Below are 57,671 nucleotides of genomic sequence, written 5' to 3' on the forward strand. Positions count from 1 at the left end.
TATTGACAAGCATTTATCAGAGAGCATCCCCTTTGTCAGCCAGAAAATCACTCATCCGGACTTTGACCTGATGCCACTAACCTACATTCCGGACAGAGCCGGGATAAAAATGTTCCGGCAATATTTAAATGGACTTAAGAAAGGCAATCTTGGGAAGATCCCTTGAATGGATATATTCAATATTAAGCCTGGACTCTATCTCGGCCGGGAGGCGGTCAGTTATGAAATCCTGCAGAACAAGTATCTTCTTCACAGGATACCATTTGGCATAACATATCTCAATCATGGAACCAGGACCCAGACCCAAGCAGAGCATGGCATCAGCATTGCTGACCAGAAATATCGGGACCTCTCTCCAATTCGGCGGATGCAGGGTCTCATCAGAGATGTCCTGATTAATGCCTGAGATACCAAACTCAGAATCCTTCAACGGATAGATGCCGTGCACTTTTCTCCCTTTCTCATCAACATAAATCTTTGCAAAGAACTCTGAGACAGAATCCTTATGCGGCACAATGACAATCTCGAACCCATTCTGCGCGACATACTTGGCGATCTTCTCAATCTTATCAAGATACTCGAACTCATCCCTCTGGAGAAGATCGCAGAAATGCTTCACATCAGTAGGACCGATTATGGCCAGCTTCATTTTATCTTCCTTGACCTATTCCTGCCCCCGGTCCTGTAAGGGGAGTGAGATGGCTTGGCCTTCTTTGATCTCTTATCAGCAGGGTAGACATCGTGATGAGGGTCGAAATCTGACATACACAGAAAGTTGGAAGAGTATTATATAATGATTACGGCTTTAGGGCTTGAATCTGAGCATTGTCCTTGGGAAGGGTATCGCGTCCTTGATGCTGTCCAGACCGCAGATCCAGCTGATGACCCTCTCAACACCAAAACCAAAACCTCCATGAGGGACAGAGCCATAACGGCGAGTGTCAAGATAGAAAGAATACTGGCTCACATCCTCACCCATCTCCCTGAGCCTTGCCTCAATCTTGGCCAGATCAGACTCCCTCTCACTGCCCCCTATGATCTCACCATAACCCTCAGGAGCGATGAAGTCGACACCATGCACAGTGTCCGGGTTATCAGGAGATTCCTTCATGTAGAATGCCTTGACAATCTTAGGATAATGAGTGACCAGAATCGGGGTGTCATACAGAGAACTCAGCTTGTCCTCCTCAATAGTACGCAAGTCCTTGCCCCACCCGATGCCCATCCTGAAATTATCATTTAGGAGCTTGACTGCATCAGAATAAGTCATGCGCGGGAATGGCTTTGAGACAGTAGGCTCAAGCTTCTTCGGATCCCTCTCAAGAATCTTCAGCTCATCCTGATTCTTCTCAAGCACCCGCTTGACCACATGTTTGATAAGGGCTTCACCATAATCCTGGATCTGCTTGAAATCTGCCCATGCAACCTCCATCTCAGCATGCCAGTATTCTGTCAGATGACGACTTGTCTTTGATTTCTCAGCCCTGAAAGAAGGCGAGACAGTATATATCTTCTCAAGCGCAAAAATCGCGGGCTCGGCATAGAGCTGCCAGGTCTGAGCAAGAAAGACACCTTTCTTCCTGAAATAATCGACAGCAAACAAAGTGGAACCGCCTTCGCACTGCACAGACTGGAAAATCGGGGAATGATATTCATAGAAACCCGCACCCCTGAAATACTCGTGGATGGCGCCGAATATCGTGCTCCTCATCTTGAGTATTGCAGACATCCTCCTGCTCCTCAGCCAAAGATGCCTGTTGTCATCAAGGAACTCACGGTCCTGGCCTGCCTTGACAGGGAACATATCGCTGGGTCCGACCAGGTCAAAATCCTTAACAAGGATCTCATAACCGGTAGGCGCTCTCTCCTCCTTCTTGATTGTGCCGGTGAGCTCGATCGAGGCCTCAATCTGAAGCTTATCTGCAACCATGAACTTCTCTTCTCCAACATCAGACTTTGCTATAACACATTGTATAATATCAGTCGAATCCCTCAAGACAACGAACTTTATCTTATTTGAACCTCTTTCCCTATAGACCCAGCCCCTGATACTCACTTCACCAGAGCCCTTATCCATAGCTTCCCTGATAGATATGTAATCTGCCATTCTGCAATTCGGAATCCATGAGCATATAAAAATATTGTGCTTGATATTGTGCTTGAAAATGCTCCTGAATAATGCACTTCAATGCGCTCAGAGCAGGGATATCCCTGCTTTCCTACATTCTTCAAGAGTTGAAGCAGGCCAGATGCTTGACTGCACCTCACCTATATGCGCCTTCCTGAGGAAAAACATGCAAAGCCTGGACTGGCCAATGCCTCCTCCGATGCTCAACGGAAGCTCATCCCTGAGCAACCTCTTATGCCAGTCCTGCTCCTTCCTGCTGACCGCATCCCTGATCATCAGCTGAGCCATCAAAGCATCCTTATCAACCCTGATGCCCATGGAGCTTATCTCAAAAGCACATTGCAGAACAGGATGCCACACAATGATATCACCATTCAATCCTCTCTTGCCATCAACTGTCTCAGTTGTCCAATCATCATAATCAGGAGCCCTGCCATCATGGATCGAACCATCTTCCAGCTCACCGCCAATACCTATCAGGAAGACAGCGCCATATTCCCCGGCAACAAGATCCTCCCTCTGCTTAGGAGAGATATCAGGATAAGACTTCAGAAGATCCTCTGTATGAAGAAACGTGATCTCATCAGGCAGTACAGGAGATATGCCCGGATAAGCGCTGCAGATCATCCTCTCTGTATCCTTCATGACAGAATAGATCTTCCTCACAGTCTGCCTGAGATAATCAAGAGACCTGTCTTCCTTGCCTATTATCTTCTCCCAATCCCATTGGTCGACGTAAACAGAGTGCAGGTTGTCAAGCACATCCTCGTCAGGACGGATCGCATTCATATCCGCATAAAGGCCTTCACCTTCCCCAAAACCATAATCTGAAAGGGCCAGCCTCTTCCATTTAGCAAGAGAGAAGACAATCTCGGCTGGCGAATCATCATGGGCCTTTATCCTGAAAGAGACCTTCTTCTCTGTGCCGTTCAGATCATCATTGATGCCAGTGCCTGTCGAGACAAACAAAGGGGCAGAGACCCTCTGCAGCTTAAGCGCCTTTGCCAGGCCATCCTGGAAAAAATCCTTTATCCGCTTTATCGCAACCTCTGTCTCCCTCAATGAGAGATGGTTCGTGTATCCTTCCGGAATCTTAATGCTTGAAGTTCTGGTTGACATATTATCCCCCCACAATCATGTATCATATATCCTAAACCCTTTTTTTGATAAGCTGAAAATCATAGAAAAATCGCTAATTAGAAAGGAGCCTGAACAGCCTATGAAAGACTGCACTTCCCTGAAACTGCAATATATGAGCTGCCATAAGCAATAATATGATTGAACCACTATATAAAAATATTCCATAAAATTTGGAAATATTTGCAAAAATAATGAGAAAAATATATAAATATGGAAAAATATTCCATCACTACCTTGAAACTGGACAAGCAAGACCTCGGGATCCTCGAATTGCTCAAGCAAGATGGGAACCTCACAACGAGCAGGATAGGCAAGAAGCTCGGGCTCCCCATAACAACAGTGCACAACAGGATCAAGAAACTGAGGAAAGAGGGCATCATCAAAAGATATACAATAGAGACAGATGATGCAAAGCTCGGGTATATCCTCAAGGCATTCATACTGGTGACAGCAGATTACGGAAGGGACAAGCAGATAAGCCAAGAAGGGATCGTCAAGAAACTCCTCAAGCTTGAGGAAGTGGAAGAAGCGAAGATAGTGACAGGGACAATCGACATAATAATCAGGATAAGGACAAAAGGCATAGAGGACCTAAACAATTTCCTCCTGAAGAAACTGCGCAACATCGAAGGAATCGACAAGACACAGACAATGGTCATCCTGGGATGATGGCTGAGCTGCAGACCGCACAATAATCCTCTCAGATCCAGTCAAGAACCTTAGCCACAACAAGCACAGATACAGTGATCAATGACATAGAAGCGGCAACTATCCAGAAACCATAAGGATGATCATAAAAAGGAATATGGGCAAAATTCATGCCCCACATGCTGGATATCACAACAGGTATGGAAATTATCAGGGCGAGGACCGTGATGCGCTTCATGAAGTTGTTTATCTTAGAGCTTGTGATGATCGAATGAAGATTGAACAGATTCGTAATCATCTCACGCTGGATCTTCTCAGTATCAAGTATCTGCAGAGCATCGAAATAAAGCTCTGTGAAATAATGCCTGTCATCAGACTCAAAAGACCTGTACTCGCTCTTCTTCAAAGCATTCAGCACCTCAATGTTAGCCAATACAGACTGATTGAAGAAAGCAGAGGTGATGGATGACGAGTAGAGCTTCTCATAATCCTTGTTCCCCAAATCAGTGCCCTTCTCCTGCAAAAGATCAAGCATGTCCGAAATCTTCTCTGCGATGGCCAGATAATGATCATTTATGTTGTCCAGGAGATAATAAAGGAAAAATCCCGGAGAACGCCCGAACAGGAATCTGGCCTTGCGCTGCTCAATCTTCTTCTCCAGCTTGTCAAGGACATAAATCCTCTGGGTCTCAATCGTCACTATAAGATTGTTCACTATATAGATATGGACAGGGACAGTGACGACATCCCCCTCTTCAGTCACAGGCGCACTATAGATCAGCTCCAGATACCTGCCAATGTTCAGCTTAGGCCTCTCAGTCTCTTCCTTTGATTCCTTCAGTTCATCTATAGGTATCTTTGTCAGATCAGCGACCTTCTCAAGATCCTCCAATGAAGGGTTGATCAGCCTGGTGTATGACATCTTGCCTGTACTCACCCTAGAGAAATCAACCTTAGCGATCCTGCCATTCATCAGGGTATAAGACTTCATCCGTATCGATTAAACAGGGTGTTTTAAAAAACTTTTGATTATTGAAAACAGACAAATGCAGATGAATCCAAACTAGATGCACAGACCGAACATGACCTGAAAAATCATCCAGAGAACACCATGCAATCAGCCAATCATCTCTTTCGGACATCAATATTCAATTCATCAAGCTGCTTCCTGTCTATAACAGAAGGGGAATCATCCATAGGACACTGCGCAGACTTGTTCTTAGGGAAAAGGATGACCTCCCTTATATCCTCAAGCCTGCACATCAAAGCAACAACCCTGTCAAAGCCTATGCCTATGCCACCATGAGGGGGGGCACCATACCTGAAAGCGTTGAGCAGGAAACCGAACTTCATCTGAGCCTCCTCTTCTGACATGCCGATTACCTTCATCACCTTCTCCTGGATATCAGGCCTGTTTATCCTGATAGAACCGGATCCCAGCTCGACGCCATTCAAGGCAACATCATACTGGGTGCAGAACACCTTGCCCGGATCAGTCTCAAGCATCTTGATATGCTCTTCCTTCGGCATGCAGAACATATGATGCGCAGGATCCCATTTCTTCTCATCCTTGTTCCATTCAAACAAGGGGAAATCAGAGATCCAGCAGAACTTGAAATCCGAGGGATCAAAGAGCTTGAGCTCTTTCCCTAGGTGAATCCTCAACTGACCTAGGACAGTGCATGCTGTCTGCCATTCATCTGCAATGAACAACAAGAGGTCGCCATCTTTTGCACCAGCTGTCCTGATGAGATCCTTCTGGATCCTTTCATCGAGGAACTTGGCAGCGCTGCCGTCCAGCCTGCCATCTTTCACCTTAAGTGTGACAAGACCTTTAGCATGATGGACCTTAGTGAGTTCAGTGAGCCTGTCAATATCCTTTCTTGAATAATCACCACAGCCTTCTGCCTTCAGCCCTTTCACGACACCGCCTTTATTGACAGTGTCCTTGAATACGCCAAAACCACAATCCCTGACAATATCAGAAACATCAAATATCCTCATATCATACCTTATATCCGGCTTGTCTATCCCATACTGATCCATGGAATCTTTCCAGGAGATGACAGGGAAAGGTGTCTTGAGATCATAACCGATGGCCTTCTTGAAAATATGCCTGAACAAGCCTTCAACAATCCTCCAGATATCCTGGACTTCGCTCACATAGCTCATCTCAAGATCAATCTGAGTGTGCTCTGGCTGACGATCCTGCCTCAAGTCTTCATCTCTTAAGCATCTTGGTAGTTGAAAGTACCTATCAAAACCAGCAACCATAAGGATCTGCTTGTAAAGCTGAGGAGACTGGGGGAGTGCATAGAACTTTCCAGGATTGACTCTTGATGGAACAACATAATCCCTTGCGCCTTCAGGAGTGGACTTGACTAGCATAGGGGTCTCGAGTTCCATGAAATCCTGCGACGAGAGATATTCTCTTGCAGCCATTGCAGCCTTGTGACGCACAGCAAAATAATTCTGCACTGCCGGCTTCCTGAGATCAAGATAACGATACTTCAGCCTTGTCTCTTCTGTTGATGCAATCTCCTCAGAAATCGACATAGGAAGAGTGTCACAGGTGTTGAGAATATTAAGCTCCTGCGCAGTGATCTCAATATCCCCAGTCGGAAGCTCCTTGTTCTTATCCTTCCTTTCCACCACCTTACCTTTAACCTGGATGACAAATTCAGGCTTCAGCTTAGAGATGTCAATCTTCGGATCAACAACAACCTGGGTTATGCCGTATCTATCTCTTATGTCAATGAAGGTAAGAGAACCGAAAGTCCTGAGCTTGTTGAGCCAGCCAGCTAACTGCACTTGTTTCCCGACATCTGCCTTACGCAGCTCGCCACAAGTATGAGTCCTTAGCATAGCCTAAGTGTACTTGATGTGCTTATTTAAATATTGCGGTTTATATATTAAATAGGAGAAACCGCATAATGCCATAGTACCTGAGGGAACCTATCTCTTCTTAGTCTGTGATTTTGACAACACTGACATCACAACAATCAAAAAAATGAGGAGCGCAGAAAGGACAACAAAGAAAACAAACAATGAATCTGCCTTCCCTCTCTCTTTCTTTGACAGTTCGGGATATTCCCCATCCATACCTGCACCATCCTTATACACTGAATCAGCACCGGAGAGCTTATGATCCATCGCAAAATATGAAACATCCACATCAAGAACCTTCCTGTGCCCGCTGTCAAACACTTCAATATTCTTTGCAGAGCTGCTGTAAGGCAGATAAAGAACCACTTCTTCAGCATCCACCATAACATCCCTGTCAAAAACCATGCGCCCCAAATCCACATCAAATCTCTCGCTTACAATCATATGAGAGACAGAAAAATTCTGAGAGAACAGGGGAGTGCCTGCAAAGCTGACAATCCTGACTGAATAATTCCCGGAAGAAGGACGCAGACGACCATAGTGCACATCAATGCTCCCGAACCCCAAGTCCCCATGATCATTGGAAAGCTTCAGTTCATATCTGTAATCCAAGGCCTGTACAGTGAAAGAAGACAAGGAAAAAACAATCATGAATAGGAAAATCAATCTACAAGATCCTGTCTCAGTCATCTTTCTCATTGTCCTGTGATATACTTATATTCAGCCTGATCTATAAAACCGATCCTCAGCATCACATCAGCGATGGCCCTGTATCTCGCCATCATGCCATACTGATATCTCTGTATGACATTCGGGTCAGTGATCCCCAGCCTCGACCAATCAATATCATAATCACCCAAAGTCTTGTCTCTCCTTATGTCCACCGGTTCCTCATACCAGGTCGTGAATGTCTCCTCATATGTGCCAACCTGGTATTTTGACCCATACCCTTCCTGACCATAGATTTTCTGATTGCCATAATTCCTGAATGAATACAAAGAAGGCATGCCATTGCCTTCAACAAAAAGATCAAGCCTATCAAAACTATCCTTGACACTGCTCCATGCCTGCTCATTGGCCGGATCATATTTGTAAGAAGACCTGTCAAGAGCCCTATAGATAATCTCGGCTGCAAAAGGGTCCTTAATCGCAAGGTTCCTTATCTGCCTTTCAGATGGTGAAGGATCACCAAGATGTGTCTGCAAAAGCTGTTCAATATCATTCCTATCAGACTGATCCATAGATGAAAGCGCAGCATATGCCTGACTGGCAAAATCCTCTGCAAAAGCCTGATAATTCGGATCATGACTGAACTGGCCTCGGGATTTGGTGATCATCTCATCAGCAAACCTCAAGGGGATGCTATAATCCTGAGGGTAATTGCTCTCTTTACTCTGCCACCAGTCCATGTAACCATGCCCGTACTCGTGGTTCAGCACACTAAATGCACCCTGAATACTGAACTCCCTGTCAAGAACAGGATAATCATATTTTCCTCTCATGCTGCTGAGGATATCCTCCTCCTTCAGATTTATGAATCCGGTGCTCCTGCTATAATGTGACCCCATATCAAATCCACCCTTAACCATAGAGTCAAAAACCTTGATCCCTCCAAGCGCGGGCCTAGTATTCGTTCTCAGCCAGACATCCAGCATCTTGACAATCTCAGGACGCTCCTTTATAGAATAGTCTATCTCAATGCCCCTGTCCCCCCAATAATCCACCAGCTCATCCTTGGTGAGCGGGTCCTCAAAATATTTGGAAATAGGTATACCATTCTGATTCACAATATGGCCTTCAGCATTAACCCCCTGGTGAAAATCAGACCAAATAATATCTGCAATCTGAGTGTCTGACTCGTAGACTGCATAATTGTTATTGGCATCGACCAAAACATTATAGTCATTAGGGCCTGTCAGATAATAATCTAACCTTCTCTGCATCTCATCTGCCTTTGCCTGGTCCCCACGGCTGGTGTAGAAATCTATCCATCTCTCATTCTCCCTTATTATGTCCTGGTCCAGAACACCCAAAGAAGGAGAGTCTATCTCAATCGGCACAGAAAATTTATTCTTATATAAATTATCTGAGCCCTGTGTCATGATACCATTACGCATAGAAAACCATAAGGATCCGGTTTCAATATTTGTCTGACTCGCCTTCCCCCCATCAGGATTATGGATCAGAGTCGGCACAGGCTGCCTGCCGTTCTCATCAACAGGAGGCAATACAATATCAACAGAATCACCATTGGCAACATTCACTTCAAAGCGCTGGTCTTCAGTGATATCCAATCCGAGGAAATCATCATGAGCGTTGAATGTCAGATAAGAACCGGGTTCAGATCCAACTGAAAAAATGCCGCCTGAAGATGAAACATATGTCCCGACAGGATTTGCCGGCGCATCATCCACATAAATATCGAGCTCAATATCCTTTGATGATGAACTGAAAACCACATCTGCACAATCAACACTTATCATATGATTATTACCACTGACAGAAATCGGACCACCCTCATGGATCGTGGCCCTGCTCTCATCCTTGGTGATAATATCAAACCTGCCATCAGGGTTAGAGACATGACCCGAAACAGTCACAGAACCTGGTTCATCTGTCGACAGATCACCGCTGACGATGTATTGGCCCTTATCACCGAACTGGATGCTTCCATCTGACCTTATTTCAGGATTATCCATCTGAGCCAGCACATCATTGGAAAAAGTCGTGCCTGTACCGGATGTAGTGTACAGGCCGTCCTCATAGAAATCAATCTCGCCCTGCATATCCAGATCAGAACCTGTCTCTGCTCCAATATAATTCTCAAATGCATCAGGATTCTCATTTATTATATCACAATCATCCTCCACAACACCCTCATACGAATCCGGATTCTCACCAGCAGCCTCAGGCTTCATATCCAAATAGACCTTATAAGCAGAAGGATGGGCCCTGGCTTTCTCAGGATCAGAAAAAAAAGTCTCAGCCGCGGCAAAATTCTCAGAGATAAAACCCTCAACATCGTCAGTGCTTGTCAAGCCGGTCTCAAACTCATCCTCCTGAGTCACATTGCCCTCCTGAGCAACAGCTACAGAGAGCAACAATACAAACACCAAAAAATACAGTATCTTCCTCATTCTCTCAGCGCAAAGGAAAAAATCCCTGTCGGATCATCTTTCTGGAAAACCTCAAATACGGTCACATTATCATAAGAATCATACATGCTTGTCCGCACACCATACATCTCTGAAAACAAGGTCATGCAGCTGAGGCATACTGACTGATCGTTCTCAGCAAAATGCATCGCATACCTGCTCGCAACATAATAAAGTATCCAGATATCAGAATCAAGAGTGTATTCGAAATCACTTATCTCGATCTCAGAAGTGGGATTGTAAATCACAACAGGATAATCCATCCTGAAGATGACCATATCCTCCTCAATATCAACAACTGTGCTGATATCACCTTTCCTGTAGAACTTATAACCCATATCAGTGAAATCCTTAAAAGATTTAATGCAGAAAAGGAATTCATTATTAAACATATCAGCCAGCTCTGACTCAACCCTCTCCTCTCCCGGGAGATAAGGCATGATGCCCACAGCATAGAATGGGATCTTGAGATCATAGTCAGCCATTGAAGGCTCAGGGACACTGAAATAACCGCCCTGCAAAGAAACAACATGAACAGAGGTCTCTGCAGCCTCCCTTATGCACGAATGGACAAAATTCTCAACAGGATCATCCAAGAACTGCGACTTCTGGACAACCGTGACCTGGTGCTTCAATAATCCTGCCTGTTGGTCATGATAAACAAAAAATAAAATTCCGGCAAGAAACACAATTATAATCCCAATTAGTATGAAATGGGTTATCTGACCCCTTTTCTGCACCATAAAACCACCAAAAACAAATCTCTTTAAATTGTTTATCATTTATAAGCGCTTATCCAATCTAGCATGAAATTTGCTGCCCTTTCAAGCAGGACAGGATCCTTGAAAGTATGAGGAGCATTGGGGAAAATCTGAAGCTTTGAACCAGGGCAGGCTTCATGCAGAGCAAAAGCCTGGTCAACAGGAACAGACCTATCAGCAGAGCCATGGATGATGAGCCAGGGGATCCTGATCCTTGAAGCGGCTCCAAGGATATCATGCTTCATACCATCATCATAGAAAGCATAATCCACTCTGTAGGTCTTCTTCTCAGTATTTGAATAGAACATGGCAAAACCATTCTCTTTCCAATCCCCAAGATCACATTTCATATACAAAGTAACAGAGAAATCTGACAGAGCGCCTAGTGTTATAAGATTCTTGACCTTTGACAGATCTGAAAGAATAGATACAAACCCCCCAAGAGAAGCACAGAGGAGAGTAATACCCTCAGCATAAGGAATTGATGATACGTAATCAATCATACATCTCAAGTCTTCAATATAATGAGATACCGTCAGGTTTCTAATATCCCCATCAGATTTCCCTGTCCCATGAGTAAAATCAAACCTCACGTAACAAAAATTGTGCTTTGTGAAAAAATCAGCATACCACCTGATGTGCTCCTGATCCATGAAGCCCTTGAAGCCATGAACATAGATGATCAGCGGATATTGTTTTTCCTTATCGAAGTCATCTGGCTTATGGAGAAAGGCCCTTATCTTCTGGCCAGACGGGTTCTTTATTGTAAATGGTTCCTGCATTTTTTGGGGATGGAAGTCTGCTTTTAAATAGTTTATGTGATATCCAATATTTGGAGGTTGAAATTGATATTTGGATTTTTTGTACTGCTTTATGTTTCTTTGCCTCGCTTCTTTCACCTGGGGAAAATTCAAGAGAGAAGAGATTCCTTATCCGGATTTGCTTTGCAAATCCGGCCATTAACTCTTTAATTTTCTGTCTGCACAACCAGGCAGGGATGTGCAAAAGCAGCATTGGCCAAGAGTGCAAAGCTGTTTCACAGAATCTCGACCTTGCAAGTGGCCAGGGACTTGAAGCGCTCGGCATCAGAGGAAGATCCGACGATATCGCCATAATGCATTGGCACAGCAAGCTTGGGCCTGATAATGCTACATGCTTCAGCAGCCTCTTCAGGAGTCATCACATAAGTGCCAGAGACAGGCAGAAAAGCTATGTCTATATCACCAAGCTTCGACATCTCAGGTATATTATCAGTGTCGCCGGCGTGATACAATCTCTTCCCATCAACAGTTACCACATAGCCGACCTTATTGTCACTCTTTGGATGGAAAGGCACACCGGGAGAACGGAACTTGTTCAGGTTGTAAGCAGGGACCGCCTCAATATTGATCCCTTTCACTTCTATCTTGTCACCGGGCTTCACAAACCTGATATCGCCTTCCAGCTTCGGCCTGCATTCCTCTGGAGCGACAATCACTGTGGTCGCTTTTCTGAGCTTCTTTATGTCATCCGGGCTGCAATGGTCAAAATGCTCATGAGTTATGAAAATAATATCAGCAGGCACATCAGAATCCAATTTGAAAGGGTCAAAATAGATCACAACACTGCCTGAGATCATTACAGAATCATGATTAAGCTTCTTGATATCCATGAAAACACCCCCATCATCCCAATATCATCCAAAAGCATAATAGCAGACCAATCTCGTCATGTCTGCCAGCTGACTGACTTCAATGTACTCGTCAGCCATGTGAGCAACATGCTTCGGAGAACACCCTATGGCAACAGCCTTGATGCCCCTGATATTCAACGGCTTTGCAAATGTCGCACCTGAAAGGCCCTTCAGCTTCGGCTTCCTGCCGGTTATCCTCTTCATTGTCTTCTGCAAATCAGTGATCGGCCCCGATATCCTGAGCTTATGAGGAGGAAGATGCTGCCCAATCTCAAACCTGAACCTTGATCCTCTGACCCTCTTTGATAAAACCTTGAGATCAGAGAGGATCCTCTTCGGATCCTGAGAAGGAAGATACCGGATATTGAGAATGAGCTCAGCCTTTCCCGGCACAATGTTCGGAGCTGAACCCGCGCTCATCATTGCAGGAACAAGAGTCGGTGGTGTAAAAAGCTTGTCTTTCCTGAACTTCATCCTGTGCTTATTGAGCAAAGAGACAAAATCTGCTAAGTTCTGCAGAGCATTGATGCCTGAGCCTGGATCAGATGAATGAGCCTGCCTGCCGATAGAAGTTATCTTGATGTCAAGATAACCCTTCTCACCTATAGCAATCATGTCGAGATGACCATCCATGTCAGGGATGATTGCAAAATCAGCCCTGACCAGGTTCTTCTTCAGGAGAAAATCCATGCCATAAGCATTGCCTCTCTCCTCGTCAGAAACAAAAGCGAAAATGAACTTTTTCTTAAGCCTGTGCTCATATGACTTCAGGATCGATGCGGCTATCAGAGCAGAAGCAAGCGCACCTTTGTTGTCTGAGGAGCCCCTTCCAAAAATCTTACCCTTCTTCTCAATGGGCCTGAAAGGATCAGACTTCCAGCCTTCGCCTGCAGGAACAACATCCAAATGGCAGGCGATGAGCGTTGATCTGCCTTTGCCGATCTCAACGATCATGTTAGGTCTCTTCTTATCCTTTGCATACACCTTGAAAGGTATCTTATGATTCTTAAGAAATGTCTTTATCACTGATGCTGCCAGATATTCATTGCCAGGGGGATTGACTGTCTGTTTGCTGATTATAGATTTTAGGAGGGCTTTGCACTGCTGCTCATTCTCTTTCACTTCCTTGTCCATTTCCTTTCTCAATTTTGCTGATAACATTTTATATCTCACAGCCTTCCAATCTTCTTAAGATCCTTCCACCAACGATGATCCCTTTTCAGCAATGCAGATGCCAGCTTCCTGGCAGATTCGGTCTTAAGAAGGCCTTTTGCATTGTCGCTCCAATTCCTCGCATCCCTGAAACCCTGCTCGACATATTCACGCGACTGGGCTATGACCTCCAGGAGATCAGCATCCTTCGCTATGACGGCCTCTCTTGAGGACTGATCTTGGAGCTCCTCAAAAAGATGGAGCCATTCCATCGCGATGTTAGCCGGCAGCGGATCCATCTGGTCCCTGAATGCGTCAAGCTCAGCCTTCCTGAAATCAATGTAGCGCTGGCCGACCTTGTGCAGATCATTGAGCCTTGTCTCATGAAGATCATGTATCATGCACATCACGCTGACCTTGAAAGGGTCTGCGTGCTCGAGCTTCGCAAGAATGAAACCTATCTGCGCTGTGCGGAGAGAATGCTCTGAGACAGATTCAGGATCCCGGATCCCGAGAAGCCACCACCCAGAACGCTTCACATTCTTAAGATTGCCCAATTCAAAAATGAAATCAGCACATGCTGACAGATGCTGGTCTTTCTTGATAACAACCACCCCAAATCAAATGATACTCGTTTTCTTTTTTGTTTAGCATCTTCAAAATTCTTATATGTCACCTTGCAGGCTCTGCTTCCCCGTAGGGGGCCTCCCCCCGCGACGAGCAGGAAAGGTCAATCAATAGAATTTTGACCTTAGGATGCTAAACAAACTACTTACTACTTCTTCAACTCAATGTCATAAATGACATTCTCGACCTTCTGGAGATTCCATTTTATTGCATCAGACTTCTTCCTCAACTCATTGTTACCTGGGGATATCTGGAGGAAGATGCCATGGATGTCATCGATCGTGTCCCTTATCCCCATGACCTCCTTATACTTCTTCTTTATGGACAAGAGGACTGCCCTCCTTGTGAGCTCACCTGTCAGATCACTCAAGCCCATGAGATAATCATCAAGATTCACAAAAGACTTCACAGAAGAATATGCAGGGACAGGCTTCTTTTCTGCAAATGCGAGAAAGGTCATGGCTTCAATGTACTCCTGCAGAGCAACAGAAAAGGAACCAGTATAAGCTGTGCCTACCAGACTGAACTTCTTGAGCCTGTCGATGACCTTCTTCGCATCAGCAAGCAGCTTCTTTGCTTCAGCCATCTTACCCTGATGGACAAGATAGATGGCCTGCTTTGAATCCTTAAGCACCTTCCTGGACTCATTGATGACTAGCTCCCGTGTAGCGCTCTCCTTCTCAAAAATCGACTTGATATTGGCTATCTCATCCTTATTGAATATCATCATATCCCCCATCATTATCTTATCTTAATTGAAAATCATCCAATCTGAATTATCTAACCTTGATTATATACTTTATCGAATCTAATCGGATTATCAAATCTAATCGAAAAATGGCATCTGGTTCAAACCTCATGCAAAAAATCTGATGCAAAAAACCACAAATATGATCCAAAAAACCACATACCCCTAATTCCATTTATATATTGGGGGTCTGTATTTAAATTTTTGTGATTTATTCAGCAAATCGGCAGTATAAGAAAATAAATAGAATTTATTGAGCTAAAAGACTAAAAAATGCTTTAATTGAATAAAATAAGCATAATAAATACTTAAAATTGGATAAAAGAGGCATATTGTCCATATTTTGCTCAGATATTTGCGAAACTAGGTTTTTCAGCAGAAAAAAACAAAAACTTTATATATTGTATTCTGATTATGTATACTAATATGGCAGAGGAAAGTGCATTAAGAGGCATAATAGATTTTTTTGGCGACATAGGCATCTATGATGTGGTGCTACCATTCCTTCTTGTATTCACAATAATCTTCGCATTCCTTGAGAAGAGCAAAATCCTTGGGACTGTGACAATAGAAGGAGTGACCTACACCAAAAAGAACCTGAATTCCATTGTGGCTTTCTCAATCGCCTTCTTTGTGGTCGCATCGACCAAACTGGTCGCAGTGCTGAATGAAGGACTGGCAAACATCGCACTCATCCTGATAATCATATTCTCATTCCTCCTCCTCATAGGATCATTCTACAAGGAAGGGGAAGATGTATTCCTCGAAGGGGGATGGAGAATAGCATTCATGGCTGTCTCAGTCATATCAGTTGTGCTCATATTCCTATGGGCTATAAAGACAGATGACGGAGAGCCATGGCTCAAATGGTTCTGGTACTACATGGAGGACCACTGGAGCTCAAACCTTGCAGGATCGATAATAATCGTCATCGTGATAGTATTTTTCATGTGGTTCATAACAAAGGACCCGAAAGCACGAAAAACAGAGACCAAGAAGAGCTAGAAACACAATAATTATAAAATATAACACCTATACTCCAAAAATACCAAACAAACCAAGAGTCGCATTCAAAAAAGGAGGATGAAAAAATGAATCTGTGGGACTTTTTTTATTCACTGGACAGGTTAGGGGTGACCGAAATCCTATTGCCTTTCTTGCTTGTATTCACAATAGTCTTTGCGGTACTCCAGAAGACACACATCTTTGGAGCTGAGAAAAAGAACATGAACATGATGATAGCACTCATCATGGGAATGACAGTCATATTCGACCACATACTCAGATGGAGACCTGGCAGGTCAGTAGCTGAGATCATCAACAGCGCATTGCCGCAGGTGTCATTGATTGCAGTCGCAATCATCATGCTGCTGCTCATGATTGGAGTTTTCGGAGCAAGGCTGGAGATTGCAGGAACAAGCCTGGCAACATGGGTGGGCCTATTCTCGCTGATAGCAATAATAGTCATATTCGGACAGGCAGCAGGATGGGGATGGCACTGGCCATGGTGGCTCAGATGGCTCGATGACCCGGACACAGTATCAGTGATAATAATCGTGCTGGTGTTCGGAATCGTGATAGCATATATCACACACGAGCCAAAAGAGAGGACCACTTTCGGCGGCCTCAAAGAGGCATTCCACAATCTAGGAAAGGCATTCAAGTAAAATGGCTACAATCCTTGACCTGGGATTCCTGGCAAACTTTTCATTCATCTTCACATTCTTATTAGTGTTTGCCATAGTGTTCGCAATCCTGGAAAAGGCACAGCTTCTCGGAAAGAACCGAGGCCTGAATGCAATAATCGCGCTTGTGGTGGGTTTCCTGGTGCTGCTCTCCGACAATGTACGCGCAGTCATAGAAATAGCTGCACCATGGTTTGTCCTGCTGATGCTCTTCATAATGTTCATCCTCCTCGCATTCAATGTATTTGGAGCAGACACAGGCAATTTCATGAGCGTACTGGTGAATCCAGAGCACAAGCACATAGTCTACTGGATTGTTGCACTGGCAATAATCATAATAATGTTCTCGCTGAGCCAAGTGATCGGACAGGATGTAGGGCCATTCCTCGACGAAGAGGGGCATCCTGTAGACAATGCAGACTGGAACAGGACATTGACAGCAGGAGAGAGGGCAGGCGGCGGGACAAGCACAGCAACAAGCGACTTCAACCAGAACCTCGGCGCGACAATATTCCATCCAAAGATATTAGGGATGATCCTCATCCTGCTGATAGCCTCATTCGCGATAAGGATGCTGTCACAAGTAAGCAAGTAAAGTCCTATCATAGACTGAACAGAATATGTTTCTTGGAAAAGCAATCAGAATGATCTGTTCTACGCCCCACATACTTTGCTTGTGTGCCCAGATGGAAAATCCAAGAATTTCTGACCGGATTCGCAGAGCAAATCCTGATAAGAAATTTCTTCTCTCTTGAATTTTCAAGCTACATTAAAGGGCATTGCAAAGAAGCAGCAAGTCAGATATCAGTCAAAAAGTAATTTTCAGAACAAAAAAAAAACTAAGAAAAATCATCTCTTTGTCTTGAGATCCTTGGATATCCTTGCCAGCTCATTGACGTTCTCAGTCATGGTCGGGATTATCTTCTGGAAAACCTTCTCCATGGCCTTTATTTCAGTGCCTACCTCAGTCAGGTTCTTGTCATACTCGCCGACCTTCTCAAGCACAGCAGTATGAAGCTTGTCGAAATTTCCCTTGAGATCCTGGAGGAGCTGCTCCATCTGGGCAAGCCTTGCATCAGTCCTCTCCTTCCACTCGATAATCTTCTCGACGCTCTTGATCAGCTCATTCCATTTCTCATCTACAATAGCCTCGGCAATCTCCTCTATCCTCTCCCTGCTCCCGGAAGTCTCCATCCCCATGTCAGGAGGCGGCATCCCTGAAGGTGGCATCATGTGCTGGGGCATCTGCATAGGCCCCTGCGGACCCTGAGGCATCTGCATATCCTGCTGGTTCTGTTGAAACGGAAACTGTCTAGGCGGCGGCATCCCCGGAGGCGCCTGCATTCCCATATTCGGCATATTATCACCCTTTTCCAGAGGGACCTTCTCCATCCCTCCCTTAAGATCTGCCTGTGTCATGGCATCAAATATCTCATGAAGCTCAAAGCCATCACGCTGAAGGTTCTGAGTGATCTGATTATTGGACAAGCCCTGCTGCCTCATGGCCAGCACCTGAGTGACAGGAGGGCCTCTAGGCCGCGGCATCCTCTGCGGCTGCTGAGGTCCCTGCTTCTTGAACATATCAGTGAATCCCATCTTACTTATTCAGCTTCTCATCAACAATACGCCTGACAATCCTCTCAACCTCTGACTGTGTCACAAAATTAATAGGCTCCCATAAATTTATGTACTTCTGCAAGGTGTTGACCTCATCCTTTGTGGAAGTCATCTTGAGCTCCTTGATGATCAGCCTGACCTTATCCTTGATATCATCAATCTCCCGATGCATCTCATTTATTGTGTTATTTGAGAGCTGGACCTCAGTGTTGACCCTCTTGAAGCTCTGAAGCATGTTCTGATCAGAAACCTGCACCTTGCGCCTCATGTTCGTATAGCGCTCCTCGATGACCCTCAGGCGCCTGCTGAGGTTATTGACCTCATTGGCCATCTCGGTGAACTTGTCAACACCACCGACATGCTTCTGCTGCCCAAGAAACATGGGCTGGTCCCCCTGCTGCGGCTGGGGCGCCTGCGGCTTCTTATCAAGACCTAACATTGTATCACCAAGTTTGTTATCAATAAAACCATATCCTGTTGATAATCAATATTTATCGTCACATATATAAATATAATCATTAAAAAAAGCATACATAACAGGCGGGAAACACTATAAAATATATGGAATATGTATGTAACCATAGCCAAGTAGTATATCCGATGATCCGAGAACTGACCATATGCCTGACATCTTCAAAACTCAACATATCACAACCAAAATATGATAACCAGATATGATAACCAATGATAACAAGAGCTGCTTAGCGGGTGTGAAAAGGCCGCACTGCACCTGAGGGCTGTGATCCGGAGCCGAGCCAAAAAGATATGAGCCACAAAATCCATAAAACCTGGCCGGCCATCCCCACAAGAAGCAGAATCTGCCAATTATCAGGGTTCTGACCCTTTGTATACAGGACAAATACCAAAAAAATATTAAACAAAAGAGCATTAGAGAGAACAATGGCACTATTCGAGAAGCAAAAAGAGGAGTTCAGCTATGAGATAATAAGAGAAGGAGAAGACAACATACTGAAGATAGACTGTGAAAACCTCAGCATATCACCGAGCATAGAAGATTCTCCGATAGTCATGGCAAAGACCATGGAGAGACTCATAGAAGTCTCTGATGTCACAAAGATCGTATTCTCACAGAAAAGGGACTATGAATATGACTACACCCAGACCCTGATGCTCCAGGAGATAGCGAAGATATACAACAGCCTGGTCAAGCAGAAACAGCTCTTCAGCTACCACGCGATGCACTATGGCGGGGAGTCGCCAAGAGAGCTGGATGAAAGGTACACCGAGATGCAGAGGATAATATTCCATCTGCTGAAAAGCGACCCACTCGGAGCATATGTCGAGCTGAAAAGAGCCCTCCGAAGGGAAGAGATAAAGATGGAGAAGCTGGTGGATCCGAGAGCACTGGACTCAGAGAAAAAATACCTGGCGCTCATAAACCAGCTGATAGGGCTGCTCGACAAGACAAAGATGATCATAATAACAAAGCCATACCTCCCAGGCTATGTGATAGGCAACAGGGACCAGTACAGGAAGATATTCACGCCGACAATAAAGCCGGACTTCATGTTCACAAAGCTCATGGCAAACTATCCGGCAAACGGGGAGGAGATAGACAACTACACAGTCGGATTCGACACAGAGATCACAATCTTCAAGTTCCCGGACTCTGTACAATACCTCTATCACATGGTGCCCCCAGAGTTCAAGCTGTCAGAAGAGAAATACGAGATACTCGACATGGCAAGGAGGATAATGGCAGAGCATAAGCCGAAGAAATCAGAATTCGTGGATCCGCAGAGGATGAGACAGGTCTTCCTGAATGTAGGCATGGACCTCCTCGAAGAGCTCGTCAACTACAGGAATGTGGAGATGAGCCAGGACGAGATAAAAGAGCTCGGAAACATCCTCGTCAGATACACGGTCGGCTTCGGCCTGATAGAAGTCCTGCTGTCTGATGAGAAGATCCAGGACATCTCAATAAACTCGCCGATGGGCCAGATACCCATATTCCTGGTGCACGCAGACTTCGACGACTGCAAGACAAACATCATACCTACGACAAGCGAAGCAGAATCATGGGCATCCAAGCTCAGGATGATATCCGGAAGGCCCCTCGACGAGGCAAACCCCATCCTTGACACAGAACTCGAGCTGCCAGGGGCCAGCACAAGGGTGGCAGTCATCTCGCCTCCCCTGAACCCCACAGGGCTCGCATACTCATTCAGGCGACACAGGGACAGGCCATGGACACTGCCCCTCTTCATGAAAACCAAGATGATCACACCGCTCGCAGGAGGACTGCTATCCTTCCTCATAGACGGGACAAGAACAATGCTCATATGCGGGACAAGGAGCTCTGGAAAATCATCGTTCCTCAGCGCACTCCTGGTAGAGATAATGAGGAGATACAGGATAATCACAATAGAGGACACGCTCGAGCTTCCGACAGGATCGCTCAGGAAGCTCGGATTCAACATACAGCCCATGAAAGTCGCGTCAGCATTGTCAAAATCAACAGGAGAACTCACAGCAACAGACGGCATAAGAGCAACACTCAGGCTTGGAGACAGCGCACTGATCGTCGGAGAGGTCAGGAGCAAGGAAGCGATTGCACTCTATGAAGCCATGAGGGTGGGGGCAGCAGCAAACACAGTAGCAGGGACGATCCATGGAGATTCACCCTATGGGATATATGACAGGGTGGTCAATGACATCGGGGTGCCGAAGACAAGCTTCAAGGCGACAGACATCTGCATAATCGCGACACCTATCAAGACAGCAGACGGACTGCACAAGTACAGGAGAGTCACACAGATAACTGAAGTCGGCAAGCTATGGGAAGATGATCCCCTCACTGAAAATGCTTTCAGGGACCTAATGAAATACAACGCGAAGACAGACCAGATAGAGCCCACTGACGACCTGATAACAGGGGAGAGCGAGATACTCAAGACTATCGCAGGAAACATAAAGGACTTTGCAGGAGACTGGGATGCAGTCTGGCACAACATACTGCTCAGGTCAAAATGCAAAGAGACGCAGTGGAAGATGGCAGACAAAGTCGGGGATCAGGAACTGCTTGAAGCGCCATTCACAATACAATGCAATGACAAGATGCATGTGCTGACAGAAGTCATAAAGGAAGAGACAGGAACAATAAATCCCAAAAGGATATATGAGGAGTGGGAGCTCTGGCTGAAGCGCGAGATACGCAAGAGAGAGATGCAGAAAGGGGATGTGAAACTGGCCCTATGAGAAAAATCAGGAGACCAGGATCACAGATCCGTTATATTCTATAAGTATGTTCGACCTGCCCTTGACAGTAATATCATCATAAGGGAAATCCAGCCTGTTCTCAGTGCCGCAATCTGGGTTAACATCATTATCAGGCAAGATGTCACAAAGGCCGTTCTCGAGAAGGATATTCGCCACATCCTCCTCCTTCACAGTGACTTCAGGCATGCTTGCAGGAGTGGTCAGCTCATAACACAGCAGAGGCTTTGTAAGACGGCCATACTCTGTCTCTTTCCAACAGGCAAAAGCATATGCGGTTATGCTGAGATTTACAAGGCTTTTCAAGTCTCCGCCTGAGCCTCCGCCAAATGTGGAGTTTGTTATCAGATCGACACGCAAGACCTGCTCCTCGACGCAATAGCTCTTATCCACCCTCAGGCCCTTTGGCACAAAAGTCGCTGAATAGACATGATAGAAAGTCTTGCAGTAGAGGGACTTAGAGAAACCAGGAAGCTTTGTAGCAAACAGGCCGACAAGCATAGCAACAGATATCACTGCGACAAAAAGGACCAGCATGAGACCTATCGAGATATCCGCCTTCCTTGACCTTGACATCGCCACATCCATCACCTCAATCTATCCTGACAACACGACAGATATTCCTGTCGCTCCTGAACTTAAGCTCATGCACGCCGACTGCGAGCTCCTCTGAAACATTGATGTCCTTATTGATGAGATAAATCCTCTCATTGATGATATCCTCATCCAGGGGCCCGCCCTCCAGGGTGACCTTCAGGATGTAACAATCGCGATTCATGTCCCTCTCCTCAAGGCACCTGCTGCAAAGAGTGACAATCGCATTCGCGACATGCTCAGGGCTGCCTTCAAACTCCTGGAACTGCTGGTCAGTGCCTATACCGGATGTGCTGTTCACAGCCTTCCTGACAAAACCCAGGGTCATCACAATCACTACAAGGGCGACAACAACCATCCCGTACTTGAAAAATATATCCATCATCTGAACCACCTAACCATAAAACACCATATCCTGCATGAGCGTCTTAGCTGAACCCGACTGAACCAAAGCGAAACCTAACTGGACCTGACCAAAACCAAACTGAACCTGAGCGAAACCTAACTGAAACCGGTAGAGGATATGCCCTGCTGCACAAGATTATTCAGGGCGAAAACACCCACCACAGTCACAATCACAAAAACTATTATTGCAAACAGCAGATTGCGCGCAATCATGCCATCACGCGATATCTTGTCAAAACCATTCTCCACACCATTCGCAAGGATCGACAGGAGGATGACAGTCTCGACCATGTATATGCCGACAAGCACCTGAAAGATTGTCGGCGGGGTTATCTTCGCAAAATTGATGAAATCACCAAAAAAATCCCCTGAAGCAGAATCAAGACCCCCTGTATTGAGCTGGAGAGCATTCATTATCTGGGTTATCTGGCTTGAGATCTGGTAAAGAGTCTGCACTATTATCAGGGTGAGAGATCCGACAAGACCAGCAATGAAGGGAGCCAGGAACTTGGCCTGCATCTTGATGCTGTTGACAGTCTCATTCAGCAAATCATATATCAAACCGCGCACCTTCTTCACATTATCCAGATATATGGAGATCTTTGTCAGGATGTTATAAAGGACCTTAGCCCCTTTCTTAGAACCCTCGACAATTATCCACGCGACCTCCTTGAGCAGAACACTCGGGAAACGCTGTATTATGCCGTACTTCGTGTCGAAAATGGCCTGCGAAAAAGTGACGCCTTCATCCTGCATCCTATCCCTGACTGCCAAGAAGAAATCGAAAATCTTCTTCTTCTTCATGTTCAGTATCTCAAACTGGTTCACAAAATTCTCGATAGCCTGCTCAATAGGTATCTCCTCAGTGAACTGGTTACTCATCTGAAAGAGGGAATCCCCCAGATCCTCCTCAATCTCTACGATATCCTGCCTTATCTGCAGAATCTGCGTGCTCTTCATGTAATGATATATCGCGATCCCGATGCCTAGACCGACAGGAATCGTAATAGTGAGGAACATGGCCATCATCTTATACTCCCCCTCCGGAATGACGTTAGTCATGCCCTGCGCAGCAGCAGCCTTGGACTCCAGGTAAGAAGGGATTGTCTTGAAGATGAAATGATAAAGGCCCGGGATCATGATGACAATGCCTGTGGTTACAGCGACCATCTTTATGGGGATATAATAAATCGTATCCTTCACCTTCAGGATGAACTTCCCCTTAGGCGGAACATAAGGGTTCCTGGAAAGGTCAGGAAATGAAAAAGCGCCCGGCCTCTTTGCGATAAGCCTTCTGGTGAAAAAGAAAAGAATCATCGGCAGGACCACGATATAACCGAAGAAGAGATGGGTCACATTGATGGAATCAGCCATGAATATGCTCATCAAGGGAAATGCAATAAGCCCGATCAAAGGGAGCATCATGCCGAAAGTGTGAAGCACAGTCACAGGCGTCTTGAGATTATATGCATAGATCTTCATCTTCTCATAGGTCGCATCAAGTATTGTGCTCAGGGACTTATCAAGGATCCTGGTCTGGTTCTCCTTGTCTGTCTGGGCAAGGACAGAATACAGAGTCATCATGGACTTGACAAAATCCGGGTTCCTCTTGATCCACAGCCCAACGAAAAAGTTTATCCCGCCCTCAATGGAATTTATCTTCTCCATATCAAGCATCCAGAGCACTGTCTTAAGGTCCCTGCCGAGAGGGCCGCTGAGATGCTGGGTTGAGAAGAACATGGCATTCTCGAGAATCGGATTGACCCTCATATAGATGGTCATATAAAGGATCGCCAGCAGGGATTCCTGCTGAGCAGCAATCTTGGTGATCTCGGCCATGTAATCAACATAAGTGTAGACGACAAAAGAGATGAAAAGGCCGGAAGCAAAGACAAAGAATGAAAAGCTTGTGAATTTCAGGGCATAGAACGGGACAGCAGCAACAGAGAAAACAAGCACGGTGAGGATCGATGCAGAGATGATGGATTCAGGCTCGATATTCAGGCCCGCGACCTTTATCTGATCCCTGAAATCATTATACATCTTCTCATTTATCAGCTTCTTTACAAAATTCATATACCTCAGGGAAAAATTGCAGTACTTCTCAAAGAAAGAGGAAAGGATAAACTCGTCAAGCCTCTCCCTCCTGAACTCCTTATAGGTCCCTGTGAAGGTCTCCTGCATGTTGGAACTATCCTGCGGTAGTGATTTAGAAAGCTTATTGGCTACATCACCCTTTATAGTGTCAAAAGAAGGATATTCAGGCATTATTTTCCCCTTTTTATTGAAATTCCCTTACAGGCGCAATAACTGACAATCTCTTCAGGCTTATTCATTCTTATTCATCAAAATTATCAAGAGCCAAGGCTGCAAATTATATAAATGTATCGACAAAACCTGCAAAAGCAAAAAATCACAAAAATGCACTTAATAGCCCCAGAAACATGATTAACCAGGTTTTAACCAAAATCAGGGCTTTCAAAAAATTTAAATACTAGCTTAAATATGTTACCAATAAATAATGATTCAATAATTATCTACGGTGGTAATATGACAAAAAAGGGTGAAAAGTCACTGCAAATGATATTCGGTTTATTTCTACTGCTGATCATCTCCCTGGTCGTGCTCAACCTCTTCTTCAAGTTCACAGAGAAGAGCAGCACCAAGATGCAGGGCGCATCAACAGAGTACTTCCAGAAAGCAGCCAAGGAACAGGCAATCCAGGACTGCCAGGCCATGTGCGACAATATAAAGGATATCGGAAGCCTCATGAAATTCTGCAAGTCCTACCATTCACTTGACTGGAACTATAACCAGATAGCAAATGACAAGATATCAGAAGGGCTATATGACTTCTGCGAGAACAAGATCCCATGTTTCATACTTGTGGATGACTGCGGACAGACAAGCACACCAGTGGCTGAGCCTTATGACGGAGAAACATGCAGGAATGTCCTCAAAGACTGGGATAACAACAGAGTCCAATGGCTAGTGGATCTTTCATGCGACGGCAATGCAAACGATTTTGAAGGAAGCTGCGGCCTTGACCCGACAAGCAGGGCAAACTGGTATTATAAATACAATTACAGCTGTACATGGGCAAGGGATATACTGGCAAATTCGCCTCAATAAGCTTTTTTATTTCTTATTGACAATATTTATATAAGACAATTCTTTGGGGATATACATGGAATACGCAGAGCTACATTCTAAACTGGAACAGATAAACCAAGTCCAAAATCAGATACTGGAACATGAAAAAGGAAAGCTTCAAAGCATCCAGACTGATGAGCAAAGGACCAAAAGCATGATAGAAGGGAGCAAGCTCAGCCAGAGCCTGGAGAAGACAAAAGAGCAGCTGATAAACAATGCCAGACAGGCAGTGAATGAAGGGAATACCGAAAGCTTAAGCATGATATTCGACCTGCTGATTAAGCTAAACAATGCAGTCCTAGGGATAGTGCAGAAGGAGAAGGGCTTTGAAGCAGCCAAGCAGGCCAACTCCAAATCTAACTTCAGCATAGAGGGCCTTGAGATAGAAGACAACAAGAAAAGCGATAAGATATACCAAGGAATCCTCGAGATGGTCAAGCAGGATCCTGACCTCGGCAGATACATCGAAGAGGGCAGACAGAACCTGGAACAGATCAACCAGCTGCTCGCACAGGAGAAAGGAGTCTTGGAAGATGAGATAAAGCAGATTGCAGTGGCACTGAATGAGCTGGACCAGCTTGAGAAAAACCTCAAAGAGCAGAACAGATGGCTCGAGAAAGCATTCAGGAAGAGATTCCTGGGAAAGACGGAATTCGACCCGAAAGCGAACCACAATGAGATAACAAACAATGTGAGCGCACTGTTCGCACAGGAAGTCGTGGAGAACAACAACATCCTCAGGCAGATATATGCAGGCACGCCAAGAAAGGAGATAAGCCAAAGAATAAAATGGCTAGAGGACAAAGAGATGCAGATTGAGGGGGACATAAACCTTCTGTTCAAGCAGTTCCTTATACCCAAGATGGAATTCCCTTCGGGAAACTACCTGACGCTGACCTGCAGCGTGCCGATGGCCATGGACTCGATCAAGAACAGGGAGATAGAGAGCAGGAGCACAAACACAGGAACAGAGAGGTTCAGGGTCGGGTCAATGCAGATGGACCTCAGATATTTCGCATTCAAGCTGAACACACTACAGATAACATCGATAACCCAGGATAACCAGACCGCATTCCTGTTCCCTCTCGAGAATGTGATGAGGAACAGCTATTTCGTCCACATACCGAGCCTCAATGAGCTGAGGGTATATCTAACACCAGAGAATGACGAGCAGCTGATAATGCAGATAAGGAAAGACATAACCCTGTTCGACAAGATCATAAAGGACATAGACGATGTCTCGCTGGAATGGTTCAGGGAAGCGAAGAAACTGAATGTCGACTTCAAGGTGGAGTGGAATGTCGAAGCCAAGAACATAATACGGCAGGACTTCACCAAGAGATACATAAACGAGCAGTTCGACATCCTCAGGGACAAGGAACACAGCCTATTCGACGCAATAGACTTCATGACAGACGAGGAATGGCTCAGCTCCATATCAGATGCCCAGAAAGCAGAAGTGCTCATCGGCAAGTATGAACCACAGAAGATAAAACCTAGGGATTTCAGGGAACAGCTCCTGAGGCTCAGCAAAGCGGAATTCATACAGGCAGTCATCAAAGCAAAGCAATTCTATGCCAAACTCCTCCAGGATGCAGTGGACTTCCTGAAATCGAGGAACACCATGCAGAGCACCAACAGCGGCATATTCGTTGCACCGAAATCAAAGGTGCTCTTCTGGGAGAAATTCTTCGAAAGAGCCGGGAACAGGCCGAATGTGTTCTATTATGAAGGCGAAGACATAGCTTCAGGGATAAGCCAGTGCTACTCAAAATGCAAGAGCAATGCAACCAACAGGCCGATACCGAAGGCAAGAAGCCTCTATATCTACAACTGCCCAAGCCTGATGCTCCAGAAGCTCTGAACCGACGACATATATCAGAAATATCATAAGACATATCCTGATTTATATCCAACCTAATCAGCATAAACATGCTTCCAGGCTATATCCACATCCTGAATGCCGACCTTCTGGACCTTGAACTCAACAGTGGCTTTCTTGCCCCTGCCGACAGCCTTCTGGATAAGATAGAAAAGAGAATCCTTCCTGGTGAGATCAAGGACAGGCATCGTGGCATTGCACAGGGAGAATTCCTCGCAGATCTCGCCCTCATCCTTTATCGTGATGCAGAAGGTCCTGCCCTCGCCGACCTGGTTCGAGGAATTCTTGGTCGTGATATTGTTCACGATATAAGGGAAAGTATAGACCTTTGTCTCCATGGCATTCCTGCCGCCACGGCAAACATTCTCAGCAGAGGCCTTGACAAGCTGGAAATTCTCGACAACAGCATTGACCTCGACATTATGGGTGTACTTGGAAAGGAGCACATAAGCGCTTGTGAGCACAATTATGCCTATCACCAAGCCCGCGATGGTCCACATCCAAACCTCGACTGATTCCATCAGCCGATCACCAACTTGAAATTTCCAGATTCAACTTCGATGTATATCGCCACATTATCAACATTATTTGTTCCCGAAACAGACAAGTTAGTGCCAGGCACCAAACCAATGGAAGCCAAGCCTTGCTCCACTTCATTTTTATTAATATCACAGGGACCCTTAAGGACATAGCATAGATTGCTGCGCACAAGACCCTGCTGGAACTTAGTCCAGCAAAGCTTGCCATGCTTGATGGCATCATCTGTGCAATCACCACCAGCATCTATCACCTGGGCATCGATCTCAGTCTCATCATCAGAACCCTGAAGCTTCTCCATGAACTTCTTTGTGCCAAAAGCCCAGTTGGAGAGGAGACCGACAACAATGAAAACAGATATTGTGCCGATGAAAATCAAGAAAATATAATTCAGAGACATATCACCCTTCTTATTATCTCTCTTCATGCCAGCATCACCACCAGACCACCGATGTTCCTGAAAACATCAATAACACTGTTTCCGACAATCCTATAAGCGACATACAGCAGTATGAGAACCATCAGGATGATAAGCAGGATCCTGAATGTGCCAGAGACCTTCTCCTCCTGCTTATGATCCTGCATCTCCTGCGTCTTGTCCTGCATGAACCTTGGCTTCTGAGCCTTCTCGGCCTGTCCTGCTTCTGACGATGCCTTTGACTCCATTGCCTTCTTCTGGGCCATGATATCCAATGTCGCCTTATTTATATCCCTGTCAAGGACCTTCTTGACATTACCATACGCATCCTCCTCAAAGATCTGGATTGCAGGATTGCCATCCCTGAAAAGGACTGCCTCCTCAAGTGTCTTGAACTGCTTCCTAGTGCTCATGCCTGAAACTGTGTACATAAAACCTCTTTTTCGATATCGGGTATCATTGAAATCAAAACCTCATGAAACAGTTATGTGGTGGTTCCTGCCGCTGTACTCAATAAGTATATTTCTTGCATCATTTATAGATTTTACTGTCAGCTGGTCCTTTGTGCCGCAGCCAAAGTCAGAATTGGCAATGATATGGCAGAGATTCCTCCTTAACATGAGCTCGCTTATATGGGTCTCGTTTATTGTACCAGTGTATTCATATATGAGAGGGACAGTTATCTCGCTGCATGTCATGTCCTTGACAGCAGTGCCATGATTTGACAGGGTCCAGCACTCCAAGACCTTGTCCAATATCTCTTCCTTGATATCATAATAAGTATAGCTTATGGACAGATTGGAAAGCATGAGATAACCATCATCAGAGGAATCAACCTCAATGAATATCTCACAAGGATCCGATGTGCAGTCATCAATCTGGGACTGGATATCAAGGGTGAGGTCAAATGCCTCAGCCCTGTTGGATTCGTGGAGATTGAAGTTTTTTTCTGGTTGTCCTTTAACCTTAATTGAGCCAGACTGAGGCTGGAGATACCAAATCCTTATCCTGCCAAGAACGAGAGCACCTGTCTCAGCAGAAATCTCAACACTGCAGGAACCGCCTATATCCCCGAGACTGGAATCATCAGCAATCAGGATCCATGGGCCATTGGAAAGATTCAACTCGCCAGACCAGCTCCCGCTGATTATCGATGATCCGCATTTGAACTCAAAATCGATATCACTTGGGAAAGGGATCTCAGTAAGCCTAAGTATATCATCCTGAAGCTTAGCGATGTCAGCAAATCCGCTGAAAAAACCCACACCCACATTTTCAGCAGTGGCAATCTTATCCATCCATTTATATATCCCAGTGTCACATATTCTGCTACCAGCAAAATAATTCCCATCTGCATCATATTCAGGCATACAGTCATTTCTGCCAGACCTGAAAAGCTCAGAATTGTCCACATCATTGCCGAAAATCGGAAGGACATTGAAAGAAAGACCGTTGTTATTATTACCTTCAGCTGCCCCAATAAGCCTATTGACAGCATCACCCTCGGTGCCTGCAGTGCTCGGTTCATCGGCTGTGCCGCAAACACCAGAAACGCATGGCGAACCCACCCACTTCCAGACAGCACCTGTTGGATCAGAATCACTCACAGGGATCACAATCCTTCTTGTCGCAGAATCATCAGACCAGACATCACGATTCATCACAGCAGCGCCTCCAAGAGCCCAGGCCTCCTCGATGCTGTCAAAATTATTGAAATAGACTTTAGAAGTACACTCACAGTTCCATGAACCTTCAATGAGAAGCGTGAGATCTGAGCCGTAAATGCCAGATGCAGTATGCATCTCTTCCGGCTGGATCCAATCATCTATGCAATCCTTTGGGAATGAATTATCCTTCATCCTCAAGTAGTTAGGAAGATTAGACTCCATGGCAAAAACAAGAAAAGTAGAATCAAGGCCAAGATTAAGCAATGATCTCTGGATGCTGTTACGGGAAGCACAAATGCCAACCCACTCATCAGACATGCTGCTTGAGGTGTCGACAACATAAGCGATGTTGAGCGAAGAAGGATAAATTGAGCCAGAAAGCTCAAATTTCGCATCAGTGACTATGGCAGAAGTGGGAAGGGAGGTTATATCTTCTTCATAACTATCATCGTTGAACACAAACTTCTTGTATGTGGAGCCGTCAGTGAAGTTATTAATCATCTGAGGGACAAGGGACAGGGTCATATTAGCATGATTTATCTTTGACATCTGCGGCAGGAAAAAAGAGACATTCCCCTTACCGCTGAACTGCCAGACCTTGGCTTTCCGACCATCTGAAAAATGCACAAGATCAGCAGATCTTGAACCGACAGCATAGACACTCAGGTAATCCTCACATATCGAGCTGTAGCCGCCCATCATCTTCCTGACACCATAAGCGGACTTGCAGTACATCTCCTGAGAGGCGCCAAGCCTATCCCCCAGAAGAGTGAAGACCAAACCTATGCCTACAACAGTTATTACAAGAGAAAAAATAAGAGCGAGCGGTGTCGCTCCTTTACCTGAAAACATCTTCAAGCAGGGGGAATACCTAAACCAGGATCACCGGTACCGCCAGTATCATCACCGCAATCCTCGCCGACACATCCTCCGCCACCGCCACCGCCTGCTCCGCAGGCACAGCACATCTCATTGGGCGGGTCATCCATCTGACCATCACCATCAGCATCAATAGGCGCACAGGGATTATCATCGCAATCCCTTGGATAATCACAGACAGGCACAATCTGGTCATTATCATTATTCAGATTGACATGCACCAGGATCTCCCAAGTCAGAGGAGCAGTATCTGACTCCTCGACCTGCTGCTCATACCTTGAATCAGTGCATCTCACAGCAACCTGATAAGTTATGTTATGATGCTGAGCAAAGGTGCAGCAAGAACCAGACGGGCAGACCGAATCGATGCCAGTGACTGGAGAACCGCAATTATCGGGTGTGGGATTGCCATCAGCATCATAGCAGTTGTTCGCGCAGGAGACACTTGAATTCTCACCCCTCGGAACACCATCATTGCAGGAATCAGTCTCATAATCCCCGACATCAGCTGTGGTGTTCGATACGCTCTCCATATAAGTGCATCCATCTGCAGTCGTGCATTCTGCCTCACACATGATCAGCTCGGAGTCTGTTATCTCACATGCGCCAGAAGCACAAGACCAAGTATATACTTTGACAGGACCAAGACTTGGGCATGGCTTGATATTGCCGTCGCTTTTCAGGCCAGAAGAGACATTCTGGCAAAGGATCTCATATTCACACTGGATATCAGGATCAAGGAACCTTGACTGCAGCTGAGCAGTACAGTATGTAGAGATGTTATCAACTATCTCATCATCCTGCCAAAGAGGAAGAATACAATCTGTAGTGGCGGGACCTCCCACTGCATTGATCAAAGGCATCTTCAGACAGGTTAAACCGGTAAAGCAGTCCTCAGAAGCCCAATCATGGATCACCCTATAAAGGCGCCAGAACCTCCAGTTGTTGACATCCACTGTATCAGAATCCTGGACAGCAGAGATACCCCATGAGGCCTCAAAGCCGTTGTCATACTGACCTAAGCTTGCCAAGACCTCCTCGACATTCACAGTCACATAATCAATATCCTGACCTGCATAGTCAGTGCCAGAGAGCCTCTGGCTGAACTCATTGGTTATCCTCTCCTCTACAATGCTTTTCATATCATAGAAACTTGGAGAAGAAACACCAGCATACCTTATCCAGTATCCTGCATTGCCTGCAATCCCACCGAACTGATAATCAGGATTGCCTGCGATATCATAAGTCGACCCATAGCAGGATGCCATGAAAGCAGCAGCAGCCTCTGCACTGTTTGCAGCTGTTCTCTGCGACTCCTGCATGGACTCCTTGTCCTCAACAATATCAGTCTTGATATCATAATCGCCCTTCTTAACATTTGTCGCAACAAGACCAAAAACAACAATGACAAGAGCCACAATAAACACAATAGTGAAGATAGAAGCCTTTCTTGACAAATCCCGCATGATATCCCTCTTTTTTCGCTTATTTGCTATATAACTAATTTAATTTGCTGCATATAATAATTTATATGGTCCTTTATATAGTCTTTTATATGGTATTACTATATCGTATTACTATAATCAAAAAGCTATCAATATATAAAATAATACCTGCCTTTTTAAAGGTTTTTATTTATCGAGGCACCAGCTATCCAGAAAGCCTGTTCCTCAAGATGCATATTTCATAATCCAGGGCTGGATGATGCCAAGCATGCTGTGACCTACCCAAAAATAAGTCCTGGGATGCGTGCCAAGCAGCAATGCTGAAAATATCTTATCCGGATAAAAATTCAGACAAAGCATAACTACAACCATAACTACAATTTAAACTCAATCAGATAATGCATGGCTGTACCGAATCCATAATACCAAATTTTGGATCATAGGATCATGAAGTCAGGTAAGCAGAAACGGCCAGACCAAAGAGAAGAACAGAAGAATAAGATAATCAAGGAAACCCAGGCCCCTGAACACATTATTGGACATAAGCCCTGATATGCATCTCCAGCCCCTCTTCATGAACACCACAAACAATGCAGCCCAAGCGACCCATAAACAGATTTCCCACAGCAGAAAGCCTTTCACATGAAGTATTATCTGGGTTACAATGATGACATTATTCAGGAGATGGAAGAACAAGGTGGCAAGGATGCTGGAAGTCCTGACAAACAGCACAGTCACAAGGAAAGAGCCGAAGATTATGGATATCACCATAGCAAGAGTATTCTTCCATCCAAGGGCTCCAAGCCAGGTCATATGGAACAGGGAAAAATTCAGAGAGACCGCGATGCACACAACAATCGGGGAATAATGGGCCATAAGTGTTGACTGAATCATGGAGCGCTCAGTAAGCTCTTCCCTGACAACAAAGAATAACATGACTATGAAAAAAGCGAGAATACCGCCGGCAATGCTTGAATCATAATAGTCGAAATCGAACTGCGGGATGATAAGCCTGCCCAGCAGAGCAATAGGGAACAGAAGAGAAAAAAGGACAATCGCATCCATGAAATGGGATGGAAGTGGAGAGACAAAACCTGCTTTCCTGAAACCCATCCTTGAGACCAGTACATAAAGGATGACGACAAGCAATGAAAAAATGAGCGAGTAAATGGCAAAACCAGAGACAAACCCAAGAGAAGGGAGGGAATCCAGAAGAAAATAATGGACATAGGACATGCCCTTGCCCAACAAAGAAGAAAAAAGCAAGACAAGCACCCAATCCAGCCAAAACCTGAAACCCCTCTTCATGACATGCCACGGCATCCCTGATTTTATAAATTTAATGCAGAAAAACCGGGGAATACACAAAAATTCACAGACAATACACCAAAAAATACCAATAAAGCATCCAGAAAGGACAAAAATAATAAAGGAAAGCCCCACAATGCTGAACATGCAAATGAAAATACTGATAGCCATAACAGCTGTGATCATACTCCTGATGCCCACAGCCCTTGCACAGGAAGAATGCGTAGTGAAGCTCGAATCATATATGGCAGGCGCGCTCTCGAGGCTGAAGCTCTCAAAGGACAAGATGTGCTTCAATATGGATGTATGCGGGCTGACAGAAGCAAGAGAATATGACCTGCACCTGATGAAATGCAAGAAAATCCCCATATGGGGATTTGACGAATACAAGACAGAAGGCCAGTTCTCAAGACAGCAACTGGCAAACATGCTTGAGATACCCATAGACAATATCATACTGCTGGATGACCCGAATGAATTCATCCCGACAGGGCCGGTGATCATAGCAAAAAAAGGCGGCAAGTACTATTTCGGCGGAAAGGAGACAGCCATAATCGGGGACCCATGGGCATTCAACAGGCTGATAATGGAATGGTGGTTCTGGGCAGCAATCATCGCAATATCCCTATTCTACTTCGTTCTGTTCCCGAAAATAAAGAAGAAGTGGACAGAATACAAGAGCCAGGAAGACGAGACAATCTGAAACCGACAACCAAAACAATCCCGCCCTCAATCCAGCTTGAATTTCTCAAGAGCGATTACAGCACGCATCGTGGTGAAAGCCTGACCTGAATCCTCAGACGAGCCCACAAAAGGATAGAAGACACCATTGCGCCCCTGCCTGCTGACAAGCAGGTCCTTCATCTGGACAAGATCCTCTTCCGGGACACCGGCATCAAGCAGGACAGCAAGCATGTTCGAGACCATCAGTGTGTTATCCTGCACAGAGGGATTAGAATAATAATTGAAAATATCATCAATGAGCTGCTGCCTCTCTACCTCATACACACTGCCCCCAGCCTCATTGAATATCATGAGAAGATGGAGCATGACACCAGCCTTCTCGAGATCGTCATTATCTGCTGACAGGAATGCATCAACTTCCTTCATCTTTACATCAATCAACTCATCAACAGGGCCTTTCCCAGTCGACTGAAGGAGAAGAATACACCATGACTCATCAGCGATGTTCCTCCACTTATCGACAGAATAATAATCATCCTCCATCCAGTTATCCCCTTGGAGATACCCAAGAACATTCTCGGCAATACCCGGATCAGAATAAAGACACCCGAGGATGCACAAGGTGTCAAGGGCCACGCCTTCCCGGCTCTCAGAAGCAATAACATTGGATATCTTGAGATCCTTCCACACAGGCAGCAGAGCCCTGAGATGGGAATCGGCCTCATCAGTGAGGCCTGATATGGGATTCGACGGATTCTCATTCCTTATCATGACAAGATCGAAATATGCATCAAGCTTCCTGTAAGTCAGGATACAGCCTTCGCCGAAACCAGGTGCACAACTGAGGCGTTCCCCCGGATAGACATACTTGAGATAATCGTCATGGAAGACATAATCCGGATCATGCACTGAAGAAAGATAATCATATGCCTTCTCAAGAGAAGAATCCAGGCCGGCCGGCGGCGTACAGGCCAAGAAAAATACCATAGGTATCAGCACTACAGATATCAGCACCATGGATATCAGCAAGACGAGAGGCCTCATGGCGTGATCCTCACATAAAGCATCCCTTCCCTCCTTTCCTGCATGCAGAAGAGAGGATATGAAAAATCAATGGCCTCATATTCGATATTATCCTGGAGATGGCACCTTGAAAGGAACACAGCTTCAGACTCTATGCAGATCTCCTGGTCAAGCTCCATCTTCCACCTATCCCTGCCGAATACAAGATCGCTCTTGTTCTGTATCGTCTGTATAGCCGGTATGGAGCCGAATTCGTAGTCAGCATTCTCCCCGTGATAACAGGTATAGAAAGAATAAAGCTCTATGAAGGGTATGTCATTCGCGCTGAGACGCGGAACAACAGAATGGGAGACAAGATTGTATATGGAATTATAGCTCCTGACAGTCTTCTCAGTCCTCAGAGCTGTCTGGGACGCAGTGCCAAGACGGTTGAAGAGCACAAAAAGCACAAGAAGAATAATCAGAATCACCATCCCGATATATTCCGCACCCTGGGCTTTCCTAGATAATCTCAAGACCATCACCTGCATGTTTCATCAGCAGCAAATGCTGACCTTTAGACAATGAAAAGGACTTTACCGGGCAGCTGAAATAAGGGGCAAAGCAATTCCCGGCAGAGGGGATCCCGACACACATCCAATTCAGGTCTTGGTCATAGGATATGTCATACCTGAAATCGATGCTGTACCTCACCTCATCCCCTGAAAGGCACGCCTGCTTGATCTTTCCATAAAAGAATGGGAACTCACCGGTATAAACATAAAGATACATGACCCCTGTGCTCACATCAACAAGGCTATAGCGCAGTCCGACAGGGAAAGAATTCGACAGCTTCCTCTCAGCCCACCCAGGATCAGTGTTCTGCAAACCGATAAGCCAGTCCTTCCCCTTCTCTATATCGACAACCTCGATGGAATACATCATCTGATAATTCTCGACACACCAATAATCCTGGTTTATCCTGTCAAGCATATCAAGCTTCCCGACATCAAGGATGCCGACAACAGCACTTGAGCTTGCATTTGCAGTGAAGCTTGCGATGCCGATGCACAGCGGATTCGTGAATATGGACATGACAAGCCTGTATGTCTGGCTGTAGACATCAAAATGCTGCTCCTGCTGAAGAGTGGTGGCCTTGGTGCCGAAAAGGCTGACAATCAGGAAAGAGACGAAGATGACAAGCAGGATGGCGAAAATCACCTTTATCCAGATCTCCATACCCTTCCTTGACCTAAGAAGACTATTTATACTGATCACCCGAATACTGCTGATCGTCCTGACCCTGCCCGTCCTTAGGTGGGTATTGCGGGTACTGAGGATACTGCTGCGACTGGCCATACTGCTGATACTCCTGACCCTGCTGGCCTGCCCGCTGATACTCCTGACCTCCCTGAGGAGGCTGGCCCTTTATCTTCATGTAGAAGAAGAAACCCAGCACGCCGAGCACCAACATTATGATGACGAGAATGATCAGATTCCTCATGCCCGACCTCTTCTCCTCCTCAAACTTCTCGCTGCAATCCTCAGGACAGTTCATGAAATTCTCGCCTGATTCACAGATGCCATTGCCACAGTACTTATCCTGCCGGACAGCATCCTGCTGGACATCACTGCCCTGGCCCTGCGAACCCTGATCCGGCCTGACAGCAGAAGAGCCGCAATCCTGCGGACACGCAGAAGCTGATTCAGAAGCATGGCAGACACCATCACCGCACAAGACAGAAACAGTCTCCTGCCCACAATCTGAGCATGATGATTCCCAAGCATCACATGTGCTGTCCTCATTGCATGTCGCAAATCTTGAAACATCAACTGTCAAAAGAAGATCCTGGCCATTGTAGACCTTCAGCTCCATGCCATTAGGATGATAAGGGCACCTTATGCCTGCAGACACCCTCACTTCAGTAGGAGGAGTGCCGGCTCCGCCATCCTCAGGAGGAACAAACTGCCTTGATATGCCATAAGGATCAGGGAAAAAACCTCTTTCAAGGACAACACCTTTGAAAGATAACAGCTCGAAACGGAATGAGGACTCTTCCTCAGGAGAATAATAACCGGTCACTGCCTCAACCTTATCAGCCTGCCATCCTGAATCAGACTCTGAAATGGAGACGATATACATAACCTTCCTCTCCTGAGAATAGGCACAGGGCAATACCAAGACCAATACAAGCAAGACAAAAAACCTGTTCAGCTCCATTCTTCTGCCTCCGTCAAGATTGTCTCAACACTTATTTCATTGAAATGCTGGCCTGCAATCTCATACATCAGACTCTTCTTAGTGGTCCTGTAAAGATTACTGAAACGGCAGCCAAGATTAAGCTCACAATCACCATACTCATCACACCAAGCCTGAGCATCGGAAGCAGAGCCTTCATAACAGTTAGGGCCCAGACTATCCCATGCATTATTACCTGAAGGATAATCCTCAGGTGGCGTATATAAGTACTCATCATCAAGGCTGAAGGAATGGCCTAGCTCATGACACAATATTCGCCTCGCATTATCAGTAATGACAATCTTGTCATTTGCCACAGAGCCGATGGTACCTTCACGATACCCGCTCCAATCACCTTCATTCAGCAATAAGACAACAGTCTCAAAATCGCCAGGGGGTATTGGACAATTGGTTGTGGCTTCATATCTTGGATTACCAGCATTGCATACCCAGTAATAATTGAAAGAGGGATCCTGAGAACAATTGAAATACGAAAGATCATAGGTCTGGTTCAGATACCAGATATTGAAATTATCTTTAATCTGGCTGAATGGGTTCTCATGACTTACAGCATACCAATAATTATCGACTATTCCTGCGAAACTGCTTAGCTCTCCAGGCCCAAAACCAACTGGAATGAAAACAATATCATACTTATCAGTAGCAGTGCCTCCATCAACATGCTTGATGCAGACAGGGCTTATTATGCATGCAGTGCCATTCCATATCATGTCAGAAGGACAACAATGGCTATTTGAGCAATATCCTAGTGAACATTGGGAATTGCAAGTGCAATTACCAGCCTGCTGGATATTCCCCGGAACACACCCTATCTCAGTGGGATTCTGGGCTTCAGGACAGCAGACATAACCCGGACCTTCGATATAATAACAATCACAGTCATCAGGGGAATTTGTACAGGTCTCAAAATAATAAGGGAGCATATCCTGTCTGCAACTGTTGTCAGATGTGTAATTATAACATAAATCAGAGCTATCATCCCAGTAAGTGCCCTGGGTACAGCAATGCATATCATTCAAGGAATCACCTGTGCAGGTATAAGGGCGCAGGCACTGGGAAGTGCAGATGCATTCCCCACCTTCACCCAGGCTGATAAGGGAAGTATCAGAAACGCAGCCCAGCTCATCAGAATCCTCATGAGCAGGACAGCAGACACCAGCAGAACATTGCACATCCCTTGGGGAATTAAGGCAATTCTCACCAGGCCCATAATTCCCATCCGAATCATCAACACCATCATTGAAATATCTTGTGCAGTTCTCACTGTTGAAAAAAGTTCCTTTAGGACAGCAATGACCCTGGCCCCCTAATTTCGGGAGAGTGCAGTACAGGAAAGAATCACAATCATAATCATCAGTGCAATCAGAGCTGTTCTGGCCGAAGCTTCCTAAAAGACATCCATAAACATCAGCAGTGGGATGGTCAGGCTTGCAGGCCGCTGTGGCGCCATTCAGCAAAGTGCAGTTCCTGCAGTCAGGAGAGTTCTCACAGGTCTCAAATCTTTCAGACTGGCAGATGCCATCATAAGGACAGTCAATGTCATAGAAACCGCAGTCAGGATCACACACGCCATTCTGTCCGAAGCAGTCATTATCGCAGTAGCTGTCATAGATCATGTGGGTGTCAGGATCACAGATGGAATCATTTGACTCAGGGCAGTCAGGATCATAAACCCAGCCATTCTTGAAACTGTTGTAACAGTCAGGATCGCAGATGCCGTCAATGTCGCCGACATCGATGATGTTATTCAGGTTCCTGTCAACACATCTCGAAAGGCAGACATCACGCTCATAAGGCCTGTAACAGGCAGGATCGCAGACCCTCTCAGCAGCGCAACCGAGATCACAGACATCATCAGTTGTGTTGCAGCCAAGCCTGTCTATTATGAAAAGATTGCTGTCCTTGAGAACAATATGGAATGAGGCTGCATCCTTGATGACAGTCGGTATCACATTCAGCTTGGAAACAAAGAAATGCCTGCTGAGAGTTATATCCGCATCAGGAAAATATGCTTCCACCCTGTTGTTCTCGATAGTCATGGTGAATTTCTCAGACCTGGGAAGCTTTATCTCAGTCTGAGTGCCCATCGGAGAGGTCTGGGCACCCTCAATAGAGCTCTTGACTGTGTCCAAGATGCTCTCATAGATGCCAATCTGGATATCCTTTGTCTGGCCAAATATGACATTCCGTATAGCCATCATTATTACAACAGAAATCAAGAGCATTCCAATAAGAAGCACAAAATTCGTCATAGTGGCCCCTTTTTTCTGCATGATGCAACATTTATAAGCGTCATTTATATTTTTTAGGGAAAAAAATGGTCCAAGAGGGTCTGAAAAGACAGCAAAAGAACATTCCGCAAAAGACATTTCATTATTCTCCAATAGTAAGAGAATATGCATCTTCTGACAATCTGCTGTGAATCTGACAATAAAATGCACGATAAATTTATAATAATCAAGCAAATAAAAACAGCCAAGATATTTAAAAAGGGGAGCAGAAGGGGCAGAGAATGACCATTGACAAGAAAGAGATGGAGGATCTCATAAACAAATACAAGAAGAACTTCAATGCCCAGCTCCAGACACCCACACTTGATGAAGACGCACCAAAGGCAGTGACAACACAGGAATACACAGAATTCAAATCACAGTACCTGCCGAAGCACATGACCTTCTATGAGAACGCATGCAGGATAGCTGCCAAAGTGCTCAAGATACAGCCAGATGCAAAGAAGATCCCTGAGCTGAAGAACGCGATCAGGACATGCCATCTCACAGTAACCCCAGAAGGCGTGCAGAGCCTGGCGATACTCGCGCCGCTTGTCATAATATTCTTCGGCGGCATGCTAAGCATACTTATATTCGGAAGCCCATTCCTGCTCTTCGTATCTGTGATAGTCGGCGCGTCTGTCTGGGGCGCATTCACGAAGATGCCATACTTCCTCGCAGACAACTGGAGGCTCCAGGCGAGCAACCAGATGGTGCTCTGCATATTCTATGTGGTGACATACATGAGGCATACGAGCAACCTCGAGCTTGCAGTCGAGTTCGCAGCAAACCACCTGAATCCGCCATTATCCCTCGACCTGAAAAAAGTCCTGTGGGATGTGGAGACACAGGAGTTCGCGACAATAAAAGAGAGCCTTGACTTCTATCTGGACTCATGGAAGCAGTACAACATGGAATTCGTGGAGAGCTTCCACCTGGTCATGTCTTCGCTGTATGAGACAGACGAGGCACGCAGGGTCTCGACACTCGAGAAAGCCCTGTCTGTGATACTAGAAGAGACATATGAAAAGATGCTCCACTACGCATACAATCTCAAGAGTCCGATAACCATGCTCCACATGCTTGGGATAATACTGCCTATCCTCGGCCTTGTCATACTGCCGCTCGTCGTCAGCTTCATGAAGGGCATAACATGGTATCACATAGCTGTGCTCTACAATTTCCTCCTGCCTGCAGGGGTCTATTTCCTCGGCAAGACAATACTATCAAAAAGGCCCACAGGCTACGGAAACAGCGACATAAGCCAGAGCCATCCTGACAAGGACAACCTGAACAAGATCATATTCAACCTCGGGCCGTACAGCATAGCAATCAACCCGGTATTATTCAGCTTCGCGATAGGCATCGCAATGATAATAATCGGATTCAGCCCAGTGATCATGCATGCACTCAAGATGCCTGATGCTACCATACTCGGATTCGAACTCCTCGGATACAGGACAACAGATACAGGTGATGTCATGGGACCATACGGGTTCCTCGCATCGCTGCTGAGCCTCCTGATACCCATGGGGATAGCGCTCCTCTTCGGCCTGAACCTGACACTCAAGACAAAGAAATTCATAAAGATAAGGGAAGAGGCCAAGAAGCTCGAGATAGAGTTCGCATCAGCGCTGTTCCAGCTCGGAAACCGCCTCGGCGACGGGCTTCCGGCTGAGATAGCATTCAGCAAGGTGAGCGACACCATGGTTGGCACGAACAGCGGAAAATTCTTCGACTTCGTATCGCTGAACATACGCAGGCTCGGCATGAGCGTAGAACAGGCAATATTCGACACCCATGAAGGCGCGCTCTCCAAATTCCCGAGCAACATGATAGAGAGCTCGATGAAGGTGCTCACAGAAAGCGTCAAGAAAGGGCCCCTTGTCGCAGCGCAGGCGCTGATGAATGTGTCAGAATACATCAAGGAGATGCACAAGGTAGACGAAAGGCTCAAGGACCTCCTGCAGGACGTCATCTCATCAATGCAGTCGCAGATAAAATTCCTGACACCGACAATAGCAGGCATAGTCATAGGGATAACATCCATGATAACATCAATAATAGGCAAGCTAAGGCTGCAGATGACACAGATAACAGACGAGGCAGCAGTGGGGGCAGGGACATCGCTTGTGCAGATGTTCTCAGAAGGAATCCCGACATACTATTTCCAGATAATCGTCGGAGTCTATGTTGTGCAGATAATCTACATACTCACAGTGCTCGCGAACGGAATAGAGAACGGCTCAGACAAGCTGAATGAGAAATACACAGTAGGGACAAACCTCATGAAAAGCACGATGCTCTACTGCGTGATATCATTCATCATCATGATAATCTTCAACATCATCGCAAACCAGATCATGAAGACATTGTAGGTGAAAAAATGAAATACATAAAAATGATGTACATATTGCCAACACTGATGATCCTTGCAGTAGGATGCACTGAAACAATGACTGACAAAGAGCCCCAACTCCCTGAAAGTTTCACGATAAGCATATTCTCAGACGGGACCAGCAGCGGAGCGACAAGAGAATACAGGGCTGCAACAGCATTTGAAGGCGAGCAGGCGGTGTATGCTAACAGGACTTATTTCAGCAGGGGCTCAGATGGGCAGAACCATTGCCTGCAAGAATATGATATGACTGACAAAATATGGAAAGAGCCTGAATGGGAAGGTGTGTACATAGAAAACCTTGCTCCGGGCGAAGAGCTGCGCAACTGCAACGAATATTCTTATGTTGATAGGACAGCGATAATGGATGCCATCAACACAAAAAATATTGTCAATACAACACCTTATTGCCATAATGTGATCTGCTATGAGATCAGGGAGAACTGATATCCCTTATATGACGGATACTCTGCCCTGATCCGTATGGCACAAGGGAAAATTACAGGGATGAAATATGTTATATCAAATTTGCCTGAATCCTGAAATTTTCCCATCAAATCAACTGGCAAAAGGATGAAGCGAACAAGAACCTATTTCCTCAGCCTTATCGTGAGAAGGATCAGCAGCAGGCTTCCAATAAGAAAAAAAGAAAGGGATGAAGCGAAGCCGATCGTATTTGCAAGGTGCTCTTCCTCTGCATCCTCGAGCTGATAGTATGAATCAAACCCTGCATCCTCCCCGTGATCTGCACCCTTGAATGAGACCTTCTCCTCGTGCACTGTGAATGCTACAACGCTGGTGGAGAGATCCCTCTCAAAACAGATAGCTGAGCTTTGGGGGCTGTGGCTATAGAAGTGGTACAGCTCATGGGAAAGAATGTTGACCTGAAACGAGGCTATCAGCAAGGTCGCTATGAAAAAGGCTACAAAAATGAAGAAAGCAATTTTGTCTATCACCCCTTTTCCCATTGAAACACCTGCAAATGCCGATAATGTCTCCAACCACCCTATCTATATAAGATTTTATTAGGAGTCATTAATGAGCAAACTGAGTTCCTATGCATTGGGGATAGGAGCATATAAACATGGATCTGATCATAAATCGGAAAAAGAAAAAAAGAACAAAATATATTTCAATATATATTTTCAATATTGTCAATAAACAAAAATCAGGTTGGACCAAATATCTGGCCCCTGAACCCAATCCAATGGTTATTGAACCCAATACAGCATTAAAATGATATCCTGAAGAGCTGGCTAAAAATATTTAAATACTAGTTAGTACTTCTTAGTGGATAAATAGGGGGGATTATTAATGAAAACAAGATATCTGCTCGCCAGTGCAATATTCAGTACAATACTAATGACTCTGATCCTTGCATTCTTTGCGCACACAGGAAGCGCATTCCTCAACAAGGACACTGCTGGAAGCCCAGAAAGCCTGCAGTACGAAAATCCGCAACTGATAACCAAAAGACCAATACTCAAACCAAGACAGATATGCATAGACAATGACTCAGATGGGTATGGGAATCCTGGTGATGATGTCTGCCCGAATGGAAACCAGACAGACTGCAATGATCTCAATGCAACAATCTATCCGGGAGCGCCTGAAGTGTGTGATCTTGTCGATCAGGACTGCGACGGAGATGCAGATGAAGGATTCGTATGCGACTGCTCTGAGACTGATGCAACACCAGGACCAGATTATGATAATATAGGAACAACCTCAGGCACAATCGGATGCATAGGCATCTACTGCGGACCATACTCATTCACGGACTGGTGCAATGGGGATTATGTGGCAGAGTTCTACTGCGATACAGAAGGAAGACTGCAGATGAGCACACAACTATGCGCAGACGGATGCACAAACGGAGCATGCGATGCTGCACCTTTCTGCACAGACTCTGACGGAGGAGATGTGCCAGAGACAGCAGGAACAGTGAACCACAATACCGGATCATACCCAGATGCATGCATCGATGCATTCAATGTACAAGAATACTATTGCGATGCATATCTTGATGTGGTCTCAACAAGCCACTACTGCGAGCTGGGATGCTGGAACGGAGCATGCGGCATCGATACAAACGGCGACGGATACTGTGATGTAAACTGCCCGCCAGGAAACGGGCTCCCGAGCGTGAGCTCATTCCATGTCGTGTTCCCATACCAGACAGGATACGGAGAAAGAAACAGCGACTATCCTGAATATGAATATGCCTACACAGGGAACATCCTGCACATCATGGTACAGGCATGGGACCAGACAGTCCCATATGTAGACGGCATGGATGCAGATGCGATACTGACATGCCCGAACCCTGTCGCAGACAGGGTGTTTGAAGTCAATCTTGCAAGGACATCAAATCCCATCTCGAGCGGGGCAGGATACAAGGCAAGATTCGAAGGCGACCTGGAAATAACAGAGAGGATGGACGGAGACTGCCTGTGGAGCATAAGGCTAATCAATCCTGCGATGAAAGTCTTCTGGCATGAGCCATGGACAAACCCATTATATGAGAATGTCGACGAGGTACTTGCGAACCAGCCGGTCACGATAACTGTGGGATCTGGCCTGAGCTGGGGCACACTCAAGGTCAACATGTACAACAATGCCCAGCAATGGCCTGTAATGACATCCATGGACTCGAATGATGACAAAGAAGGCCAGGGAGTGCTCATGGATGCCAAGCTCAGGGTGTCAAAGCTCGTCGGAAAAAACTACCCGGCCGACATAATATACCCGAACAAGATCAGGTACAAGACAGGAAGCAACCCTGCATTAATAAACCTGGACCAGGATGAGAACATCTGGAATGACGTCGGAGTGTTTGACACTGACGGAACAGGCTACAACGAACAGTTCTATTTCCAGCTCTACTATGATGCAAACCATATGGACTGGGAATACAATGGCGGTGTGTTAGCATTCTTGATCGAGATAGTGTAAGGTGAAAAAAATGAGCGACATAATAACATACCGGCCATCAGAATTAGAGAATATTGCAAAAAGATACAACCCAAGGACCATGATGGGAGACCTTGCAAAGACAGCAGCTGGGCTAGTTGTTCCAGTGACTGCACTCACTGCAGTTGCAGGTGCAGCAGTTGCACTTGAGAAGGCTCCGCCAACAACAAGGCGAGGGTTCCTGAGTGCTGCTGGGGGGATTTTTCTGATCGGCAATGCAGCAAGAGCTGAAGCAAGGGAGAACATCAATCCAGCAAGATATAATCTTGGACAAAGTGAGATGGGATGTTCAGTGGATCCCTTCCTCAAGGGCACATCAGACAGCGATCTTGTCAACAGGATACAATGGAAAGAGTGCGATCCATTTGCTGAGAATATAGATCTCATGGGATATGATGTGTTCAGGTCAGTGAATGGAGAAGCATGGGAGCAGATTGCATCAATGGAAAAAGGGACAACACTTGAGGACTACATAGGAGACCAGTACTCACATGATCCACACAGTTTTCCAGGAGACAGGACACTTGCAGAACAGGTAAGGTTTGTCCAGTATTGCGTAAGACCCGTAGGGATGACAGACAGAGGAATCAAAGAAGGAGCATGGTCAAACACGATAACTGTTATTCCTGAACCATTCAAGCCACTCCGTGCAGAAGCATTGGAGAAGAAGGCAAATGAAACACTTGAAGATGAGGAAATCTCATTGCTTGTGCAGCCAGTTGTGCTTTCCGGAGTAGCTGGAAATGGGTATTGCGACCTGACATGGACAGCTGATCCAGCAGCATTCGGATACAATGGGGAAGTCGATGAGAACCTGACAGGATTCCAATGGCTTTTCGGACATCCTGCTGATCCCTTCCCAATGATGGCTACTAATTATAGGCATGATGGGATACATGCAACAGTTCCTGCTGTAAATGGAAGACAATATGACTACAGAGTGCAATCTGAAGATATGTGGGGAATAAAAAGCCCATGGTCAAATATTGTCAGCTTATTCCCAAGGAACCAGAACGATGGGATAGACCTTGAAGTGTATAAGATAACAGGCGGAGTGGAGCTTGCATGGAATGAGAACGGCAGCAACCTCTATGACATCTATCAGGGAACATCACTGCCATTTGTGCCAGAGCCGATACCTTTCGGTGATATTGTGGCAACAAAGCAGGCAGGACAGACCATGATGTACAGGCCAGACCCATCAACACTGAATGCGCCATTGGTATACTTCAGGATAGAAGGAAAAAATTAATTCTTTTATTTTGTTCAACTTTTTCTTATATTTATCTCAAAGAAACCTTTTCCAGAAAACCTTTGTCTCCCTGTTCTCTGAATCGCTCACCCTGCCAACAACCAGACCGCCCTGGATCCTGACAAAGTCACCAACATTGAAACCAGATTCAACAAGCCTGGCCCTTGACTTATACTCACCGCGCCTCAGATGAGCCACACCACCCTCAATTTTTACAATCTCCCACGGCACCCAAAGTGTCATGAGACAAATATTCTACATAAACTATATATATTTTAAGCATATAGGATATATACTCAGATAATGATAATTTTGCCTGGTCTGCCCGGAATCTCGCTTCACCAGACCCAACTGGCTTCAGAACCGGACAGACCTGATTTTACCATAAAGTATATAAATGAAGGTAATGAGCTTTTGAATTCAAGGGACGGTAGCTCAACCTGGGAGAGCACCACGCTGAAGAAGCCTGATTCCATCAGGTCTCTGATACGTGGGTGTCGGGGGTTCAAATCCCTCCCGTCCCATACTTAATCCTTCAATCCACGAAGGAAATAATGTCTTTTCTGCATTTCAACAGCAAAAACATGCGCATGATTTGGCCATAAAGTTTTCAAGATATGACGAATTCATTGAATGGCTCAAAACAAAGTATTATCCTCACACAATAACCCAGACCGGCGCCTATTTCAAGAAACACCTGTCCCAAAGGTCTTTCAGGAGCCCACAGGAGCTAAACAGATACATCCTGAGCAAGAAACGAGGCATAAAGAATCTCATTGTAGCAGCCAGGGTATACCTCAATTTCTGCGAGTATCATGAGTATATGACTGAAGAGGCCATCAATTATTACAGGAAATACCTTAAGATACCAAGAGGCCATAAAGACATATACGTGCCCAGCAATGATGAGATAATAAAGAATTTTGAGATAATCAAGAGCCACAAGTCACTTAGGATGGTCTACATTGTGCTGGCCTGCTCTGGAATAAGGTATGTCGAAGCCCTGGACTTCCTCGGCAACTACGACCCCAAGCGCTTCAGGGTGCATTCCAATTATGTGTCTTACAGTGTAGGGCTCCTGCGCAATACCAAGAATATCAACAATATCTACTTACCCAAATTTGTTTATGAAATTTTGCATCCTGTCACCAATACTTACCAGTCCTTAGCTGTAAAAGTCAAAGAAAAAGGCGCCAGTGTCACATTCAAATACCTAAGAAAATGGAATTACAACTTTCTGCTCTATAACCAGGTGCCTGAGTCAGTAGCAGACTGGATTCAGGGGAGGTCAGGAAAGTCAGTCTCTGCCAACCACTATCTAGCAAAAGGCCAGCAGGCTGACTACTGGTATGAGAAGGTTGCGGATAAGTTCCATGAATTGTTTAAGACTGTTCAGAACCGAGAAGGTTGACTAACTGGTATAGATTCTGGACGAGGTAGGCTGTGTCATCAGAGATTTTATCATTTCCAATATTCTTTTGCTGAAATAATAGAATATTCCTTATTCTTCTTCTGGTTTTTATTTCTTATTGACAATCCTCTATTGATTTCCTTGTAAACCATAATAATATGGTATATGAGAAATGCTAACAAAACTATCGCTGATATCCATTTATAGGGTTTTGCAACAATTAGGTATATAAAAAAACCCAATATAATCCAATTAATAACACCAAAATTCTTTATTTGGTATACAACCAAAGCTAGCCATTTTTTATGGTCATACAATGTCATTCGCATGCCAAAATCAAAGAACCATTCAAGCTGACCAAGAGTCTCCCAAGTAATCCAAAAAACAGGAACATTATTTGCATTATAAATATCCGTCTTTTTCTGTTTTTGCTTACGATATTTTTTACTAGCTAGTTTACCTGCAAATTCAATGTAAATATCATATCGCTCTAAATAAAAATCCGGCTTGAATTGGTGAGGACCTGGATATTTGGAGGTGCCTTTTAAGTCAACAAGTTGTACTTTATTATTATACTTATACCCATTATCAATTAGATAATCTTCTATTACCATTTCAGGCTCATTCTCAACCATTTTGCCTCACTTTTGTAACTTTTTTCTAAAATAAATAAGCATTATCAATATCGTCAGCCCAAGCATTGGGACATAAAATATTGGCTTAATTGTGATAACATTGTCCTCTGTTCCTGCGACTGCTCCAGTTATTTCATTATTTTCTTTCTCAACAAGATTATTACTCTCATTAGAATTGTTATTATTGATTTGTAGGTTAGTTTCTTGAGTATTATTAGTATGATTAATAATTACTTCATTAGGTTTCTGGTCTGGGTAAACCACTTCCATTTCAAATATTATAGTATTATTTCCACTTTCTTTTTCAGGTTCTTCCATCTCTTCATTATCATTTTCATTGGATTCCCCTTCTTTCATGAAATCTTCATCAATCTGTCCATCACAATCATTGTCAAGATTATCGTTAATTTCAGTCTCGGGAAAAGTAGCATCACAGTTTATCCATACACCATAATAACAAGATTCTTCTCCAAATGTGCATATACCCTTGTTGGTATCTCCACATTCTCTGGTTAAATCCTCATCAATTAACTGATTGCAGTTGTCATTCGCATTGTTGCAGATTTCAGTGGCACCCGGGTGGATTGATGCATCACTATCATCGCAGTCCTCAAATAAATTATAACCATCATTATCCTTATCCTCACACAAATCACCAATGCCATTATCATTATTATCTTCTTGGTTGAGGTTAGTCAAGTCAGGACAGTTATCACAGGCATCACCAAAAGAATCATCATCACTATTTTCTTGTCCTGGATTGGCTATGTCTAAGCAATTATCTTGAGAATCCAATACTGAATCAGAGTCCCCATCACCCTCAATATCCACAAAATACGGCCCATTATAGCTTTGGAAAGTACCAGTATTAGTAGCTTCATTCATATTATTATCAATAGAGCTAACACGATAGAAGTATTTTGTATTATGTTTTTGATTATACAATCTAATCTTATGTTGCTCAACAAGTGATTGATATTGTATTGTTCCTAATTCATAACTTTCTGTTTCACCATACTCAATCTTGCTGGTTGCAGGCTCATTCGTGGTCCAGACAAAATCTAGTTCTCCATATTGTTTGTTTGTGGCCTTTGCATTCGATATTAAGGGAATAGATTTATCAGATACAATAAAATATAGGGATTTATCAGCATCCCCACAACTTGCTTCTAAATAATAAGCCCCGATATTAAGATTATTATCATAATAGAACTCATATTCTCCATCAATATTAGATGTTGTTTCTAAATCAATTGGCTCAAGAGTATTATCAGACAAAGAGTTAATCCTCAACCCCACATCCTGCATGGAAGCTTCTACCCCATTTATCCGCACCATACCTTCGATATGTACCTGCTCATCCTCAGCATATTCAAATTGATTAGTATCAACAGACAAGGAAAATAAGCCATCAGCAAAGCTCTGTGGACTTGATAGAAAAACTATAAAGACTATGAGGAATATATGCTTTAGTCCATAGATTCTATATAACAACTTAACCAACCCCTTTTACTTGTATTGCAAGAGAATATTTAAATGTTGTCAAGAAAAAGGCCCAATTTAAGATTTAGAAGGCTCATAAAGGGCATTTGTCAATTACGACTGGTATAGGTTCTGGATGAGGTAGGAATTATCTAAATTATATTCATTTGTTTTTTCTCACCCTTTTTTTAGTTAATTTATCTGACCAGATATAAACCAGAAAAATGAATATAAACAATAGGAAGAAATAACCACTAAAATTTCCTAAATTCAACCTCAAGTTATACAAGAAAAGGCTACCAGATTCCCCAGTCTGATTATATCCAGGATTATACATCTGATAATCATAAACTGGAAAATAAGTAATACCAACAAAAATAAAATATATAATAATAGCAGGAACAAGCAAATGTCTCATTAGTAATACTTTCTTGTCTTTTTGTTGTTTGCAGTATCTCACCCATTTATAGGTAAGAAATCCGAATACTGCATATAGAAACAGTTGCATAAAAATATCATTTGCCCAGATTAACATTAAAGTTCCGATAGCAATTACAAATATTATTAATAATCCTGAAAAGTAATCCTTAATATTATTATTCATCAGTATCTCCTCTTTTTTACTTTAATAGGTAAACATATTTTTTCATTTTTCATCCAATCCACCACACTCCTCAGAAGCTTCAGGCGTTAATCAAAAGATTGAGCCAACTGAAACTCCAAAAAGCAATAGTATAACAAAAATAGCAATTACAAACAATGGAAATACTATAAACATACCAATCGCGATATTTATCCCGAGTGATATAGGATTTGCAATGTTAACATGATATATCTCTCTTTCTTGAGACTCATCAATTTGGTAAGCAGGATAATCTTTAACTTCTTCTGGCTTATCATGAGCTTCTACTTTTTCTATATGTTGTGGATGAGTTCGATGGTGTGTGGGTTCATGATGATGCGCTTCGTGGTGATAAGGTTGTGGCCTTGGTGGATGCTCTGAATGGTCTATATGTGAATCTAGAAATTCATTCGTTTTCATTTTGTTAACCCCATCAAAGTTAAATATTAAGGGCTATATTGATATTTAAATGTTATCACTGAATAAGAAAATAACCTTTATAAATACTACTTCATATATTAGTAAAATGAAAAAGAGGATTATACTTGTCCCAATTCTGATTCTAGTACTATTTATTTGGGGTTGCAGTTCTACAACTAACAAATCAGAGACAGATTTAATCTTTGAAGAATGTGAACAAGATACCTCAAACAATCCATTGGTATCTTATGTAATTGATGAAGACTGTCTTATTGAAAAAGCAGATAGTATTGAACAATGCAAGGATTATGAAGGAAAGACTACTTACTCAGGAATGGCTAGTAGAGAATTTACACAAGAAGATGTTGAAAAATGTATTTTTACACTAGCTGTAACAAACCTTGATGCAAATATGTGTGAAGAGCTTATTTCAACTAAAAATGATTGTTTTATGCAAGTAGCTAAAGGTTCCTATAATCATAGTATATGTTTGAAAACAGAAAATGTGACTGCATGTTATCAGCAATATGACCTTTATCATACCAAATGCAAGAATGATACCTATAATTATATGGTAACAAACATTGCTTGTGGTTTCTCAAATCTTAAAATTACACAAGAAGATATGGAAATTGGTAATACAATATGTGATTTGTCTCTTATCCCAACACAATTGTATGATGAAGAGGAAAGGCCTGATGTATGTTTAGCAGCAATGGGTGTTTATTTTAAAGATACTTCTCTCTGTGATGACGCAGGAGAATTCAAAGGTGACTGCTATGTCGGTCTTGCAAGAATAGTGCCAGAATTTTCTTTGGCAGATTGTGATAATGCAGGAGTTAACTATGTGGGGTGCTATGTTGCAGTAGCAGTGAAGAATAAGGACCCATCAATATGTGCTAAACTTCCAGAAGGAAACAAAGAAAGTTGTATAAGCAGCATTTCATCCCAAACCACCTCATATTCATCATGTGTTGAAATTTTTGGAGATGAAAGTGAATCTTGTGCAGAATATTTTGCTCCAAGAATGAAACCAGAAGAATATACTATGGGTTTTTGTGAAAGTCTTATCAAAATAGGTCGTAGTGTGGGGGGACCACCACTAGACCAATGCTTTTATGAAGTTGCAACACGGACTCTAAATCTAGAAGCCTGTGATAAGATAAGAAACCTGGATAGTGTCAATGAATGTAAAACAGTTGTTAATCATGCATTGAATTGATAGTAAGACCAAATTGAGGTCAACTTACATAAATTCTGGTGAAAACAAGCGAACACAATCTTTATAGAATATATCAAAGTCATTAACAATCATTTCAAAACCAATATTATTGATAATTGAATAAGCATTTAACCAATCCTTACCTGATTTCAATTCTTCCTCATCATCTAAATGGGCAATTATTTTATTGCGAAACCTTTCCAATTTATTAAGGTATTTTGGAAACTTAGGAAAATGTATTGTAGAAGAGGAATTATACTTTCTTGCTAAATTATAAAAACTCACTATTTCTAAAATAATATACTCCCACAAGCGTTGTGAAGGAGATTGTCCAGTCTTAATCAATTCCATATTTTCTGGTACTTGTAATTGCTTAGCATTTTTATCAATGACTCGCATATAATCCAGTAAGGTAAGAACTCTAATATAAGCAAAATTAAGCCGGCCAAATTTTTTCGGAGTGCTAGTTTCAATACTTTTAACTAATCTTTTCAAGTTATCTTGTGTGTTATTCATTTTAATACCCTAAATTAATAATAATATCTTATACCAAAACAAAATAGGAGATAACCCCCACAACACCCAAATTCATAAGGTGGATGGCAAGATAATATATAAATATTACCATGGTTTTTTGATATTTGGGCAGTCGTCAGCGAGGTATACTATCCTGATGGTGTCAAAGAGGGCCATAAACTTTCTACTGGAATGCTACCAGGCTTAAAATAAAGCGATTGGAGAGGCTTTTGTCGACCTGAACAACAAAGCAAGGACGTCAGAAAAGACCTCCCAAATCAGCCCATTTTAGCCCTGGTGAGACATCAAAAATAAGGACAACAATGCCCTCAATACATACCTTTGATATCTCCAACATCCTCGTTGTCCCACGAGTCACTGTCTTCATAGTCTTGGGAGTCTTCCCAATCCAACTTTTCAATATTCTTTCTTCGCTTCTTCATATTGTTCACCTGTTTTCTTATTTTATCTCCAGTTACAAACTGGATAACTTAATGAAGAGCTAATAAACACTCTTCAAAACAATATTACTCCCATACAGACTTTATTATTAACCAACACAGGTATTGTATTATTGATTCACAAACTGGAGTATGAATTGACCAAGGGATATATGAACCAACATAGCAATACACTGTATTACATACTGACAGACTTACTGACTTACTTACCAGTATGTGAAGTCCGCTTGATTTCTTTCCATACATACGTCTTCCTATTCTTATTCAACACTTTAAACGTCCGGTCATTCAAATCATAGTTGCCTCCATTGTTTTTGATATAGTTAGCCAGGCCAACCATTGCTCCACGACTAAGGGCAAGCGGGTATTTGTCCCCCATTATCATATTTGAAGCATTGACATTGTATCTTACTGTCGCCAAAATTCCCATTGCATTTCTCTCTCCCACATTGCTTTTTGAGTGAAACTGATACTTTACTGCCTCAGGCCATTCTTCATGAAAGATAATGACCAATTCAACTTTCTCAGGCAAGGTATTGTATTCTCTTTCTCCAAAGACTTCATTCAACTCATCCACAATGCTCCCATAACTTCTACTCTTGTATTTCTCTGGAATTCTTATCTCTCCTCTTCGAAACATTTCTTCCGCTTCTTCACAGGCTCTAAAATCGTCAGAAGCTTCAACCTGTGTCTCTTCCCAAAAATCCATTTTAGCTCACCTCCACATATTTCCTCAATAAGGTATTCTCTCCTGCATCTTTCCTTTTCAATTTTCGAAGTTTAACACATCTCTGTTTGTCTCCGTTATACTCATATGTCTGACCTCTGAGAAATTCATCGACCCCGACAGTGTAAATCAGGGTCTTATTCTCGTCTTTATAGGTTATTTCGATGTTATCCACTTTCAATTGCTTAAGGTCCAGCAAAACGTCCTCAGATATATTCACTGACATGAACATCCTGAAGACATTTTTAGGACTTCTCGTTGTGTAGTACGTTTTGCCTTTCACCTCTCCAACTATCTTGCCTTCTTTTCTTATTGGTATGCTCATACTGTCACCTCTGCCTTCGGAAATTCTTTTATCCTTTCCGGATAATTGTAATTGTCCTTGACCCATACAGGAATTCCTTTCTCTCTCGCTTGTGCTATCAACTTATCAGCCCATTCTCGAGGAGGCCTCTCAGCACCTCGATTAGAATTCGCTCCGATAATAATCCACTGAAGGCCAGACAAGTCAACATTGACCTCTTCAAGCAACGGCTCAAAAGAGACAAACTTCACACTGGCCTCTGCTTCCTTCAATGGCGCCAGCACAAAATTAGCTCTTCCCTGCGTATCAATACTAGTTCCAATCCAGACATTAACCGGAAAATCATAGTCTTTATAGCCTTGAGGGTACTTTGACAATATCTGAAATGTATGCTGACTGCACTCCCTAATCTTTGCCAGTATTGCTTCAGTCCACTTTGGGTCGTTGTCCTTGCAGTTCCAATCATACATGCTATCAATGAAAATCTTCTTCGGCTTCTGCGTGGGCTTCAACTTATCTAGTCTTTCCAAATGTGCATGAGGCACAAACTTATAACACAATTGACACCATGGCCTTCTTCTCATAGCCATTCTTCTTGCATAACAGTACGTACATCCATGTGTGCAGCCTACAACAGGATTGATTGTAGCGTCTGTCCAATCTATCTTATCACTATTCTGATTATTCATTATATCTACCTCTTATTTTTCAATTTCGTATAGCTAAAGCTACATCGTTTTTCAAATCAAAAGAAAATATTTAAAACTAAATCAAACCATCTTCTCTTTTTCACTTCATTCTAACCACTTCCCATTATAGCTATCATAGTGATAGTTAATTTGAATAATTAAAATTCCAGCCACTAAAGGCTAGAATCTTAATGAGAATAATTTAGAATTCACTCTTATCTTTCTCATCACTGTCATCGCTATAAAAGTCGTCAATTGATTATTCTTTATATTATATTAATACAACTTTAAATATATAAAGTTTTCGCTTTTCGTCCCTGTTTTGTAGTTACATGTAGTAAAAATGACGCAAAATTTGGCCAAAATTGAAAAATTACTAAAAAATTTCCGGACGCACTAAGTGTATATAATATCAATATCTCTTTAGACTATTCCCGAGTCAGGCCACTAGCAAAAGGCGGCCAGTGTTGGCTTCCATGCCGGTACTACAAAGTATTAAATAAAATCTATGCGCATGATATTTACATGATTTCGAAGAAGCCAGTCAACTTGAGCCTTGATTTTGAATTAATCCAGAATTTGAAAAAGAAGCGCATAAACCTGTCCAAATACGTAGAAAAGCTCATTTTAAAGGATTTAGCCGCTATTCCTATGCTAAAAAACCGGTACGTGGGTGTCGGGGGTTCAAATCCCTCCCGTCCCATAATAAATTCCTAGAAACCGCAAAAAGAAAAAAAATCAATATTCTATGTCTTCCTCATCCACATCAGAATCATCTGAAGATCCTGAATCCTCATCTTTGGGAGCTGCAGAAGGTGCAGGCCCTGCTGATTCCGGAGCAGAAGATGACTTCCCGACAACCTCGAGCTTTCCCATCCTGCCAGTGCCAAGCTGGAGCTCACCCTGCCACTCAGTCACATAGCCATTAGTTATATGGACCTGATCACCTATATTGACCTGATCGACCTGCTCATTCCAAAGAGTCAGCTTGATCCTGCCAGTCTGATCCTCAGCCATGGCATTGCAGACCTGGCCGGTCTTGCCGAACTTCTCGAACTGCCTCGGGCCATCCTTGGAAACGACATTAACAGTGATATCAACATTCCCTTGTTTCGCTTTCAATTCAGATATTGCCATTATAATACCTCACTCAAATTTTTCTCCGGCAAGAAAACAACTGATCCTGCCTTTAAGATCATCAATCCTCATCCTCAGCTGCCTGGTCGAATCCCTGTCCCTCACAGTGACTGTGCTGTCCTGCAATGTGTCAAAATCTATTGTCACACAAAAAGGGATCCCGAGCTCATCAGCACGGGCATAACGCCTTCCGATGCTACCTGACCTGTCATAGAAGCAAGTGAAATCCTTCCTGAGAGACTCGAATACCTCCCTTGCCTTATCATTCACCTTGTTGACGAGAGGGAACACAGCAACCTTTGTCGGAGCAATCCTCGGATCCAGCCTGAGCACAATATTGCCCCGCTCCTTGTCGTCATCATAAGCATCGACCAGCACTGCAAGGAAAACCCTCTCCATGCCAAAGGTAGGCTCAATCACCCTGGGGATGATGTGCTCCTTCTTGTCCTCGTCAAACACAGCAAGCTTCTCCTTGGACTCCTTGATATGCTGATTCAGATCATACTGGCCCCTGTTCGCATTGCCTGCTATCTCTTTAGAGCTGAAAGGATAATTGTAATCGATATCAAAGGTCGCTGAGCTGTAATGAGAAAGCTCCTTCTTGGTGTGCTCCCGGATCTTGAGATCCTCCTTCTTCAGGCCGATATCATAGAACCACATCATCTGCTCAGCGAGCCAATAAGCATGCCATCCATCCAGGCGCTTGTCCTCGACCATCTTGCCGATTGTGGTCTCCTTGAGCTTAGCATCATCCTCATCCTGGGATTCCTTATCCAAAAGCATGACTTTGAGGTCAAGATGAGCCTTTGTCAGGAGATCGCACTTCTTATCATCCGGATGAATGAAGAACTCAAACTCTGCAATCGTGAACTCGCGGCTACGGAACATGAAATCCCTGGGCGAGATCTCATTCCTGAAACACTTGCCGACCTGGGCAATGCCGAAAGGAAGCTTCTGGCGCGTTGTCTCTGCAATGAGCCTAAAGTCAGTGAACATGCCCTGGGCAGTCTCACCCCTCAGATAAACCTCGCTTGCAGAACCCTCTTCTGCGCCGACAAAAGTCCTGAAAAGAAGATTGAAATCCCTGACTTCCTTGAAAGCACCTCTGCATTTAGGGCAGACAAGGCCATTGTCCTGTATAATCATGTTGATATCAGATGCCTTGACACCCTCAACATTCCTGCCGGTCGCATCCCCGATGAAATGATCAGCCCTGAGCTTATTATTGCACTTGGAGCATGAGAGGACCATGTCACCGAAGCTGTCAAGATGACCAGAAGCCTTCCATACCCTCGGGTTCGAGATGATGCTGGCATCCATGCCGACCATGTTCTCCTTATCATGGACAAAATGCTTCCACCAATGCTGCTTTATGTTGTTGAAAAGCTCGACACCATAAGGCCCAAAATCAAAAAAACCAGAGATGCCGCCATAAATCTCAGAACTAGGAAAAACAAAGCCT

Annotated in this window: 56 protein-coding genes and 1 tRNA gene (1 of these 57 running past the window's edge); 16 read left to right on the plus strand and 41 right to left on the minus strand. The window is 44.2% G+C overall.

Going from position 1 to position 57,671, the window contains the following annotated elements; all coding sequences use genetic code 11:
• Positions 1 to 124 precede the first annotated feature (124 nt).
• The 3 genes from JW968_05015 to JW968_05025 form a co-directional block, all read right to left on the minus strand.
• Positions 125 to 649, minus strand: coding sequence for a hypothetical protein (locus JW968_05015; GenBank protein MBN1386303.1), 525 nt, complete (start codon positions 647 to 649; stop codon positions 125 to 127).
• Positions 650 to 805: 156 nt separating this feature from the next.
• Positions 806 to 2,107 (minus strand): asparagine--tRNA ligase, encoded by a 1,302-nt coding sequence (asnS, locus tag JW968_05020; protein ID MBN1386304.1) that lies wholly within the window; start codon positions 2,105 to 2,107, stop codon positions 806 to 808.
• Between the two features lie 87 nt (positions 2,108 to 2,194).
• Entirely contained in the window at positions 2,195 to 3,247 is a 1,053-nt protein-coding gene (locus JW968_05025) for an aspartate--ammonia ligase (GenBank protein ID MBN1386305.1), read from the minus strand.
• A 255-nt stretch (positions 3,248 to 3,502) separates the two neighbouring features.
• Between JW968_05025 and JW968_05030 the strand changes: the two genes are divergently transcribed.
• The gene (locus tag JW968_05030) at positions 3,503 to 3,937 is read left to right on the plus strand and encodes an Lrp/AsnC family transcriptional regulator (protein ID MBN1386306.1); all 435 of its coding nucleotides are present in this window, start codon (positions 3,503 to 3,505) and stop codon (positions 3,935 to 3,937) included.
• 31 nt (positions 3,938 to 3,968) lie between these two features.
• Here the strand turns inward: JW968_05030 and JW968_05035 are convergent, their stop codons facing one another.
• The 10 genes from JW968_05035 to JW968_05080 form a co-directional block, all read right to left on the minus strand.
• Positions 3,969 to 4,907 carry a hypothetical protein gene (locus JW968_05035; GenBank protein MBN1386307.1) on the minus strand — a complete coding sequence of 313 codons (939 nt, stop codon included), beginning with the start codon at positions 4,905 to 4,907 and terminating at the stop codon, positions 3,969 to 3,971.
• Between the two features lie 134 nt (positions 4,908 to 5,041).
• Entirely contained in the window at positions 5,042 to 6,781 is a 1,740-nt protein-coding gene (aspS, locus tag JW968_05040) for an aspartate--tRNA ligase (protein ID MBN1386308.1), read from the minus strand.
• A gap of 90 nt (positions 6,782 to 6,871) precedes the next feature.
• On the minus strand, positions 6,872 to 7,501 hold the full coding sequence (locus JW968_05045; GenBank protein MBN1386309.1) for a hypothetical protein: 630 nt from the start codon (positions 7,499 to 7,501) through the stop codon (positions 6,872 to 6,874).
• Entirely contained in the window at positions 7,498 to 9,939 is a 2,442-nt protein-coding gene (locus JW968_05050) for a hypothetical protein (GenBank protein MBN1386310.1), read from the minus strand. Before JW968_05050 ends, JW968_05045 begins: the two co-directional genes overlap by 4 nt.
• On the minus strand, positions 9,936 to 10,700 hold the full coding sequence (locus JW968_05055) for a hypothetical protein (GenBank protein MBN1386311.1): 765 nt from the start codon (positions 10,698 to 10,700) through the stop codon (positions 9,936 to 9,938). Before JW968_05055 ends, JW968_05050 begins: the two co-directional genes overlap by 4 nt.
• Positions 10,701 to 10,735: 35 nt before the next feature.
• Positions 10,736 to 11,500 carry a hypothetical protein gene (locus JW968_05060; GenBank protein MBN1386312.1) on the minus strand — a complete coding sequence of 255 codons (765 nt, stop codon included), beginning with the start codon at positions 11,498 to 11,500 and terminating at the stop codon, positions 10,736 to 10,738.
• A gap of 254 nt (positions 11,501 to 11,754) precedes the next feature.
• The gene (locus tag JW968_05065) at positions 11,755 to 12,369 is read right to left on the minus strand and encodes an MBL fold metallo-hydrolase (protein ID MBN1386313.1); all 615 of its coding nucleotides are present in this window, start codon (positions 12,367 to 12,369) and stop codon (positions 11,755 to 11,757) included.
• A gap of 24 nt (positions 12,370 to 12,393) precedes the next feature.
• A complete protein-coding gene (locus tag JW968_05070) occupies positions 12,394 to 13,524 on the minus strand; it encodes a M20 family metallopeptidase (GenBank protein MBN1386314.1) in 1,131 nt (376 codons plus the stop codon).
• 35 nt (positions 13,525 to 13,559) lie between these two features.
• The gene (locus JW968_05075) at positions 13,560 to 14,156 is read right to left on the minus strand and encodes an HD domain-containing protein (protein ID MBN1386315.1); all 597 of its coding nucleotides are present in this window, start codon (positions 14,154 to 14,156) and stop codon (positions 13,560 to 13,562) included.
• 161 nt (positions 14,157 to 14,317) lie between these two features.
• Complete coding sequence (locus JW968_05080; GenBank protein ID MBN1386316.1) at positions 14,318 to 14,899, minus strand: hypothetical protein; 582 nt, start codon at positions 14,897 to 14,899, stop codon at positions 14,318 to 14,320.
• A gap of 444 nt (positions 14,900 to 15,343) precedes the next feature.
• Between JW968_05080 and JW968_05085 the strand changes: the two genes are divergently transcribed.
• The 3 genes from JW968_05085 to JW968_05095 all read left to right on the plus strand — a co-directional run bounded on the left by JW968_05085 (position 15,344) and on the right by JW968_05095 (position 17,197).
• Entirely contained in the window at positions 15,344 to 15,922 is a 579-nt protein-coding gene (locus JW968_05085; protein ID MBN1386317.1) for a hypothetical protein, read from the plus strand.
• A gap of 86 nt (positions 15,923 to 16,008) precedes the next feature.
• Complete coding sequence (locus JW968_05090; protein ID MBN1386318.1) at positions 16,009 to 16,584, plus strand: hypothetical protein; 576 nt, start codon at positions 16,009 to 16,011, stop codon at positions 16,582 to 16,584.
• Position 16,585: 1 nt separating this feature from the next.
• On the plus strand, positions 16,586 to 17,197 hold the full coding sequence (locus JW968_05095) for a hypothetical protein (GenBank protein MBN1386319.1): 612 nt from the start codon (positions 16,586 to 16,588) through the stop codon (positions 17,195 to 17,197).
• A gap of 254 nt (positions 17,198 to 17,451) precedes the next feature.
• On the opposite strand, the gene JW968_05100 is transcribed toward JW968_05095, so the two are convergent.
• Both JW968_05100 and JW968_05105 read right to left on the minus strand, forming a co-directional pair.
• Positions 17,452 to 18,198 carry a hypothetical protein gene (locus tag JW968_05100; protein ID MBN1386320.1) on the minus strand — a complete coding sequence of 249 codons (747 nt, stop codon included), beginning with the start codon at positions 18,196 to 18,198 and terminating at the stop codon, positions 17,452 to 17,454.
• 1 nt (position 18,199) lies between these two features.
• Positions 18,200 to 18,658 (minus strand): hypothetical protein, encoded by a 459-nt coding sequence (locus JW968_05105; GenBank protein ID MBN1386321.1) that lies wholly within the window; start codon positions 18,656 to 18,658, stop codon positions 18,200 to 18,202.
• 461 nt (positions 18,659 to 19,119) lie between these two features.
• On the opposite strand from JW968_05105, the gene JW968_05110 reads away from it, so the two are divergent.
• Complete coding sequence (locus tag JW968_05110; protein MBN1386322.1) at positions 19,120 to 21,438, plus strand: type II/IV secretion system ATPase subunit; 2,319 nt, start codon at positions 19,120 to 19,122, stop codon at positions 21,436 to 21,438.
• A gap of 6 nt (positions 21,439 to 21,444) precedes the next feature.
• Here JW968_05110 and JW968_05115 read toward each other — a convergent pair whose 3' ends face one another.
• The 3 genes from JW968_05115 to JW968_05125 form a co-directional block, all read right to left on the minus strand.
• The gene (locus tag JW968_05115) at positions 21,445 to 22,044 is read right to left on the minus strand and encodes a hypothetical protein (protein ID MBN1386323.1); all 600 of its coding nucleotides are present in this window, start codon (positions 22,042 to 22,044) and stop codon (positions 21,445 to 21,447) included.
• Between the two features lie 4 nt (positions 22,045 to 22,048).
• Positions 22,049 to 22,435, minus strand: coding sequence for a hypothetical protein (locus JW968_05120; protein ID MBN1386324.1), 387 nt, complete (start codon positions 22,433 to 22,435; stop codon positions 22,049 to 22,051).
• A gap of 116 nt (positions 22,436 to 22,551) precedes the next feature.
• The gene (locus JW968_05125) at positions 22,552 to 24,723 is read right to left on the minus strand and encodes a hypothetical protein (protein ID MBN1386325.1); all 2,172 of its coding nucleotides are present in this window, start codon (positions 24,721 to 24,723) and stop codon (positions 22,552 to 22,554) included.
• Between the two features lie 312 nt (positions 24,724 to 25,035).
• Between JW968_05125 and JW968_05130 the strand changes: the two genes are divergently transcribed.
• Both JW968_05130 and JW968_05135 read left to right on the plus strand, forming a co-directional pair.
• Positions 25,036 to 25,587, plus strand: coding sequence for a hypothetical protein (locus JW968_05130; GenBank protein MBN1386326.1), 552 nt, complete (start codon positions 25,036 to 25,038; stop codon positions 25,585 to 25,587).
• A 55-nt stretch (positions 25,588 to 25,642) separates the two neighbouring features.
• Complete coding sequence (locus JW968_05135) at positions 25,643 to 27,472, plus strand: hypothetical protein (GenBank protein ID MBN1386327.1); 1,830 nt, start codon at positions 25,643 to 25,645, stop codon at positions 27,470 to 27,472.
• Positions 27,473 to 27,525: 53 nt separating this feature from the next.
• On the opposite strand, the gene JW968_05140 is transcribed toward JW968_05135, so the two are convergent.
• The 6 genes from JW968_05140 to JW968_05165 form a co-directional block, all read right to left on the minus strand.
• Entirely contained in the window at positions 27,526 to 28,011 is a 486-nt protein-coding gene (locus JW968_05140) for a hypothetical protein (GenBank protein ID MBN1386328.1), read from the minus strand.
• Entirely contained in the window at positions 28,011 to 28,454 is a 444-nt protein-coding gene (locus JW968_05145) for a hypothetical protein (GenBank protein MBN1386329.1), read from the minus strand. The genes JW968_05140 and JW968_05145 overlap by 1 nt, the downstream gene beginning before the upstream one ends.
• Positions 28,451 to 28,876, minus strand: coding sequence for a hypothetical protein (locus tag JW968_05150; GenBank protein MBN1386330.1), 426 nt, complete (start codon positions 28,874 to 28,876; stop codon positions 28,451 to 28,453). The genes JW968_05145 and JW968_05150 overlap by 4 nt, the downstream gene beginning before the upstream one ends.
• A 42-nt stretch (positions 28,877 to 28,918) precedes the next feature.
• Positions 28,919 to 30,970 (minus strand): hypothetical protein, encoded by a 2,052-nt coding sequence (locus JW968_05155; protein MBN1386331.1) that lies wholly within the window; start codon positions 30,968 to 30,970, stop codon positions 28,919 to 28,921.
• Positions 30,967 to 32,457 (minus strand): hypothetical protein, encoded by a 1,491-nt coding sequence (locus JW968_05160; GenBank protein MBN1386332.1) that lies wholly within the window; start codon positions 32,455 to 32,457, stop codon positions 30,967 to 30,969. The genes JW968_05155 and JW968_05160 overlap by 4 nt, the downstream gene beginning before the upstream one ends.
• Before the next feature lie 432 nt (positions 32,458 to 32,889).
• A complete protein-coding gene (locus JW968_05165) occupies positions 32,890 to 33,744 on the minus strand; it encodes a CPBP family intramembrane metalloprotease (protein MBN1386333.1) in 855 nt (284 codons plus the stop codon).
• A gap of 145 nt (positions 33,745 to 33,889) precedes the next feature.
• Here JW968_05165 and JW968_05170 point away from each other — a divergent pair, with 145 nt between their 5' ends.
• Complete coding sequence (locus JW968_05170) at positions 33,890 to 34,447, plus strand: hypothetical protein (GenBank protein ID MBN1386334.1); 558 nt, start codon at positions 33,890 to 33,892, stop codon at positions 34,445 to 34,447.
• Between the two features lie 26 nt (positions 34,448 to 34,473).
• Here the strand turns inward: JW968_05170 and JW968_05175 are convergent, their stop codons facing one another.
• From JW968_05175 to JW968_05195, 5 genes are read right to left on the minus strand one after another with little or no spacing between them, the layout of a single operon-like run.
• On the minus strand, positions 34,474 to 35,472 hold the full coding sequence (locus JW968_05175) for a hypothetical protein (GenBank protein ID MBN1386335.1): 999 nt from the start codon (positions 35,470 to 35,472) through the stop codon (positions 34,474 to 34,476).
• On the minus strand, positions 35,469 to 35,966 hold the full coding sequence (locus JW968_05180; GenBank protein MBN1386336.1) for a hypothetical protein: 498 nt from the start codon (positions 35,964 to 35,966) through the stop codon (positions 35,469 to 35,471). Before JW968_05180 ends, JW968_05175 begins: the two co-directional genes overlap by 4 nt.
• A complete protein-coding gene (locus tag JW968_05185) occupies positions 35,953 to 36,669 on the minus strand; it encodes a hypothetical protein (protein MBN1386337.1) in 717 nt (238 codons plus the stop codon). The genes JW968_05180 and JW968_05185 overlap by 14 nt, the downstream gene beginning before the upstream one ends.
• A gap of 22 nt (positions 36,670 to 36,691) precedes the next feature.
• Positions 36,692 to 37,651, minus strand: coding sequence for a hypothetical protein (locus tag JW968_05190; protein ID MBN1386338.1), 960 nt, complete (start codon positions 37,649 to 37,651; stop codon positions 36,692 to 36,694).
• Positions 37,642 to 39,963: a hypothetical protein gene (locus JW968_05195; GenBank protein MBN1386339.1), complete on the minus strand. Its 2,322-nt coding sequence runs from the start codon at positions 39,961 to 39,963 to the stop codon at positions 37,642 to 37,644. The genes JW968_05190 and JW968_05195 overlap by 10 nt, the downstream gene beginning before the upstream one ends.
• A gap of 239 nt (positions 39,964 to 40,202) precedes the next feature.
• On the opposite strand from JW968_05195, the gene JW968_05200 reads away from it, so the two are divergent.
• Positions 40,203 to 42,338 carry a hypothetical protein gene (locus JW968_05200; protein MBN1386340.1) on the plus strand — a complete coding sequence of 712 codons (2,136 nt, stop codon included), beginning with the start codon at positions 40,203 to 40,205 and terminating at the stop codon, positions 42,336 to 42,338.
• A gap of 8 nt (positions 42,339 to 42,346) precedes the next feature.
• A complete protein-coding gene (locus JW968_05205) occupies positions 42,347 to 42,805 on the plus strand; it encodes a hypothetical protein (GenBank protein ID MBN1386341.1) in 459 nt (152 codons plus the stop codon).
• Between the two features lie 143 nt (positions 42,806 to 42,948).
• Here JW968_05205 and JW968_05210 read toward each other — a convergent pair whose 3' ends face one another.
• Positions 42,949 to 43,326: a hypothetical protein gene (locus JW968_05210; GenBank protein MBN1386342.1), complete on the minus strand. Its 378-nt coding sequence runs from the start codon at positions 43,324 to 43,326 to the stop codon at positions 42,949 to 42,951.
• A 346-nt stretch (positions 43,327 to 43,672) separates the two neighbouring features.
• On the opposite strand from JW968_05210, the gene JW968_05215 reads away from it, so the two are divergent.
• Together JW968_05215 and JW968_05220 are read left to right on the plus strand one after the other, a co-directional pair.
• A complete protein-coding gene (locus tag JW968_05215; GenBank protein ID MBN1386343.1) occupies positions 43,673 to 45,313 on the plus strand; it encodes a putative metal-binding motif-containing protein in 1,641 nt (546 codons plus the stop codon).
• Positions 45,314 to 45,323: 10 nt separating this feature from the next.
• The gene (locus JW968_05220) at positions 45,324 to 46,583 is read left to right on the plus strand and encodes a hypothetical protein (GenBank protein MBN1386344.1); all 1,260 of its coding nucleotides are present in this window, start codon (positions 45,324 to 45,326) and stop codon (positions 46,581 to 46,583) included.
• A gap of 36 nt (positions 46,584 to 46,619) precedes the next feature.
• Here the strand turns inward: JW968_05220 and JW968_05225 are convergent, their stop codons facing one another.
• A complete protein-coding gene (locus JW968_05225; GenBank protein MBN1386345.1) occupies positions 46,620 to 46,826 on the minus strand; it encodes a hypothetical protein in 207 nt (68 codons plus the stop codon).
• Between the two features lie 181 nt (positions 46,827 to 47,007).
• On the opposite strand from JW968_05225, the gene JW968_05230 reads away from it, so the two are divergent.
• Both JW968_05230 and JW968_05235 read left to right on the plus strand, forming a co-directional pair.
• Positions 47,008 to 47,107: transfer RNA gene (locus tag JW968_05230), tRNA-Phe, on the plus strand.
• A gap of 71 nt (positions 47,108 to 47,178) precedes the next feature.
• Positions 47,179 to 47,994, plus strand: a complete 816-nt coding sequence (locus JW968_05235; GenBank protein ID MBN1386346.1) for a hypothetical protein — start codon at positions 47,179 to 47,181, stop codon at positions 47,992 to 47,994.
• 50 nt (positions 47,995 to 48,044) lie between these two features.
• Here the strand turns inward: JW968_05235 and JW968_05240 are convergent, their stop codons facing one another.
• The 4 genes from JW968_05240 to JW968_05255 form a co-directional block, all read right to left on the minus strand.
• Positions 48,045 to 48,629, minus strand: coding sequence for a hypothetical protein (locus JW968_05240; GenBank protein MBN1386347.1), 585 nt, complete (start codon positions 48,627 to 48,629; stop codon positions 48,045 to 48,047).
• 6 nt (positions 48,630 to 48,635) lie between these two features.
• Entirely contained in the window at positions 48,636 to 50,132 is a 1,497-nt protein-coding gene (locus JW968_05245; protein ID MBN1386348.1) for a putative metal-binding motif-containing protein, read from the minus strand.
• Positions 50,133 to 50,274: 142 nt separating this feature from the next.
• Positions 50,275 to 50,715, minus strand: a complete 441-nt coding sequence (locus JW968_05250) for a hypothetical protein (protein MBN1386349.1) — start codon at positions 50,713 to 50,715, stop codon at positions 50,275 to 50,277.
• Between the two features lie 90 nt (positions 50,716 to 50,805).
• Positions 50,806 to 51,153: a hypothetical protein gene (locus JW968_05255; protein ID MBN1386350.1), complete on the minus strand. Its 348-nt coding sequence runs from the start codon at positions 51,151 to 51,153 to the stop codon at positions 50,806 to 50,808.
• A gap of 106 nt (positions 51,154 to 51,259) precedes the next feature.
• Here JW968_05255 and JW968_05260 point away from each other — a divergent pair, with 106 nt between their 5' ends.
• Positions 51,260 to 52,375, plus strand: coding sequence for a hypothetical protein (locus tag JW968_05260; protein ID MBN1386351.1), 1,116 nt, complete (start codon positions 51,260 to 51,262; stop codon positions 52,373 to 52,375).
• A 24-nt stretch (positions 52,376 to 52,399) separates the two neighbouring features.
• Here JW968_05260 and JW968_05265 read toward each other — a convergent pair whose 3' ends face one another.
• From JW968_05265 to JW968_05280, 4 genes are all read right to left on the minus strand, one after another.
• Entirely contained in the window at positions 52,400 to 52,891 is a 492-nt protein-coding gene (locus JW968_05265; GenBank protein ID MBN1386352.1) for a hypothetical protein, read from the minus strand.
• 663 nt (positions 52,892 to 53,554) lie between these two features.
• Positions 53,555 to 54,061, minus strand: a complete 507-nt coding sequence (locus tag JW968_05270) for a hypothetical protein (protein MBN1386353.1) — start codon at positions 54,059 to 54,061, stop codon at positions 53,555 to 53,557.
• Position 54,062: 1 nt separating this feature from the next.
• The gene (locus JW968_05275; protein MBN1386354.1) at positions 54,063 to 54,404 is read right to left on the minus strand and encodes a hypothetical protein; all 342 of its coding nucleotides are present in this window, start codon (positions 54,402 to 54,404) and stop codon (positions 54,063 to 54,065) included.
• Complete coding sequence (locus JW968_05280) at positions 54,401 to 55,072, minus strand: DUF5131 family protein (GenBank protein ID MBN1386355.1); 672 nt, start codon at positions 55,070 to 55,072, stop codon at positions 54,401 to 54,403. The genes JW968_05275 and JW968_05280 overlap by 4 nt, the downstream gene beginning before the upstream one ends.
• 525 nt (positions 55,073 to 55,597) lie before the next feature.
• Between JW968_05280 and JW968_05285 the strand changes: the two genes are divergently transcribed.
• Positions 55,598 to 55,789: a type II toxin-antitoxin system CcdA family antitoxin gene (locus JW968_05285; protein MBN1386356.1), complete on the plus strand. Its 192-nt coding sequence runs from the start codon at positions 55,598 to 55,600 to the stop codon at positions 55,787 to 55,789.
• Between the two features lie 21 nt (positions 55,790 to 55,810).
• On the opposite strand, the gene JW968_05290 is transcribed toward JW968_05285, so the two are convergent.
• Positions 55,811 to 56,209, minus strand: a complete 399-nt coding sequence (locus tag JW968_05290) for a DNA-binding protein (GenBank protein MBN1386357.1) — start codon at positions 56,207 to 56,209, stop codon at positions 55,811 to 55,813.
• Positions 56,210 to 56,218: 9 nt separating this feature from the next.
• Positions 56,219 to 57,671 carry the 3' portion of a glycine--tRNA ligase gene (locus JW968_05295; protein MBN1386358.1) on the minus strand. The gene runs 62 nt beyond the window's last position, so 1,453 of the gene's 1,515 nt are visible here — the last part of the coding sequence; its start codon lies off the right edge, out of view; it ends in the stop codon at positions 56,219 to 56,221.

The sequence above is a fragment of the Candidatus Woesearchaeota archaeon genome (assembly GCA_016928155.1).
Classification (GTDB): domain Archaea; phylum Nanobdellota; class Nanobdellia; order Woesearchaeales; family JAFGLG01; genus JAFGLG01.

Bases quoted from the DNA above. Each gene is read 5' to 3' on its own strand.
- JW968_05240 (MBN1386347.1), bottom strand. From the start codon at position 48,629: ATGGTTGAGAATGAGCCTGAAATGGTAATAGAAGATTATCTAATTGAT.
- JW968_05150 (MBN1386330.1), bottom strand. From the start codon at position 28,876: ATGTACACAGTTTCAGGCATGAGCACTAGGAAGCAGTTCAAGACACTT.
- JW968_05285 (MBN1386356.1), top strand. From the start codon at position 55,598: ATGATTTCGAAGAAGCCAGTCAACTTGAGCCTTGATTTTGAATTAATC.
- JW968_05095 (MBN1386319.1), top strand. From the start codon at position 16,586: ATGGCTACAATCCTTGACCTGGGATTCCTGGCAAACTTTTCATTCATC.
- JW968_05185 (MBN1386337.1), bottom strand. From the start codon at position 36,669: ATGGAGATCTGGATAAAGGTGATTTTCGCCATCCTGCTTGTCATCTTC.
- JW968_05025 (MBN1386305.1), bottom strand. From the start codon at position 3,247: ATGTCAACCAGAACTTCAAGCATTAAGATTCCGGAAGGATACACGAAC.
- JW968_05135 (MBN1386327.1), top strand. From the start codon at position 25,643: ATGGAATACGCAGAGCTACATTCTAAACTGGAACAGATAAACCAAGTC.
- JW968_05110 (MBN1386322.1), top strand. From the start codon at position 19,120: ATGGCACTATTCGAGAAGCAAAAAGAGGAGTTCAGCTATGAGATAATA.
- JW968_05175 (MBN1386335.1), bottom strand. From the start codon at position 35,472: ATGAGGCCTCTCGTCTTGCTGATATCCATGGTGCTGATATCTGTAGTG.
- JW968_05140 (MBN1386328.1), bottom strand. From the start codon at position 28,011: ATGGAATCAGTCGAGGTTTGGATGTGGACCATCGCGGGCTTGGTGATA.
- JW968_05085 (MBN1386317.1), top strand. From the start codon at position 15,344: ATGGCAGAGGAAAGTGCATTAAGAGGCATAATAGATTTTTTTGGCGAC.
- JW968_05060 (MBN1386312.1), bottom strand. From the start codon at position 11,500: ATGCAGGAACCATTTACAATAAAGAACCCGTCTGGCCAGAAGATAAGG.
- JW968_05190 (MBN1386338.1), bottom strand. From the start codon at position 37,651: ATGGAGCTGAACAGGTTTTTTGTCTTGCTTGTATTGGTCTTGGTATTG.
- JW968_05055 (MBN1386311.1), bottom strand. From the start codon at position 10,700: ATGGTGCAGAAAAGGGGTCAGATAACCCATTTCATACTAATTGGGATT.
- JW968_05255 (MBN1386350.1), bottom strand. From the start codon at position 51,153: ATGAAAACGAATGAATTTCTAGATTCACATATAGACCATTCAGAGCAT.
- asnS (MBN1386304.1), bottom strand. From the start codon at position 2,107: ATGGCAGATTACATATCTATCAGGGAAGCTATGGATAAGGGCTCTGGT.
- JW968_05210 (MBN1386342.1), bottom strand. From the start codon at position 43,326: ATGGGAAAAGGGGTGATAGACAAAATTGCTTTCTTCATTTTTGTAGCC.
- JW968_05270 (MBN1386353.1), bottom strand. From the start codon at position 54,061: ATGGATTTTTGGGAAGAGACACAGGTTGAAGCTTCTGACGATTTTAGA.
- JW968_05035 (MBN1386307.1), bottom strand. From the start codon at position 4,907: ATGAAGTCTTATACCCTGATGAATGGCAGGATCGCTAAGGTTGATTTC.
- JW968_05090 (MBN1386318.1), top strand. From the start codon at position 16,009: ATGAATCTGTGGGACTTTTTTTATTCACTGGACAGGTTAGGGGTGACC.
- JW968_05145 (MBN1386329.1), bottom strand. From the start codon at position 28,454: ATGAAGAGAGATAATAAGAAGGGTGATATGTCTCTGAATTATATTTTC.
- JW968_05045 (MBN1386309.1), bottom strand. From the start codon at position 7,501: ATGAGAAAGATGACTGAGACAGGATCTTGTAGATTGATTTTCCTATTC.
- JW968_05015 (MBN1386303.1), bottom strand. From the start codon at position 649: ATGAAGCTGGCCATAATCGGTCCTACTGATGTGAAGCATTTCTGCGAT.
- JW968_05260 (MBN1386351.1), top strand. From the start codon at position 51,260: ATGAAAAAGAGGATTATACTTGTCCCAATTCTGATTCTAGTACTATTT.
- JW968_05215 (MBN1386343.1), top strand. From the start codon at position 43,673: ATGAAAACAAGATATCTGCTCGCCAGTGCAATATTCAGTACAATACTA.
- JW968_05165 (MBN1386333.1), bottom strand. From the start codon at position 33,744: ATGAAGAGGGGTTTCAGGTTTTGGCTGGATTGGGTGCTTGTCTTGCTT.
- JW968_05065 (MBN1386313.1), bottom strand. From the start codon at position 12,369: ATGGATATCAAGAAGCTTAATCATGATTCTGTAATGATCTCAGGCAGT.
- JW968_05120 (MBN1386324.1), bottom strand. From the start codon at position 22,435: ATGATGGATATATTTTTCAAGTACGGGATGGTTGTTGTCGCCCTTGTA.
- JW968_05265 (MBN1386352.1), bottom strand. From the start codon at position 52,891: ATGAATAACACACAAGATAACTTGAAAAGATTAGTTAAAAGTATTGAA.
- JW968_05275 (MBN1386354.1), bottom strand. From the start codon at position 54,404: ATGAGCATACCAATAAGAAAAGAAGGCAAGATAGTTGGAGAGGTGAAA.
- aspS (MBN1386308.1), bottom strand. From the start codon at position 6,781: ATGCTAAGGACTCATACTTGTGGCGAGCTGCGTAAGGCAGATGTCGGG.
- JW968_05115 (MBN1386323.1), bottom strand. From the start codon at position 22,044: ATGGATGTGGCGATGTCAAGGTCAAGGAAGGCGGATATCTCGATAGGT.
- JW968_05280 (MBN1386355.1), bottom strand. From the start codon at position 55,072: ATGAATAATCAGAATAGTGATAAGATAGATTGGACAGACGCTACAATC.
- JW968_05105 (MBN1386321.1), bottom strand. From the start codon at position 18,658: ATGTTAGGTCTTGATAAGAAGCCGCAGGCGCCCCAGCCGCAGCAGGGG.
- JW968_05170 (MBN1386334.1), top strand. From the start codon at position 33,890: ATGCAAATGAAAATACTGATAGCCATAACAGCTGTGATCATACTCCTG.
- JW968_05130 (MBN1386326.1), top strand. From the start codon at position 25,036: ATGATATTCGGTTTATTTCTACTGCTGATCATCTCCCTGGTCGTGCTC.
- JW968_05250 (MBN1386349.1), bottom strand. From the start codon at position 50,715: ATGAATAATAATATTAAGGATTACTTTTCAGGATTATTAATAATATTT.
- JW968_05125 (MBN1386325.1), bottom strand. From the start codon at position 24,723: ATGCCTGAATATCCTTCTTTTGACACTATAAAGGGTGATGTAGCCAAT.
- JW968_05195 (MBN1386339.1), bottom strand. From the start codon at position 39,963: ATGCAGAAAAAAGGGGCCACTATGACGAATTTTGTGCTTCTTATTGGA.
- JW968_05205 (MBN1386341.1), top strand. From the start codon at position 42,347: ATGAAATACATAAAAATGATGTACATATTGCCAACACTGATGATCCTT.
- JW968_05225 (MBN1386345.1), bottom strand. From the start codon at position 46,826: ATGACACTTTGGGTGCCGTGGGAGATTGTAAAAATTGAGGGTGGTGTG.
- JW968_05220 (MBN1386344.1), top strand. From the start codon at position 45,324: ATGAGCGACATAATAACATACCGGCCATCAGAATTAGAGAATATTGCA.
- JW968_05070 (MBN1386314.1), bottom strand. From the start codon at position 13,524: ATGGACAAGGAAGTGAAAGAGAATGAGCAGCAGTGCAAAGCCCTCCTA.
- JW968_05200 (MBN1386340.1), top strand. From the start codon at position 40,203: ATGACCATTGACAAGAAAGAGATGGAGGATCTCATAAACAAATACAAG.
- JW968_05080 (MBN1386316.1), bottom strand. From the start codon at position 14,899: ATGATGATATTCAATAAGGATGAGATAGCCAATATCAAGTCGATTTTT.
- JW968_05050 (MBN1386310.1), bottom strand. From the start codon at position 9,939: ATGAGGAAGATACTGTATTTTTTGGTGTTTGTATTGTTGCTCTCTGTA.
- JW968_05100 (MBN1386320.1), bottom strand. From the start codon at position 18,198: ATGGGATTCACTGATATGTTCAAGAAGCAGGGACCTCAGCAGCCGCAG.
- JW968_05290 (MBN1386357.1), bottom strand. From the start codon at position 56,209: ATGGCAATATCTGAATTGAAAGCGAAACAAGGGAATGTTGATATCACT.
- JW968_05160 (MBN1386332.1), bottom strand. From the start codon at position 32,457: ATGCGGGATTTGTCAAGAAAGGCTTCTATCTTCACTATTGTGTTTATT.